This is a genomic window from Rhodohalobacter sp. 8-1 (assembly GCF_038150125.1).
Taxonomy (GTDB): Bacteria; Bacteroidota; Rhodothermia; order Balneolales; family Balneolaceae; genus SW132.
Window position 1 is genome coordinate 1 of the sequence record NZ_JBBVMF010000028.1, and the last position, 47642, is coordinate 47642.

At 41.8% G+C, this 47642-nt stretch carries 40 protein-coding genes and 1 tRNA gene; 12 read left to right on the top strand and 29 right to left on the bottom strand.

Translation table 11 applies throughout. The features are described 5' to 3' along the window. Positions 1–104 precede the first annotated feature (104 nt). Positions 105–2069 (bottom strand): fructose-1,6-bisphosphatase, encoded by a 1965-nt coding sequence (locus AABW11_RS18410; protein ID WP_445263805.1) that lies wholly within the window; start codon positions 2067–2069, stop codon positions 105–107. Positions 2070–2483: 414 nt separating this feature from the next. Here AABW11_RS18410 and AABW11_RS18415 point away from each other — a divergent pair, with 414 nt between their 5' ends. The 5 genes from AABW11_RS18415 (at position 2484) to AABW11_RS18435 (ending at position 7746) form a co-directional block, all read left to right on the top strand. Further along, positions 2484–3161 (top strand): haloacid dehalogenase type II, encoded by a 678-nt coding sequence (locus AABW11_RS18415; RefSeq protein WP_340106806.1) that lies wholly within the window; start codon positions 2484–2486, stop codon positions 3159–3161. A 202-nt stretch (positions 3162–3363) separates the two neighbouring features. Further along, the gene (locus AABW11_RS18420; RefSeq protein WP_340106807.1) at positions 3364–3909 is read left to right on the top strand and encodes a 2'-5' RNA ligase family protein; all 546 of its coding nucleotides are present in this window, start codon (positions 3364–3366) and stop codon (positions 3907–3909) included. A 449-nt stretch (positions 3910–4358) separates the two neighbouring features. Then, positions 4359–4442 (top strand) — tRNA-Leu (locus AABW11_RS18425). 519 nt (positions 4443–4961) lie between these two features. Further along, positions 4962–6509 carry a Fic family protein gene (locus tag AABW11_RS18430; RefSeq protein WP_340106808.1) on the top strand — a complete coding sequence of 516 codons (1548 nt, stop codon included), beginning with the start codon at positions 4962–4964 and terminating at the stop codon, positions 6507–6509. 88 nt (positions 6510–6597) lie between these two features. After that, the gene (locus tag AABW11_RS18435) at positions 6598–7746 is read left to right on the top strand and encodes a hypothetical protein (RefSeq protein ID WP_340106809.1); all 1149 of its coding nucleotides are present in this window, start codon (positions 6598–6600) and stop codon (positions 7744–7746) included. On the opposite strand, the gene AABW11_RS18440 is transcribed toward AABW11_RS18435, so the two are convergent. The 8 genes from AABW11_RS18440 to AABW11_RS18475 form a co-directional block, all read right to left on the bottom strand. Beyond that, positions 7743–8813, bottom strand: coding sequence for a DUF2231 domain-containing protein (locus AABW11_RS18440; RefSeq protein ID WP_340106810.1), 1071 nt, complete (start codon positions 8811–8813; stop codon positions 7743–7745). The two genes, AABW11_RS18435 and AABW11_RS18440, sit on opposite strands and share 4 nt — an antisense overlap. Positions 8814–8831: 18 nt before the next feature. After that, positions 8832–10037 (bottom strand): permease, encoded by a 1206-nt coding sequence (locus tag AABW11_RS18445; RefSeq protein ID WP_340106811.1) that lies wholly within the window; start codon positions 10035–10037, stop codon positions 8832–8834. 8 nt (positions 10038–10045) lie between these two features. After that, positions 10046–10495 carry a hypothetical protein gene (locus AABW11_RS18450; RefSeq protein ID WP_340106812.1) on the bottom strand — a complete coding sequence of 150 codons (450 nt, stop codon included), beginning with the start codon at positions 10493–10495 and terminating at the stop codon, positions 10046–10048. Next, on the bottom strand, positions 10495–11961 hold the full coding sequence (locus AABW11_RS18455) for a multicopper oxidase family protein (RefSeq protein ID WP_340106813.1): 1467 nt from the start codon (positions 11959–11961) through the stop codon (positions 10495–10497). The genes AABW11_RS18450 and AABW11_RS18455 overlap by 1 nt, the downstream gene beginning before the upstream one ends. A gap of 6 nt (positions 11962–11967) precedes the next feature. Next, a complete protein-coding gene (locus tag AABW11_RS18460) occupies positions 11968–12183 on the bottom strand; it encodes an SHOCT domain-containing protein (RefSeq protein WP_340106814.1) in 216 nt (71 codons plus the stop codon). A 55-nt stretch (positions 12184–12238) separates the two neighbouring features. Further along, positions 12239–13003, bottom strand: a complete 765-nt coding sequence (locus AABW11_RS18465) for a copper resistance protein B (protein WP_340106815.1) — start codon at positions 13001–13003, stop codon at positions 12239–12241. Between the two features lie 61 nt (positions 13004–13064). Next, on the bottom strand, positions 13065–14864 hold the full coding sequence (locus AABW11_RS18470) for a copper resistance system multicopper oxidase (protein WP_340106816.1): 1800 nt from the start codon (positions 14862–14864) through the stop codon (positions 13065–13067). Between the two features lie 161 nt (positions 14865–15025). Then, on the bottom strand, positions 15026–15634 hold the full coding sequence (locus AABW11_RS18475) for a hypothetical protein (protein ID WP_340106817.1): 609 nt from the start codon (positions 15632–15634) through the stop codon (positions 15026–15028). Positions 15635–16234: 600 nt separating this feature from the next. Here AABW11_RS18475 and AABW11_RS18480 point away from each other — a divergent pair. Further along, on the top strand, positions 16235–16957 hold the full coding sequence (locus tag AABW11_RS18480) for a response regulator transcription factor (protein WP_340106818.1): 723 nt from the start codon (positions 16235–16237) through the stop codon (positions 16955–16957). Positions 16958–16961: 4 nt separating this feature from the next. Then, positions 16962–18398, top strand: coding sequence for a sensor histidine kinase (locus tag AABW11_RS18485; protein ID WP_340106819.1), 1437 nt, complete (start codon positions 16962–16964; stop codon positions 18396–18398). Here the strand turns inward: AABW11_RS18485 and AABW11_RS18490 are convergent. The 3 genes from AABW11_RS18490 to AABW11_RS18500 all read right to left on the bottom strand — a co-directional run bounded on the left by AABW11_RS18490 (position 18395) and on the right by AABW11_RS18500 (position 20088). Next, entirely contained in the window at positions 18395–19027 is a 633-nt protein-coding gene (locus tag AABW11_RS18490; protein ID WP_340106820.1) for a class I SAM-dependent methyltransferase, read from the bottom strand. The two genes, AABW11_RS18485 and AABW11_RS18490, sit on opposite strands and share 4 nt — an antisense overlap. Positions 19028–19170: 143 nt before the next feature. Then, on the bottom strand, positions 19171–19656 hold the full coding sequence (locus tag AABW11_RS18495) for a hypothetical protein (RefSeq protein WP_340106821.1): 486 nt from the start codon (positions 19654–19656) through the stop codon (positions 19171–19173). Between the two features lie 45 nt (positions 19657–19701). Next, positions 19702–20088, bottom strand: coding sequence for a DUF302 domain-containing protein (locus tag AABW11_RS18500; protein ID WP_445263806.1), 387 nt, complete (start codon positions 20086–20088; stop codon positions 19702–19704). A 216-nt stretch (positions 20089–20304) separates the two neighbouring features. Between AABW11_RS18500 and AABW11_RS18505 the strand changes: the two genes are divergently transcribed. The 3 genes from AABW11_RS18505 (at position 20305) to AABW11_RS20225 (ending at position 21935) form a co-directional block, all read left to right on the top strand. Beyond that, positions 20305–20916, top strand: a complete 612-nt coding sequence (locus tag AABW11_RS18505; protein WP_340106823.1) for a phosphoribosyltransferase — start codon at positions 20305–20307, stop codon at positions 20914–20916. Positions 20917–21313: 397 nt separating this feature from the next. Beyond that, positions 21314–21751, top strand: a complete 438-nt coding sequence (locus AABW11_RS18510; RefSeq protein WP_340106824.1) for a MerR family transcriptional regulator — start codon at positions 21314–21316, stop codon at positions 21749–21751. Between the two features lies 1 nt (position 21752). Beyond that, entirely contained in the window at positions 21753–21935 is a 183-nt protein-coding gene (locus AABW11_RS20225; protein ID WP_445263804.1) for a GDCCVxC domain-containing (seleno)protein, read from the top strand. A 73-nt stretch (positions 21936–22008) separates the two neighbouring features. Here AABW11_RS20225 and AABW11_RS18515 read toward each other — a convergent pair whose 3' ends face one another. From AABW11_RS18515 to AABW11_RS18585, 15 genes are all read right to left on the bottom strand, one after another. Further along, the gene (locus AABW11_RS18515; protein ID WP_340106825.1) at positions 22009–22362 is read right to left on the bottom strand and encodes a winged helix-turn-helix domain-containing protein; all 354 of its coding nucleotides are present in this window, start codon (positions 22360–22362) and stop codon (positions 22009–22011) included. Positions 22363–22508: 146 nt separating this feature from the next. Beyond that, a complete protein-coding gene (locus AABW11_RS18520) occupies positions 22509–22859 on the bottom strand; it encodes a hypothetical protein (RefSeq protein WP_340106826.1) in 351 nt (116 codons plus the stop codon). Between the two features lie 94 nt (positions 22860–22953). Then, a complete protein-coding gene (locus AABW11_RS18525) occupies positions 22954–23733 on the bottom strand; it encodes a nucleotidyl transferase AbiEii/AbiGii toxin family protein (protein WP_340106827.1) in 780 nt (259 codons plus the stop codon). After that, positions 23720–24340 (bottom strand): type IV toxin-antitoxin system AbiEi family antitoxin domain-containing protein, encoded by a 621-nt coding sequence (locus AABW11_RS18530; RefSeq protein ID WP_340106828.1) that lies wholly within the window; start codon positions 24338–24340, stop codon positions 23720–23722. Before AABW11_RS18530 ends, AABW11_RS18525 begins: the two co-directional genes overlap by 14 nt. 278 nt (positions 24341–24618) lie before the next feature. Further along, complete coding sequence (locus AABW11_RS18535) at positions 24619–27861, bottom strand: SNF2-related protein (RefSeq protein WP_340106829.1); 3243 nt, start codon at positions 27859–27861, stop codon at positions 24619–24621. 174 nt (positions 27862–28035) lie between these two features. Next, positions 28036–28311 carry a Fic family protein gene (locus tag AABW11_RS18540; RefSeq protein WP_340106830.1) on the bottom strand — a complete coding sequence of 92 codons (276 nt, stop codon included), beginning with the start codon at positions 28309–28311 and terminating at the stop codon, positions 28036–28038. A 110-nt stretch (positions 28312–28421) separates the two neighbouring features. Continuing rightward, positions 28422–29408, bottom strand: a complete 987-nt coding sequence (locus AABW11_RS18545; RefSeq protein ID WP_340106831.1) for a type II TA system antitoxin MqsA family protein — start codon at positions 29406–29408, stop codon at positions 28422–28424. Positions 29409–29417: 9 nt separating this feature from the next. After that, positions 29418–29774 carry a hypothetical protein gene (locus AABW11_RS18550; protein ID WP_340106832.1) on the bottom strand — a complete coding sequence of 119 codons (357 nt, stop codon included), beginning with the start codon at positions 29772–29774 and terminating at the stop codon, positions 29418–29420. Between the two features lie 232 nt (positions 29775–30006). Next, positions 30007–30927: an HNH endonuclease gene (locus AABW11_RS18555; RefSeq protein ID WP_340106833.1), complete on the bottom strand. Its 921-nt coding sequence runs from the start codon at positions 30925–30927 to the stop codon at positions 30007–30009. Between the two features lie 21 nt (positions 30928–30948). Further along, complete coding sequence (locus AABW11_RS18560) at positions 30949–31968, bottom strand: ArdC family protein (protein ID WP_340106834.1); 1020 nt, start codon at positions 31966–31968, stop codon at positions 30949–30951. A gap of 17 nt (positions 31969–31985) precedes the next feature. Continuing rightward, positions 31986–33746, bottom strand: coding sequence for a GmrSD restriction endonuclease domain-containing protein (locus tag AABW11_RS18565; protein WP_340106835.1), 1761 nt, complete (start codon positions 33744–33746; stop codon positions 31986–31988). 3 nt (positions 33747–33749) lie between these two features. Then, positions 33750–34358, bottom strand: a complete 609-nt coding sequence (locus AABW11_RS18570; protein ID WP_340106836.1) for a Cap15 family cyclic dinucleotide receptor domain-containing protein — start codon at positions 34356–34358, stop codon at positions 33750–33752. Further along, positions 34359–34622 carry a hypothetical protein gene (locus AABW11_RS18575; RefSeq protein ID WP_340106837.1) on the bottom strand — a complete coding sequence of 88 codons (264 nt, stop codon included), beginning with the start codon at positions 34620–34622 and terminating at the stop codon, positions 34359–34361. 615 nt (positions 34623–35237) lie between these two features. Beyond that, positions 35238–38960 carry an Eco57I restriction-modification methylase domain-containing protein gene (locus AABW11_RS18580; protein ID WP_340106838.1) on the bottom strand — a complete coding sequence of 1241 codons (3723 nt, stop codon included), beginning with the start codon at positions 38958–38960 and terminating at the stop codon, positions 35238–35240. Position 38961: 1 nt separating this feature from the next. Then, complete coding sequence (locus AABW11_RS18585) at positions 38962–42234, bottom strand: helicase-related protein (RefSeq protein ID WP_340106839.1); 3273 nt, start codon at positions 42232–42234, stop codon at positions 38962–38964. A 750-nt stretch (positions 42235–42984) separates the two neighbouring features. Between AABW11_RS18585 and AABW11_RS18590 the strand changes: the two genes are divergently transcribed. Next, a complete protein-coding gene (locus AABW11_RS18590; protein ID WP_340106840.1) occupies positions 42985–43863 on the top strand; it encodes a CorA family divalent cation transporter in 879 nt (292 codons plus the stop codon). Positions 43864–44541: 678 nt separating this feature from the next. Here the strand turns inward: AABW11_RS18590 and AABW11_RS18595 are convergent. Together AABW11_RS18595 and AABW11_RS18600 are read right to left on the bottom strand one after the other, a co-directional pair. Next, positions 44542–44808, bottom strand: coding sequence for a hypothetical protein (locus tag AABW11_RS18595; RefSeq protein WP_340106841.1), 267 nt, complete (start codon positions 44806–44808; stop codon positions 44542–44544). 198 nt (positions 44809–45006) lie between these two features. After that, positions 45007–45981 (bottom strand): hypothetical protein, encoded by a 975-nt coding sequence (locus AABW11_RS18600; RefSeq protein WP_340106842.1) that lies wholly within the window; start codon positions 45979–45981, stop codon positions 45007–45009. Between the two features lie 736 nt (positions 45982–46717). Between AABW11_RS18600 and AABW11_RS18605 the strand changes: the two genes are divergently transcribed. Then, a complete protein-coding gene (locus tag AABW11_RS18605; protein ID WP_340106843.1) occupies positions 46718–47602 on the top strand; it encodes a hypothetical protein in 885 nt (294 codons plus the stop codon). Positions 47603–47642 lie beyond the last annotated feature (40 nt).

Here is a 47642-nt window from a genome sequence, read left to right on the forward strand (position 1 = left end):
TAATGTAGCAACTACAACCCTCACTCACAACATCTATTTACACGTTTGCGGAAGTTGAGTTAGAGCCTGTCTCCTCCCGAAAGGAGAGGCTTAAATCACCCAATTTATGCCTCTTTTATAGCTCCGGACCTATACGCCTTCAGCAATGCTTTCAGATCTTCGATTTCGCTTCGTATTTCATCACCGGTGTCCGTGTCTGCAATACGTATCCGGTTCATGCGCTGCTCGAGGATACGCGTTTGGGAATGAATATCGATCTCTTCCTCAATCGCCATTTCAGTGGATTGAAACGGCTGATGCGCAGCTAAAAGTAGTCCCCAGGAGTTATAAATGAGAGTGTATCCAGCGATGCCCGTTTTATCCTGGTAGGCCTTTGCAAACCCGCCATCGATAACCAGCAGTTTCCCTTTCGCCTTTACCGGGCTCTCCCCTTTTTTCACTTTCACGGGAACATGGCCGTTCAGTATATGGCCTTTCTCAGGGTCTACGCCAAACTCCTGCAGAATTTGCGAGGCAACACCCACGTCCGTTCTGTAATCGTAGTATGGATTCATGTTTTCCATGTGGGTGGCCTCATCTGCAATAAAATATCTCTCAAATGTTGCCATCTTATCTTTTCCAAAAAGCGGAGACTGAGACCCGGTCCACAAATACCACATGGTATCCATGCCGTACTGTTTCTTTTTGAGGTCATCGTTAGCAAAATAGCCTTGCCGCGACAACCGATCCAGACGATCCATAAAATCTTTAGGCCCGTAGCCATCCTTTCCAAACGTAAAGTGCTTCAATACGCCATTTGGTTTCATTGGAATACAACCGTGGTACAGAAGATTATTATTCTTGACCAGGTACATGCTTCCTTTGGCAAAAAGAAACCGAACGTGTTTTTGCAGGCGCTCACTATTTTTAAACGAAAGGCTTAGTCTCTCCATCACAGACTCCTCCTCCGGCGAGAGCTTATAGGGATCATCAGGATCAATAGTGGGGAAATTTGTGTCCTTCATAGGGTACGTCTTACCTTTAATCGTAATTGTCCCATTCTCATGATTAATTTTATCAAGCAGCAGCCGGTCTTTCATCTGAAATTGCGGGCGCCGTTTGATGATCTGCCCCTCCAGCTTAAACTGCATCACAGAGATCGCTTTTTGCATCCGGGCCATCATCAGTTGTTCCTGCTCCGTAAATTCATCCTCTACTTCTTTAGGCCTGAAAATATCGCAGGGGTCATCGCCATATACATCAACCGCCAGCGATACGAGCGGCAGCATGGAAATGGCATACCCATTTTCAACCGTTTCCATATTTGCATAGCGAAGCGACACTCGTATGACGTTTGCAATGCAAGCTTCACTCCCTGCCGCTGCTCCCATCCATACGATATCGTGGTTCCCCCACTGAAAATCCACGGCGTGATAGTCCATCAGCTCATCCATGATGACGTGAGCGCCCGGCCCCCGGTCGTACACATCGCCGATGACATGAAGCCGTGAAATCGTGAGCCGCTGAATCAGGTATGCCAGCGCCTTGATGAACGCACCAGCACGGTCCGTTTCTATGATAGTTGAAATAATGCTGCTGTAGTACTGCTGCCGGTTTTTTGTACTTTCCTGTTCGTGAAGCAACTCCTCGATAATGTAGTCAAAATCTTTGGGCAGAGCTTTTCGAACTTTACTCCGGGTGTATTTTGATGAGTACACACGGCAGAGCTTTATCATCTGAAACAGCGTTTTTCGATACCACTCTTTGGGATTGTCGACATCCTTTAGGATAATCGGCAGCTTTTTATCTGGATAATAGATGAGCGTCGCCAGGTTCTTTTTCTCCTGTTCGCCCAGCGTGTACTGAAACACCTCTTCAATCCGCCGTTTGATAGATCCCGAGCCATTTCGTAAAACGTGAGAAAATGCCTCATATTCACCGTGAATATCCGACACAAAATGCTCAGTCCCTTTCGGCAGTTCAAGAATAGCGCTTAGATTTATAATTTCAGCCGATGCTTTTTGAATGGACGGATACCGTTTTGACAACAATTTCAGGTAACGCAGATCTTCAATCGGTTCGTCGTTCATCTTGTATAGTGATGGATTGAAATTAAATAATGAGTCCACTCCGAAAAGTCAGATTTAGTACGGATGTTTATAACAAGCTTAAATAATTTAGACAATATGCCCCTCTCTGATTCCTTAGAGAGGGGTGGGGTGAATCCGAAACAAATAAATCTAAATTATTTAAGCTTGAGCCGCTAATTTTCAGAGCGCATGACTATTCGGAGTGGACTCAATAATAAAAACCGGCTTGTGACCTGCTCCAAGACCACTGTGCCGGCCTATTAATATAGTGCAACAAAGATCAGATTCAAGTTTCTCGATAAAGTTCGGTGAACTTTTGTTTGATAACCCGCCACTGATTCTCATCTCATTGAATCGTACAGGCAAGAAACTGTGTTATCACAATCAATCAACTGAACAAAAAAATCTTTAATCATGCAAAAAACGCTCGCATTCGATGTATACGGAACGTTAATTGACACCTCCGGCGTACTCGATACGCTTCAGAATATGATATTCGACAAAGCCGACATGTTCATGAAATCATGGCGGCAGAAACAGCTCGAATATTCGTTCCGGCGCGGGCTGATGAGGCAGCATTGCGACTTTTCAATCTGCACAAGGGATGCCCTCAATTATTGCTGTGAATCGCTTGACGTATCGCTTAGTGATAAACAAAAAGAGACTCTTTTAGATAGCTATACCATACTGCCCGATTTTCCTGATGTGAAACAATGCCTGGCCGAGTGCCGGGATGCGGGCCATCGCATTTACGCATTTTCAAACGGGAGCGCAGATGCTGTCAAACAACTTCTTGATCATTCGGACATCTATTCATTTTTTGATGGAATAGTAAGCACAGAAGATGTTCACACGTTTAAACCAAGCCCGGATGCTTACCAATATTTTATAAAGAATACCCAATCCGTCATACCCGAAACATGGCTTATTTCAGGCAATTCTTTTGATGTAATGGGAGCCCGTGCCTGCGGGTGGAACGCTGCCTGGGTTCAGCGCTCGCCGGATAAGCCGTATGATCCGTGGAGTGAATTTATGCCCACAGCAACGATTGAGAGCCTGGCCAGCCTGCCGGGCGTTTTAACTGATTCGTAACTGTTTGACGCGAAGCTTGTCATCCCGCGCTTGACGCGGGATCTCCCATTCGCTCAACGATTGGAGATGCCGGATCGAGGTTTGGCATGACATAGAATGTAGGTTAACAGAAATTTTCAAAGAGCCTGAAGGCTTCCAGGGTTTCTCCCGAAAAGATCACATGGTGAAAAACCTTGAAGGCCTTTTTAAATAACATATACCCATGTCGAAAGAACTCTATTTGATTGCATTAATACCGCACGAAGAGCTACGCAATGACGTACGGAAGCTCAAACTTGAAATGAAAGAACGATTCAACGCATCGCACGCTCTAAAGTCGCCGGCCCACATTACGCTCCAGATGCCGTTCAGGCGGGATGAGGCTAATGAAGATGCACTTGCAGCGGCGCTTGAAACGTTTGCGAAAAAGCACCAGGCGTTTGACATCAGAATCAGCGGATTTGACGCGTTTCCGCCGCGGGTCCTGTTTCTTTCCATCGAAGATCATAAGCCGGTTGCCAACCTCCACGCAGACCTTCAAATCCTACTTAAGGATACCCTGAATTTCCCGGAGAAGGAACTAATGAGCCGGTTCCATCCGCATATAACCATTGCCACCAGAGATCTGAGCAAGAAAATGTTCCACAAAGCATGGCCTGAATTCAAAGAGCGAGAGTTTGAGGGGGCGTTCACGGCAAACAGCCTCCACCTTTTAAAACACAACGGTAAGAACTGGGACATGTACAGAGAGTTTGGATTTGGAGGATGAGGAGTCTTGAGATTTGCGAGACCTCCAAGCGTCTGCCACCCTGTGGACCTTGAAACGTCTCACGTCGTTGTATGGTAACTCGCAGATTGTAGATGGCTGTTGATGTAGATGCCAAAATTCGGTAATCGGTAATCGGTAATCGGTAATCGGTAATCGGTAATCGGTAATCGGTAATCGGTAAAATGTGTTGAAAATCAATACTTATTTCAAAATTAAATCCCAAAAAATTACATCATCTACCGACCCTTTTTAGAAAAAGTTAAAATTGCAGGATTATAGCAAAGGCATGACTTTTCACGTTTCCTTTTTCCAATTCCAAGCCTCATATCTCACGACTCAAGACTCCCTACTATTTTTCAAAAAAAAGAATTGCTATATATTCTGAAATGTTGGTATTTTTGGAGTCTTGATTAGTTCACACAACTAATGAATAGATTATCACGACACTTGCCCGAGTGGCGGAATTGGTAGACGCGTGCGCTTCAGGTGCGTATGTCCTCACGGACGTGGAGGTTCAAGTCCTCTCTCGGGTACATTGACAAAGCCGTAAAGTGAAATTTAATAACACTTTACGGCTTTTTTATTTTCTACTGTAAAACAATTGTGAAACAATTACGCTCTTTTCTCCCCTGATAATTTATTTGCAGCCTGAGAGTGAAACAAGGACACTTGAACAAATCTTAAAATCAGCATCAGCTCTTTAACACTTGTTCTGCATTTCTTATAGGTTAGTAAAACTCTCCATTTAAAATAAATTTTCAGTAATGGCTTATTTCCATCTCCCTCTTTTCAATCCCTTCATAGATGAACTTTTCGCTCTTTCTTTAATCTAAAATAAAGCAATCTATGGACTACAAATTTTATCCCTACAAGCGTGGCGAACTCTACCTGATTTGCTTGGATCGAACCTATTGACTCATAAATGTGACCAAATCTACTTAAAAAGTAATCGATTTTGACAAATCACCCCCTTTTCTAAACAATTTCAATAAAAAGTAATCGATTTTTACGATATTGGTACCAAAATAAATGATAATCGATTTTGACGAATTATGGCTGATGATAATCGACTTGAAGAAAATATAACCGTTTTCAGAAATTATACACTTCCTGAAACCGGTATGAAGCTGGCCGGATATAGCGCTTTAATACATTTCTACAATTTAGCGGTACCTTTGCCAGAATTAATTTCTGCAATAAGTGAAAAGCACAGAAGCTATACCGAGGGTAAGTGGCGTGTGTTTAAAACTGGGCGGGAACCAGCTCCTACTCTTCTTGGCCACCTTACATTTGCATTTCGATATGAAGGATTGGATCTGCTGGTTCTTAAAAAACTCTTTGAGGCGATTGATAAAAATGACATTGAAAAAATCGTAAAAGATCAGCCAACCGGTCGGAACAGCCGGAGAATTTGGTTTTTTTATGAATGGCTGATGGATGATGGACTCAATGTAGAGGATGCACAATCAGGGAATTATATTGAGGCTCTTGATCCCAAACTACAATACCCCGGCCCAAAACAAAGATCACAGCGACATCGTGTGTGGAATAACCTGCCGGGAAACAGGGATTTTTGTCCGCTAATACACCGCACTGAGAAGCTTGAACGATTTAGTGTTGAAGAGTTGGAAAAGAAAGTATCTGATACGATAGGAAAAGTACATCCGGATCTACTATCACGAGCCGCAGCTTTTCTGCTGCTAAAAGATTCCAAAGCTTCGTATGCCATTGAAGGGGAAACTCCTCCTGAAAACAGGGCACAACGCTGGGGAAAAGCAATCGGACAGGCCGGCCAAAAAGACCTTACTGAAGATGAATTGCTTCGACTCCAGGAGATTGTAATTGAAGACAGACGGTTTGTTGATATGGGCTGGAGAGAAGAAGGGGGATTTGTCGGTGTACATAACCGGGTTGATGGCAAGCCCCTTCCGGATCATATATCTGCCAAATGGCAAGATATTCCACAGCTCATCCAAGGCTTATTAAAGGGCAACGAGTCTCTCATTAACAGCGACTATGATCCTGTATTAACGTCGGCATCAATTGCATTTGGGTTTGTATTTATCCACCCTTTTGCTGACGGGAACGGCCGTGTACACCGGTATCTGTTTCATCATGTGTTGGCCCGAAAAGGATTCTCTCCCAAAGGACTTATTTTCCCGGTTTCAGCTGTCATTCTGGATCGGATTGATGATTACAGAAACGTTCTGGAATCATTTTCGAAACCACGACTTGATTTTATTAAATGGAAACCAACTCCGGATGGTAATGTTGACGTTTTAAATGAAACCATCGATCTCTACCGCTACTTTGATGCGACGAAGCAAGCGGAGTTTCTTTATGAATGCGTAGAGGAAACGGTTCTCAAAACACTGCCGGAAGAAGTGCTATATCTTGAGTGCCATGATAAAATGAGAAATTTCCTACAGGATCATTTTGACATGCCTGATAAACAGATGGAAAACCTGATTGGTTTTTTGCGTCAAAATGGTGGTAAACTATCTAAACGTGCTTTAGACAAAGAGTTTGAAGCATTAACCGATGATGAAGTCATGTTATTGGAAAACAAGTATCAAGAAGTTTTTATTGATGTCAGTTGATGATTTTCCTCAGGAATGTAATGATTAGCCTATCTGACTCAATTTTATTAGGGAAGATGATTGTAAATACTGTCTTATCAACCAAACTATGAAAAGCATCACATTTAATAGAACTGAGCTCTACAAAGAGCTTTGGGGAAAACCCATGACTCAGATCGCAAAAGATTACAAGATAAATGTATATCAGCTTACGAAGGTATGTGATGAACTCGAGATTCCAAGACCGGAGTCAGGGTATTGGTCGAAATTGCGAAATGGTTATAAGGTAAAGCAAAAGCCACTGACGGAGTTTGAAAAAGAAGAGTACAAATTAGCGCTCAATGATGATCCCGAAATAGATTTGAAGGATCAGCTTCCAAAGACGTTTAAGACCATAAAGTTCAAAAAGAATCTGACCGGACTCCACCTATTAGTCGATAGAACATACAGGTATTTAAAAGATAGGGACTATCGAGACAACTATGGAAGGCTCAAACCATTCGGAAAAGATTACTTAGGAATCTTGGTTTCAGAGTCACTATTGGAACGAGCCATACTTTTTTACGATGGCCTGATTAGAGAGTTAGAAAGACAAGGTTTTCAGATCACAGGAGGAGGCACTGATAAGACTGTGTATACCTCAGTTAAAATTGGTGATGATAAGGTTTATATACGGTTAGAAGAAGCAGGCTCATTTAACCGTACTAAAGTTGAGAGTTCCTGGAAAGAGTATGACTACGATTACTACACCACAGGTAAACTGAGACTGCAAATATCCCAACATGCTTCAAGTTATCGGTCTAAAACAATTTCTGATGCCTATGACCGAAAATTGGAATATCAAACTGAGAAGATTTTAAAAACCATTCTGCGTACTGCAAAAGAAGCAAAAGAGTGGCGTATCAATTGGGAAGAAAAAGAGAAAATAGAAGAACAACGTCAGAAAATCAGACAACGTCAACGACGTGCGGAAGAATTAGAGCAAAAGAAAAGAGCGGATTTGGAGCAAGCTTCTGCATCCTTCACAAAGTCACAATATATCTATCAGTATATTCAGGAAGTAGAAATTCAGATTAAACAGCAAGAGCTGAACCAGGAGCAGTTGGCAAGGTTCATTAAATGGAAAAACTGGGCTACAAAACATGCTGACAGACTCAATCCGGTAAAACAAAAAATTGACGCAATTTTAAACCCGGTGAAAAAAGAGGAGTCGAAACTGCAGTTTAAAATTTATGATACAGTTGAGATTAATGTCTAATTAAGCTGAGTTAAGGATATGCTATCGATAAGTATTGTTCCGGTTCCATTTAACTTTAAGCCGATACTACCGGCTTTCGGAGCCTCTCCGTGGCTGTGGATAGCCATTTCTTCATTAATATAGGCACGAAAGTGAGTGTCAGAGGCAACAGTTCGAATAAACATCAGTCCTGAAGCTGTATACTGTTCTTCAGCAAAAACTGTTCTTTCCCCATTAATAACACGTCCCTGGGTTATAGTGCCGTCAGATGAGAGTGCGACAAAGTCGTAATTTTGACTGTTTTGCACGTGGTTGACAAGTGAGACTTTCCCTTGAAAGCCAGAGAAATCCAAATAATAATCAACCTGTACGTTTTGGACCGTACGCTCTTCCACAAATAAGTTAGGTATTGAATCTACGGTAAGCTTAAGGAGGTAATTCTTCTCGTTTTGGAGAACTTCAGGCTCCAAATCCTGGACAGATCCCTCCAACCACCGAAAGTGTGATAACAGCGTGCTTACTCCATTTGGGCCGATCGTCCATGTCCAGTTGTCGTTATCCATCACCTCAAATGTAGTATTTGATTCTATAGATTGTGAAACGCTGGGCACATTCACTTCTTCTTGTTGAAGCAGCTGCCCCGTCCCGGCACCATATCCAAAGACTAATTCCGCACCGTGCTCCCCGGTTTCATAGAGCAGAAATACCCCTGGAAGGGCAATAATGAATGCTGCCACATTGATGATTTTACGATCAAGCATTTTGAACCAATGGAGACCAAATCGTAAAACAACATACCCAACGAAGTACCATACCGTCCAAAGAGCCCAGTTAGAGTGACTATTTAGAACATTTTGCGCCTGCGAAGGTAGAAAAACAGTGTCTGCAGCCCAGGTTCCTGTGTAATAGGCAGCAATAGCTGAAATAACTCCAACTCCATACAGAAGAGTGGTTTTTGTATCGTCCCACCAAACATCCGGCAAAAAAAAGTTTACCAGATCCATAAATACTGCCAGGAACAGTATGGCTATGGGGAAATGAACAAGTATCGGATGTATGTTGGGTGCCCATTCGGGTATTAGTTCCATAAAGAGAGGTTCATTAGCTTAAAATAGTTGAATAAAAACGAATGCTGATAATCCCAGGACATTAATAAGTATAAACAGACTCACTGCAATAGTCTTAATCTTACCCCCGCTCTCCATTTCCATCATTTTCATTTCGTGTGATTGCATGTACTTCTTATGCAGCCATACCAGCACACCGGCGATCACAGTGAATCCAATATTCATCCAGAAAGTATAATCTATCTTAAACTGGGTGATCTCAGATACCACCCGCGCGCTTTCCGGAACAATCCCCAATAATGAAAAAAGACCATTCAGGATCAAAGCGGTTGCCACAATGCTCACGTACATTATCCCGGCAATGTAGAGAGCCACTCTCCACCCATAATATTTTGCGTTAATGTGAACCAGCGGCGGCACCATCAGGTCGGAGTAAATAAACCCCATAATTCCGGCAAACAGCACACCATTTTCATTCAAAACGGTAGCCAAAGGAATATTTCCCATTGAGCCAATAAATGTTGCTGCAGCTACAAATGGGGCAATAAGAGCATTTTCTATCGCAACGAGCCATCCGGGAAGGTTTTGGGCATCTGCTAAAAACAGGCCAGACCAAAATGATTCGGGTACCAGAACTGCAACAAAACCGGCAATAGTAAACCCTATCAAAATGTCTTCCCAGGCCATTTTCCAGTCATTTACAAACTTATGACCCACCAGCCGCCACCCCTCTTTACTTTTGATCCGTTTTTTCCAGTCAAAATCCTCCTCCAAATCGCTACCAGCAGATTCCACTTTTTCTCTTGCAGCTTTTAACCAGTCTTCCGGGTAGGTTAGTTTTATAAGTACACTGCTTATAGTGATCAAAACAAGCCCGCCTATGATCTCTGCTACCAAATACTGCCACCCCAGAAAAATAAGGATCAGTATTCCCAGCTCTATCACCAGGTTTGTTGAAGCAAACATAAATGCTACTCCGGCTATAAAATGTGCCCCCTTTTTGATCAATGCCCGCGCAGCCGCCAGTGCGGCAAAAGAGCAGGAAGAAGATGCAGCTCCGAAAAACGTAGAGAGGGATATGCTTTTCAAATTGGCCTCACCCATATATTGAGTAAGCTTACCTTTCGGTACAAAAGCCTGGATCATCCCTGATACAAAATAGCCAAGCACAAACGCCCAACCTGCTTTCCAGAAAAAACCGAGTGCTGTCTTGGCAGATTCGGCATATAAGCTTAAAAAATCCATAAACGATCTTATTTTGTATTACGATTGTTCTTCATTTTGCTTTTACCGGCAAGATAAACACTGAGTGCCGGCAGAAATGTGATCTGCAAAACCGGGGAAAGACCCACCGGGTAATTTAAGATTTCAATCACAGGCATATTTGAAGAGTATTGCCACAGATTCAGCACTTTGGCAATCCACTCCAGAAAAAAACTTGCCAGGAAGCTGATGCCTAAGAGAAGAGCATATTCCTTGAAAGTGCTGACTTTAATATGAACGGCAGAGGCAAATACGGTAACAGTTTTCCACAAACCCAGCACAATTAGTATATCACCGAAAATTGCAGCCCACATCCATAAAGTAGCTTCCCAAAAAGGCCAGTCCCACATCTCATACAGGAATAAGCACTGTATAAACTCCCATAGCGTATGCAGAAGGAATGCCCAAAAAACGACATGAAGTGTACTATTCTGCTTCATCAGACAATTTCAAGATTTGCCATCATCCCGCTATCTTCATGTTCAAGATTGTGGCAGTGAAATACATACAATCCTTTTGGAGCATCGAATGTCACAATCACTCGAACTCGTTCACCGGGCATTACCAGGACGGTATCTTTCCACCCTGTTTCGGTTGGAATAAGACCCCGGTTTCCGCTGCGGCTTAATACTTTAAATTGTACAGCATGAATATGCATCGGATGAGGGACAGCGGAATTGTTGATGAACTCCCAAATTTCTGTATCACCCTTGGGTACTTCTTCATCAACGCGAAGCATTTCAAATAACCGACCGTTGATGGTGTGGCCGTTCATCATCTCCATATCTAATGCAATTCGTCGCGTGCGGTCAGCGTCCTCTTCGGAGGGGAAACTGATCTCAGACAGTTGCCGGGGAAGCTCTGCAGAAGCAGACGATTCGCCCTCATTGCCAATCCGAAATTCCATCAATGGAAATTCACTGCCTTGTTCCGGACCACCTTGCCCCATCATTTGAGACATGTTGCCCATCATTCCGCCGTTTGAAGGTACCGAAAACGTTTTACTGATCAATTCTGCAGATTTTTCGTCGACTTCTTTTGAAAAATCCACCAATATATCCGCCCGTTCTCCGGGAGCCAGCAGTAGTTCATTGGTTTCAACAGGGTTGGGAAGAAGTCCGCCATCAGAGCCAATCACCGTAAACGGATTTCCATTTCGAAAAGCAATATTATAAATCCGGGCGTTGGAGCCATTTAGTAATCGCAACCGATAGATTTGCGGCTGTACTTCGTGATAAGGGCTGGGAACTCCATTCACCAGAATATGGTCGCCCAAATAGCCGGTCATCATTTGCTCAGGCATCGAAGGGTTATAGTATATTCTGCCGGAAGAGTCTATTCTTCGGTCCTGAATAACCAGCGGCAGTTCAAACTCACCTGAAGGCAGGTTTAGAGCTTCTTCTTCATCGTCAGTTACAATAAAAAAACCTGCTAAGCCTCTGTATACCTGCGGGCCTGTAATTCTATGTGGATGAGGATGATACCAATAGGTCCCGGCCCTCTGATTGATCTTAAAATCATAGGAATAACTTCCTTCTGAAATAACATCCTTGGGGTGTCCGTCCATATCAGGAGGCACAATCATGCCATGCCAATGAATAATGCTTTCCTGACCAATATTGTTATGGAACTGAACCCGAAATCGCTCTCCTCTTTTTATACGGACAGTTGGTCCCGGCAGGGCCTCATTAAACTGCAGGCCGTCTAAAGTAAATTGGTCACCAATAACAAGGTCGCTGCGAGACGCTCTTAACTGATCACCCTCCAGGGTCCCTGGTATTTGCAAGGGATATTCATAGTCATCTAAATCGTTTGTGCTGGCATTCACGCAGGAGGTGACAAATGAAGGGGCCAACAAGAAACCGGCACCGGCTCCTGTGTACTTCAAGAATTTTTTTCTATCCATTTTATTTTAGTTCTTCAATTCCCGTTTACGCTTGTTGTACTCCTCTTCATCAATTTCACCGTTAGCGTACCGGCGTTTAAGGATCTCCATGGGTGTTTCTTTGTTCTGTTTATTTTGACCGGAGTTCCACAGAAATCGAACCATGAATATGATCAGTATGATTATTAAAAACCACCAGAGGAACATCATCCACCCTCCTCCAAAAAAATGAAAATCATGCATAAGACTCTAACCATTTTGTTAATGAATATTTTAAGTAATGTTATAGAATAAACCATTAAAACCACATCCGAATGCCGCCGAGCAGGCTTAGGTTGCTGACGTGTCCGCCTGCGGCACGAGCCATATCGGCGGTTTCGCCCAACTTGCGCTCCCAGTTCATACCGATGTAGGGGGCAAATTCGCGTGCAAGTTCATAACGAAGGCGGAACCCAAGACCGATATCATTGAATCCTGATCCAACACCCCACTCCGGAACGTCCTGAAGTGCCACACTGGTTTCGATGACAGGCTGACCGATAAGGCGCTGTGTAAAAAGCAGGTCATACTCAGCTTCCAGTGATGCGGAAATATCACCGTCTTCACTGACGAACATACCGCTGTCGACATGAAAAAAATATGGGGCCATTCCCTGCAATCCCAGAACCGCAAGGCCCCGCGATTTGTTGCCGCCACCTTCATAGGCCAGATCATAGCGGATGCCGGCCTGCAGATCAAAATACGGGGTAATTGCACGGCTGTAGAGTCCCTGGAATTCCATTTCGGCTTCACTCTCGGTAGTCAATGCTTCCCCGTGTGACTTGAACCAGAATTTGTTCAGATCTTTACCCACGTATCCCTGCAGCTCCCACATGAGGGGATTTACCCCGCTTATGCTGCGATATTCCAGCTTCTCAGCAATCAGATAAACGTAAGTTTTGTTGTCCATCATTAAATCGTTGCTGAACTCGGGTGCCTTTTGAGCCTGCGCCGGACTGCCTGCAATCAATGTTAGAACAAAAACAGTAAGAATAAATACTGATGCACGTTTAATTAAAGTCATCTTCATGCGGTTTTGTATGTCAAAAAGAAGTTGTTCGTCTATGGCGTTTAGGATTCCCTTATCAATATTCCTGCCCGTATATACTGCCGTCTTCATCAGCTACCTGTACTACCCGAAACATGCCGCGTTCCATGTGATAAAGGATGTGGCAGTGAAAAGCCCATCGGCCTTTATCACGTGGTGTAACGAGAGCTGATATTCGCTGGGCTGGTTGTACAAGCAAGGTGTGTTGTCGGGGATTGTATTGTCCGTTCCCGTTTTCCAGCTCCATCCACATGCCGTGCAGATGAATAGGATGCTCCATCATCGTATCATTAACCAGCGTCAGCCGCAGCCGTTCGTTGTGTTTGAACTCAATGGGGCCGTCCACCTCATGAAACTGTTTCCCGTCGAACGACCACATATACCGTTCCATGTTACCCGTCAGGTGCAGCTCCACTTCGCGTTGTGCATCACGGGTATCACGGTTGGCACGAAGGCTTTTAAGATCGCTGTATACCAGCACTTTTCGACCGTCATTACCCAAGCCGATGCCCGGTTCATCCAGCCGGTCAAACTGGTTTTGAGCGATGGCTGCCGCACCGATACCGTGTTTATCAGGTCCGTGTTGGACGGGGTCTGTCCCATTTCCTTTCATGTCCATGTCGCCATGGTGCATCTCCCCATGATCCATTTCTCCGTTCCCGTCATCTTTCATATCCATACTGTCCATGCTCATTGCCATACCCATATCCTTCATGCTGCGTTTGGGCCGTGGGCGCAGATCCGGCACAGGAGCTTCCATGCCATCACGAGGTGCAAGCGTACCCCGGGCGTAGCCGCTGCGGTCCAGCGACTCGGCGAAAATGGTAAACGGTTTTTCTTCTTTTGGCTCTACAATAACATCATAGGTTTCGGCAATTCCGATTCGGAACTCATCAATGGAAACCGGCTCCACATTTTGCCCGTCAGCTTGAACCACGGTCATCTTCAGGCCGGGAATGCGAACGTCAAAAGCTGTGGTGCCCGCCGATGCGTTGATAAATCGAAGCCGCACTTTTTCGCCTTTTTTAAAGATGGCATTCCAGTTGGAGTTGGGCCCCCGGCCATTCATCAAATGGGTATAGGTGGCACCGGTAACATCCACAAGGTCTGTCGCGCTCATTCGCATTTTACCGAACATGAGATAATTGTTCACAGCGTCACCAAAACCGTCTTTCTTTATATCATCAAAAAATTCGCCAATCGTTCGTTTCTGGTAATTATAGTAGCCTTCCTGTTTAACGTTATTTGCTAATACTCTATAGGGATCTTCGAAGGTCCAGTCTGATAGTACAACCGGATAATCACGATCATACTCAACCGGGTCCTCATCGGCCGGATCGATGATCAGGGGACCGTAATGGCCAAGCTGTTCCTGAAGTCCCGAATGGCTGTGATACCAATAGGTGCCGTTTTGCCGCACCGGGTATCGATATTCAAAGGTTTCGCCCGGGGCTATACCATCAAAACTTACACCCGGCACGCCATCCATCTGAAAAGGCAGCAATATTCCGTGCCAATGGATGGAAGTTGTTTCATCCAGTTCATTCTTAACCCGTAAAAGCACGTCTTGTCCCTCTTTCAACCGGATGAGAGGTCCGGGTACCGTACCGTTAATACCAATGGCCCCTCCCTGCTTCCCATCAATCTTGTGGGGCATTCTGCCAATAGTCAGATCAATCACATTATCAGGACCCTTTGGACGAAGCTCGTTTCTTTGATTGAACCCTGCAAATGCATAGGTGGGCAGGATAGAACTTACACCAGCCAGAGCCGCCATCGTGGCGGTATATCGCAAAAAGCGAAGGCGTGTAATATCATTGTTATTATCTTTACTCATAACCGTTTTATTGTCCAATTTTCAATTTGTGTGAAGGATTGGTTTGAATTTAAAACAGATTCGAAATATAACAGGTAAACCTTAAATCAAGCTTAAAGCATTTCTCATTTTTAATCTCCTGCTATAAATTAAGTGTTCGCTACATTCAGAAGACTACGTTCCTAATGATGGCCTCTTCCCATCATTCCGCCGTGTCCGCGGCCCCCATTTTCCCAGTGATCATGCATCCCGTTCCGGTTACCATCGATAAAGCCGGGGCCATGCCAGCTGGGACTACCGTCCTGTGCATAATCACAAATTCCGTCTTCATCCTCATCAATAAAATTATGACCTTTTGCATGGTGGGTTTCTTCTTCAAAGTAGTCGTTTATGTGATTTCCATTCTCATCGTGAAAACGCATCCCTTCATGCCGGCTATGCATGGGATGGGATTCATCCCAGTAGTCACAAATACCGTTATTATTGTCATCGACAAATCCCGGCCCGTGCCAGGTTGGACTTCCATCCTGGGCAAAGTCGCAAATGCCATCATTATCAGAATCGATAAAAGAGTGCCCGGGAAAAGAGGATAAATCGGTGGTTGCGGAATGGGTCCCGGGACCTGGTTCGTGGGTTTCCTGCTCGACATAATCATTGATGCCATTACTGTTGACATCTATGTACATCGGAAAAACAGGGTCTGCCTCCTCAGGTTCTGTAGAGGTTTTACATCCTGATGAAAGTAATAGGGTGCTTAGTATAATGAGAATAAACAGATAAGCATTTTTCATAAGAGGAATAGTTATATAATTGACATACTGAAAAATAAAGACAAAAAACTCTTTATTCATCTATATTTAAAATAATGAATTGAACCTTAAATCAAGCTTAAAGCATTAATGATCTGTGTCTGTTATTTGGTTCTACAGGAAAGTTTGTGGGTAGATATAAAAATCCTATTCATAGCTTCTCATACAGTCTTATCAAGACAGCTGGATCAATCAGTAGGTAAAACCAATCATTTGTGCCATTGGATAGGACAACACGTGTTGCTTTTACAGATTCTTCATAAAACGGAAATTCACCGTTTTATTCAGAATGACAGTGATTTAATTGGGGAGTAGGGCGGCGTGACGACAAGGCGATATTGAAAAACGATTACTGCACCCACGCCGCCCACGTGCCAACCAATGAGCGTGTCATCCTGATCGAGCCATTGTAGTTTATGGCGTAGAGAAGGATCTGAAAAAGTAATGAGCCTATATTTTGGAATATATTGAACATGGTCTAAGCGATTGTTCACAAATTTTGCCATCAACCCACAAACTTTCCTGTAGAACCTGTTATTTTAAGTTTGTTATTTCTTGAATGTGTACTAATGATATGTATCTATGTGGATATTTTTAGTGGAAGATGAAAAACAGCTGGCCAGCAATTTGAAACGCGGACTGGAGGAGGAAGGCCACGTTGTTGAGGTGATGCATGATGGGGAAGAGGCCGAACTGCAAGGCTTGGTGAATGATTACGATATGGTCATATTGGACTGGCGCCTGCCCAATCGTGATGGTAAACAAATTCTTGAACATTGGCGCAATGAGGACAGGACTTTCCCGGTCCTCATGCTGACGGCTCTGGGAGACCTGGATCACAAAGTATCGGGCCTTGATGCGGGTGCTGATGATTATATGGGTAAGCCGTTTTCATTTGAAGAACTCCTGGCGCGCATACGGGCTTTGGGACGGCGCTCCTCAGAGATGCATAATGATGAAGCTGTTTGCGTGGGGCCAATCGAGCTTGATTCGCGCAAACACTGGGTAAAAGTATGTGACATTAAGCGTTCGCTAAGACCCAAGGAATTTATTTTACTGGAACTTTTGCTGAGCGAGCCGGAAACGGTTTTCTCTAAGACTCAATTGGCAGAGCGGGTTTGGGGTTCGGCCTACCATGTGAATGATAATACGATTGAAGCTACGATTTCTACATTGCGCCAAAAGCTGGCTGAATCATTTAATGAGTGCGAAAAAGAATTTATAGTGGACCACTTTCAGGTTATTGAAACTATACGGGGCGCAGGATATAGACTTAACAGCAATCTACTAAAAGAAAACGGGTAATCTTTTGAGCAGGATAACTGGATATTTTGATCGTCTGTCCATTTCCAAAAAATTGGCATTTTGGTATGGGTTAAGCCTTTTCCTTATGCTTAGCCTCTTTGGCTATTTCTTATATGAATCATTTCATCAGTCGATTCATCACAATTACGACCGGCATCTCCGGTTCGAAGCAGAGCAGTTGCTTCCACATATAGATATCGCCGGAGACACTCTTTCCATTGACTTATCAGACTATAGCCGCAATGCAGCACTCAAAAGCGATGTAGAGTTTGGTACCTACGTTCGATTATTTAACAGGAACGGAGAGCTCACATATGAGAGCCCAAACTTTACAGATGTCGATCAGCCACTGGAAACCGATATACCTAATACTGTGGATGAGTACTCCTTGAGCATACAGTGGCTGGAGCTGCCGGCACGGACTCTATTCCACCCGATTCGAGACACAGCGGGAACATTTGGCGGTTGGCTGGAAGTGACCGGATTTGAATGGACCCTGCATGACGAATTGAGCAGATTCAGGCAGTATCTGATCATATTAATAGCAATAAGTGTCTCTTTTTCAATCCTTGGGGGATTTTGGCTGTCACGGCGTGCGTTGTCCCCGGTCACTTCAATTATTGATGCCGCCAAATCGATTACGGCTACAGACCTGGATCAACGCATCCCCGTAAATTACCAGGTTCATGATGAACTCACAGACCTGGCCGAAACCTTCAATATGATGCTCTATCGCCTGCAAAAAGGATTCAAACGGGAGAAGCGCTTCACTTCTGACGCCGCTCACGAACTGATGACACCACTATCATCACTTCGGAGTGATGCGGAAGTTATGCTGCGAAAGCCCCGGTCCATGGAAGAGTACCGGGAAACAATCCAGCGAATGCTTATGGAGACCCGGCGCATGAGTGAGATGGTACATCTGTTGCTTCAGCTTTCAAGAGTAGAATCTGTGCATCATGCCGAGGCTGAGCGCGTAAACCTGAGCCGAATTACAAAAGCGGTAGCAGCTGAATATCAGCAATTAGCCAAGGATAAAAATATTGCCATGGAAGTTAATATTGCCCCGGAGATACAAATCAAAGCCCACGGGGCATATATTGAAGAGATCATTAACAATCTTCTGGAAAATGCCTTGAAATACACACCCGAGGGCGGATCTATAGAGTTACAACTTCAGCGCTCCAGCGGCGAGACGGTCCTTCGCGTGAGTGATACCGGAATTGGATTTGACTCCGAAGCGAAAAAGCATCTGTTCGAGCGCTTTTATCGGGCTCATCAGCGAGATGTCCAGGAAAGACCGGGCAGCGGACTGGGTTTGCCGTTAGTGAAGGCGATAGTTGAGCTGTACGACGGAAAGATTCGTGCTTATAGCGATGGCCCGGGAAAGGGAAGTACATTTGAGGTTGAATTGCCGCTATCTGAAGACTTGAAAAGTTAATCGGGCTTTGTGGCTTCAATCTTTTTGACAATTCCACCGGATGTTAAGTCGCGGACGGTGTCAATGTCCCATCCGGCCTTTTTAACGTTTGAGACCGTTTTGCGGGCAATATGTACGCCAATCAGGTAATGGATAGGAGGATCCAGCTTATCCATTATAGATGCTAACGCAGATTGATCAGCGCGCATGTGTTCCAGCAGATGAAGTTTGCCACCCGGCTTTGTGACGCGCAGGGCTTCTTTTAATCCCAATACAGGATCGGGCACCGAGCAAAACACAAAAGTAGCAACCGCTTCATCAAAATGGTTGCTGGGGAAATCCAGGTTTTGGGCATCCATCTCTTTCAGTGTAACACGATCCTGTTGTTTTTTATCGAGCAATTGCCTGGCTCGTTTGAGCATGCCCGGGGAAAGGTCAATTCCCGTTAAATCAATATCCCTTGGATAAAAGGGGATATTTTTGCCCGTTCCTATCCCGAGTTCAAGCACTTTTGGGCCCGTTACCTGATCCCAAATTTCTTTTCGCCAGCCCCTGAAAAAGAGACGTTCTATCGGCCACTCCGTAATATTATAGATAGGTGCCCATAAATCGTACCGGCTTCGCGTATGTTCTTTTCCTCTCGTGCTCATAATACAGTTTTACAATCATCAAAATGAATTGACAGGATATATGCCGCCTCCAATAAGGTACTTTAATTCCTATACACCTGCTTCTCAAAGAATTCTGAACAGTAATAAAAACGGCATATTTTTTGTCGATCGCATGTGATCACTTACTTACGATTATGATGCTGTTGATGAGTATTCCCATTCATTGAATCCTGGTTCATCATTCCGTGATTACCCATCATCGTTCCCTGCATCATCTGCATACACATCATATGCATTTTCATCATGGAGGAACTGCCGGCCATCTCCATCATTTTCGATTGATTCATTTCTCCATCCTCCATCATGGTCTGCATCATCTCCATATGTGTTTGCATACGCTGTTTCATCTGAGGATTATTCATCATTCTCTCTCTGTTATTCATCATCATGGTACTGTCCATTGTCATGGAGTTCATCATCCGCTGCATCATTTGCTGACGCATTTGCGGGTTCTGTGCCATTTCTTCCATCATCATCGCTCGCATGGTGGAATCTTGCATCATCTCCTGCATTTGCTGTTTCTTCTCTTCCATATTTCCCTGTTGCTGGGCAATTCCTACTCCGGTTAAGATAAAGGCTAGTGATATCGTAAGTATTAAACGTTTCATATTTTCTCCTTGTATTTTGTTAAGTGAATTGTCTTGTTTCCGCAATTATAGTCTGTTAATAACCTTTTCTAAATTGGTTCGAACCTGCCCGGCGATAGAATGCAGATTGTCATTGGAAACTGCCTGCATGGAAGCCATAGGATTAACGGCCGAAACTTCTACTTTGCCATCCTCGTGTTCTTCCACAATTACGTTACAGGGAAGCATTACACCTATCTTGTCTTCCGCCTGTAGTGCTTTGTGGGCAAAATTCGGATTGCATGCACCCAGGATTTTATACTTTTTAAAATCCACATCCAGTTTCTTTTTCAGCGTGTCTTTTACGTCGATCTCTGTAAGTACCCCAAACCCCTCCTCTTTGAGAAGCTCAGTAACTTTTTCGATGGCCTGATCATAAGAAAGGTTGACTGTTTTTGATGTAACATATTCCATGTTGTTCTCCTTTGAGTCGTTCTGAATTAGTTTTTTTGAGATTCTACTCATAATGTAAGGCACGAATGCTTAAAAGAACCTTAAATCGATGATTTTCACTGAGCTGCAACGTCAGCTTCTGCCTGTACCTGGATGGGAGACTTGCTGAATATTTTTGATTGGTGAATGGGGTCACTTACCTTAATTATTAATCTCAATAACCGTTTTTAAAAGATAATGGATAAAAAGTTTACGGCAAGAATAGTACGTTTTTCAGAGGCATATGAGCTGGCTTACAGTGTTTCCCGGAAAATCGGTGCCTCACCCACTGACTTTGATATGGTTGTCGGCATTGCCCGCGGTGGATTCCCGCCGGCACGCCTCGTATGTGACTTTCTGAATATTAAAACCTTAACCGCTATACAGATCCGCCACTACACAGGTGGTGCTGAGGAAAAGGAAGAGGTTGACATCACCGATCCTATAGATATTGATCTGAAAGGAAAAAATGTCATTATCGTGGATGACGTCAATGATTCCGGGAAAACCCTTCAGGCTGCCGTGGATCATCTTACTACAAAAGGAGCAGCGGTGATTAAAACGGCCGTGCTTCATGAAAAAGAGAACACCTCACTAAAAGCAGACTATGCCGGAGATTATCTTGGTGAATGGAAGTGGTTGATTTATCACTGGGCGGTAACAGAAGATTTGCTGGAATTTCTTAACAAGGATGACATGCTGGAAGCCGGTGAAGATGACATGCGAAAACATCTCTCCGATACATACGACCTCGAGGTTGAACGTGACCTCTTGAAAAAAGTGCTTGCCATGAAGAACAACTACTTGTGAAATCTACCTTTTGATTTGTTAATTCGGCAGCATCATTTAAATAAGTAACTAAATATTGGTAGTTATTTAAATGCTTTCTCCAATTCACTTACGCCCTTTTTGAAAAAACACTTGACTCTGTACCATGGTACAGGCCTTATATTGGGAATGAATAATCATTTAAACCTAAAGGAGACAAGTTATGCCATTCAAAAAAGGAGAAGTTTATAAATGTCCTAAGGAAGATTGCGGCTGTGAAGTGACGGTTACAAAAAGCGCGCCTGAAACCTGTGGAGGAACACAAAACCCAACGTGCTGCTGCGGATGTACCATGGAGCTGATAAAAGAAGCAAAATCCTCGTGATTTCGTTAATGTGTTGAAAGACCAATCAATTGAAATCCTGATGATCATAATATCATGACTGTAAAATCACAATACAAAATTGGGAAAGCGGCTTCATTGGCAGGCGTAAATATAGAGACCATCCGTTATTATGAACGCCGAAATCTGATTCCGGAGCCGGACCGGATGGATTCCGGCTACCGACTCTTCTCTCAACGGCATGTTGATCAGATTCGGTTTATCAAACGAGCCCAGGAGCTCGGGTTTACGCTCTCCGAAATTGATGACCTGTTGAATCTGAAGGTAGATGAGGGAACATCCTGCTCCGATATCAAACATGAAGCGGAGCAAAAATACCAGGATGTCGTTTCCAAAATAGAGGATCTGACCCGAATCAAACATACCCTGACAGAACTGATTGATTCATGCAGTGGAAACGGCCCCAAAGGGGATTGCCCCATTCTGAAGGCACTTGAAGGAAAAAATGAAACAGGGAAAAATCTCAGAGGATAAAATGGAAACGAAATCTACAATAGAGTGTCCGGATTGCGGACACGTCACAACTGAAACAATGCCGGTTGACTCCTGCCAATATTTCTGGCAGTGCCCTGCATGTGAAACCGTGGTCAAACCGAAAGATGGGGACTGCTGTGTCTATTGCTCTTATGGAGATACCGCATGTCCGCCTAAGCAGTAGTAACAGAGTCATTAAAATTCAATGACCCATTTGTTGATTCGACATCAACACGCATCATTTCACATTTTAATGTTTACGAACTCAACCTGTACTTCTGATCAGGATGTTTTGGAGATTCAGGGTATTTATATTCAATAAATCCATCTTTCATTAAACCCCTTAGTGTTCTTGTAAAGAATCCGCTTCTACTTTTTAATCCCAATTCATTGGCCAGTTCTTCTGCTGAGCTTGGCCCCTTTTCTAAAAGTTTTAAAATGGCCCTTTCCGTGTCATTGAGGCTTTTTTCAGTAGCTTCGCCCCTAACTTCGCCCTCTGCCTTGTAGCTTTTGTTCATATCCGGATAAAACGACAAAACTGCCCAGGAAATAGCTCCGTTCATCATCGGTTTCGAATCTAGGCTTAGGAGATTCGTTTCTTTTGATGGCATCGTAAATCTTTGGGAAACCGGTAGCACGCCCTTCGGTAAGCTGAAGCTCTTATAGAAAATCACTGATGCATCGGTGTCAAAGTGGCCGATATTAGAGGCGTCCCGGATGAAGCTTTCTTTATGCCATTTGTAATCCGAATTGAGCTTTAATAACCATCATCAAACAGCGGCTCATCCACCGTATCGATGATAACCGAATGGAATTCCGTGTCGAACCACTCACGAAATAGTTTAAGCGTCAGAGGTTGGGGCCAGAGATCGGGATCGGTGTACCACCCCTCCAGCTCCGATTCGAAGAGATTCCGGAAGTTCTGTTTGACCCAGGCCTGTTGCGTCTCTTTATTCTCACCGTCATCATCAGAGATCAGGTAAACGGTCCGTTCCGCATTTACCTCTTTTTCCGAAAGTACCATCGCATCTTCTACAGGATCGGCTTCATTGATCCATTGGATAGCAGGTTCTTTGTATCGAAGCAGCAGAGCAGTTCGGTTGACCATAGTTTTGGATGTAGGTTAAGTATGATTTTAATTTTAGATTTAACAGGAATACCACGAATACTTAGGTTTCGATGATTCCATTTTTTAGAAACCATTAAAAAGCATACTGCCGTAAAACAGCTTCAAACTGTACGATCTTTTTTCTGTCCGCTGGTTTGAAGAGAAAAGGCTCCACGTCTTTAGCCATCTCATCCATATCCAATTGCTGACACTTCTCCAGAACTACTTTTTTTAAGGTATCGGCATCAGATACAGATAGTTTCTCTTTCAAATAGTTGTAATCAGGCTGAATATTACGGCCCATCATGAATACTAAATCAAAGAAGTCCCTCCCTTTATTTCTTTCCCGGTTGATAACGGCGTACAGCTTTTGAGACATGAGCAACGGCAACGGCGTGGTTAAAATGGTGGTAAATACCTCGAAGCGATTGAGTATAAACCGTTCCGGCTCATAATCGAAATGCTGCGGCTCCGTATCCAATTGAATGAGAATCTTCTCTTCTCTGTGTCCCGACAAACCCTTTTCGAACAGCAATCCGGGAAATTTGACGTGACAGTGCCAGGCTCCCTTCATCACGGTTCTCATTTCAGTTTCAAATCCTTCTTTTGTCAACTCTTTTTCGATGATTCCGGCCAGGTTTTCAAAATCAGGTTCACTCATGGAAACGTTATCAAAATCGAGGTCCTCAGAAAAGCGCTGATTTCCATGTACTACCCGAAGGCAGGTTCCTCCAAGAAAACAGAGACCATTTGCGTATTTGCTTTCATAGGTGATTTCCAAAATCTTGTATTGCAGATACTCCCGCAACAGAAATCTCGGATACCGGTGTAGCGTTTCTGGGTAGAAGGATTGGATTTCTTCAAGTGTTAGCATTCACATACTTTTTTAGAAGATTTACACGGGATGTTAGCGTTTTAGATCCAATGTGATTCACATACGCATTCAGTGTTTTGATCGATATACGGCTTAACATTTCAGCCGCATTCCACCTCAGGCTTTCAAAGGCTTCGTAACTCTCCACATCACTGTTCAGATAGAGATAGTCGATGATTGTTTTTTCCGGGCCGGCTATGGCGTAGTAATGGTCGTCCCACTGCTGAAGGTGGTATCCAAAAAACAGAGATGGTTTTAGATGCCGGTAGGAAAAATGACCTATCGGCGTTTCAAAGATATTTGTTTTTAGCGTAGTACACGAAGTGATCTGAAAGACCCCTTCCGGTATAAACCCATAGATTGACAACGCTGATTCCAGAGACACGTACGAAGGACTATAAATAGAGTTTGCACAATAGAACAGGTAAGATTCATTTACCTGGAAATCTGTGAACCGGTAATACCGATTCCGTAATTTTTGGATGTAGCCTTTTTCCTGCCACTCTACCAGCCTGCGATTGTCAAAACCGGGAAAATGCTTCTTGATCTCACGGACTGAAAAGACCGGAAATTGCTGCATTCTATCTTTGAACTCGAGGTAGGTCATACATTTTTATTTCTACTTATTGTTAATAATAACAATTTTTAGAAATAGATCAAACAGAATACAAAACATGCTGACAGACTCAATCCGGTAAAACAAAAAATTGACTCGATTTTAAACCCAGTGGAAGAAGAGGAGTCAAAACTGCATTTGTGGTAGTTCAGTCTAAGTTAAGACTTGTTCGCATATTTCAAGCTTTTTTTACACTTGTTATCAATTCAGTATGGACAATAAAAGAAGGTGATAACCTGAGCATCTTACACATTGACTAACAATTCACCTTAAATCTCATCCTCCGCAACAGCAATAATCGCAGCTGCGATTTGTCTATCCAATGGTTCTTCAACAGGAAGGTTTTCCCATAGCTGTTCTAAGTCTGCTTTAGCAACCGGATGATCTGCTAACCACTTTTTCAAGTCCCTGAGGCTATTGATGTGTTTGGCTCGTCGGTTTGTTTGAGCTTCTTCAGCTTTCGAAAAGTATGGATGCAGCAGATCAAGCCACAGCTGACTGAATTCATAACAATCAATAGAATGTCCTGACAAACTAAAATGATTTTTAAAGAGATTCTGAAAATCCTTGTAGATAGTTATTAAACTCTTGTCCGAATCATCTTTCTGCTCTTCAAGTTTTATCCATTTTTGGAGTAAATCTTCGAATATTATCAAAGACAGTCGCTTCTTGTTCGGGAGCAATTGAAGCTGACCATTGTTTAGAAGCTCCACAAACTTATTGACCGATATGTCAACAGCCTTTGACCTGGTTTTAATGTTCGAACACCCTGGCAGTCTGGATTTTAAAAATGAACAGATTTCCGGCAGGTCTCTAATTAATTCATGGTCATTCTTGATCAGCACCCACTTTGGCGCCCTCTTTTCCGTTCCTTTTAGGGCAAAAAAGGCCCAGCTATCATTCGACTCTACAATACTGATTCGAGACAATACTTTGGCAGTCACTTCCTTGTATTGATCATAAAGATCTTGATCAATTAATCCGCCGGTTTCAATAAACTCTCTCACCGGTTTAAATGCATCATCGACACCACCCCACTCTTTATCCTCTTTTTGCCTTTCTTCATAAAGGTTCGTCATCTCCTCCGGTGCAATCTTGTCGGTGCCATTAGTATAGAATTCTTCCGGGACCGAAATATTGGAACCAATGACCGTACTGACCAGATCATGACGGTTGATAAATTTTTGATCAGCCTCCAGCTTGAACACATCGTGATCATCAGGCCAAAAGATGTCAATTTTCTTATGCGGACTATCCAGCCTATCGACCCTGCCTGCTCGTTGTTCAGCTTTACGAATGACGGTAGGCATGTCAAGAAATACGACTGCCGATGATTTCTGCAGGTTTACACCTTCCGATAAGGCATCAGTGCAGAGCCCTATCACTGACTCACTATCCGACGACAAATGAAAATATTCCTGGATTTCATCTTTTCCGCTATTACTCTGGCTTCCTGTTGCGATAGCCAACGTGACGTTTTCAGAGATATAATCTTGTAAGATTCGCTCTATCACATAATGAGTGATAACAATACTGTCAAAAGCTAAGATGTGACTCTGATCCGACACCAAATCGGTCAAGAATTGTGCCTTCGATTGTTCCCGGCGATCACTCATCTGTTTTGCACAATCAACGATTTGCTCCAGCAATCTAATCTCCTCATCAACAGCATTACGATACAACTCTTTATCTTTTAGCCAATCCGGTAAATGACTGTCATCAAGATTTTTGATTTTGGGTAGTCCATCTATCTCCTTTAGTGTTGACAGTATATTGCCTGAATCTGTTTTATGAATTGAACCGATTCCCGCCCATTGGCAGGCTTTTTCAGTGCCTAATAGATGTTCAATTAGTGCTGCTCGTGATGATCTTAAACAGTTCTTGATGTTATAGCGTGAAAGTGCTGCCGCAGATTTAATCCGACCATTAACAAAGCTTTGAGGATCGGCTCCTTCTCTGATTTGTTTTTTGGTTAGTATTAATCGTCTTAAGTATAGGATGCCTTTTAGTTGACCGCACAATAGATCAATCTGTTTTCCCAGGTCGATATCCTTTTCACTCTGCTCAACTGTATAAATACTGCAGACATGTTTTGGAAATCGACAGAGTTTTCCGAATTGATCAGTAAAAGCATCAGGCCTTCTGTCAATGATTTCGTTAATTTCCCGCTTGGTTCGTCTGACAATAAATTTTTGTGAATACGATCTGAGCTGCTCCAGCACGTCCAAACTGGGCTGTGCGCTATTCCGTGTGCGTTTCAGCTTTTTATAAGCCTTGTAGGCCGATTCCGATAAATTATCAAGGCCCAGCAGTTCGACCATCCGAAGCAGATCATTCCATTTTCGATTTATCGGTGTGGCTGTAAAAAGAACCACATGATCAGCCTTATTATTTTTTATTGTCTGAGACCGGTTGGACATCATATTCAGATAGTTGTGTGCTTCGTCAACCAGCAGCACAGTCGCTTCCTGAATATCCTTTAGATGAGATCGGTTCTTTGAACTTGTTAGATGGCTTAATATGCCGTGGGATATGGGATGTGCAACGGTGAAGTAAAGCCTATCCAACTCACCCTGCCAATTGTCAAGGACCAGTGGAGGAGCAATAATTTTATATTTACTTCTGTTTCCTCGTCCCTGCTGCCAAAATCGATTCAACAGAGCGGCAAGCAGGTGTGCCCCAACTCTGGTCTTACCGGAACCCGTTGGCTCCGCTATCAATACACTCCCTTCATTATCCAATATAAACAATGCCTGCCCGATTGCCTGTCGTTGTGTGGGCCACAAGTTGAATGCCTGACCGGGATTTAAATCCTGAAAATATTTATCAACCCAGCCGCCTTCCAACAGTTCAGCAACTGCCCGGGCTAATGCCTCTTCCCAATCTACCAGCTGAAGAAGTTTTCTTAGCAGAGCAAGCAGGTCATCGGTATAACTCTTCGCTTCTGACTCGTAATGTCGGGCGATCCCGCTTAACTCATCATATTCGGGATCAGTTTTATCATACCGCACGTTGATTTCAGCCTGCAACGCCATTCCTGAATAGGAGTAATTACTTGACCCCATCATCAGATGGTGATCACCTACATACACCTTTCCGTGTAAGTCCGGGTGAATCTTGAAAACTATCTTTCCATCCTCAATTCCCTTGATCAGTGAAAGAAGCGGGCCATTAAGCTTGATGGATATTCCTTTTTCGAGCCAGTAATCTGCAATTTGATAGGAAAACGTGTTCTTCTTTTGGGAGAGTCTTTTTTTAAACAGTTCTTCCCTAATGATCGGCTCATTACCTAACACAATTGTAATTGATCTGTTCAGCCATGTTTCCTCATCGCCGATCTGTTCAATCAGGTATTCAAGGGAACTGAAGCCAGTGAGAATCAGGAAGTTGTCAGAACGCTTCAGATCATTTTTGACCCATGTGCCAACTTTCCCAACCTCGTTATTCAGCGGGTACTTTCCGGCCGGTGGCCACTGCCATTTGAATAATTCCCTTTGGTCGTCTGCACTCATTGGTGAATTTTTCGTTCAATTTGTCCAACCATATTACGTGCCCTGTAATCTATGCCCGATTTAAGCCTCTAAGTTTATTCACTGGCCATTCCAGCCAATATTTATAGCATCTCGTATCAGCAGGATTTTTAAAACAGATACTGGGGTAGTTATCGGCGGTGTGGAAGATTTTGTTTATCCACTACTCAATCTGTACTTCTGATCAGGATGCCTTGGAGATTCAGGGTATTTATATTCAATAAATCCACCTTTCATTAAACCCCTTAGTGTTCTTGTAAAGAATCCGCTTCTACTTTTTAATCCCAATTCATTGGCCAGTTCTTCTGCTGAGCTTGGCCCCTTTTCTAAAAGTTTTAAAATGGCCCTTTCCGTGTCATTGAGGCTTTTTTCAGTAGCTTCGCCCCTTACTTCGCCCTTAACTTCGCCCTCTGCCTTGTAGTTTTTGTTCATTTGCGTATGAACCGGCAAAACTGATAGGAAATAGTTTCGTTCGTCATCGGTTTCGAACTTGGGCTCCGGAGAACCGTTGCGATTCATGGCATCATAAATTTTTGGGAAAATTAAGAAAGGGTGACCTTCAAATTGACAGCATAGCGATAATCAATGAGCCCTTTCTCTTCTTCGTTTTTTTTCCAGCCTTCCTCCTCATGAGATAGCCGGATCAACTCTTTTGTTGGAAGGTCGGCGAGTTCTTCTTTTATCAACGTCAGGGTTTCAAGTTCTTTATCATTTAAGCTTTTAAACGTATTATTTACCGAAGAGAATTTTTCACCTTCGCTCTCGTAATTTTCAAACTGAATCCGCTCGATGATAAATCGGCCTAATTCTTCACCATGATCAAAAAGCGTTCCATATTTATGCGGTACAGGTCCCATTTGTATAGCTTGGTACGTAGCGCCACTGATTGACTGTCCAAAATTCTTGAAATGTACATTATCGGAGTAATAAAGCAGTTTATTGAGTTTCACTTTATATAATTCTTTGTCCTCAGACAGGAAAGAAACCATGTCTGAAAATTTGTCTATCGAGGGTTTCATATACCCGTTTAGACTGCAAGGCTCCTGTACTTTGAAAAGAAACTGAGTCATAGCCGCCCCCTCTCTCATCAGGCTCTCGGCCTTCTTAATGTATTTTTCCTTGTACGACTGTTTCAGAGAGTCACACTCATCTAGAAGATCAATAAATCCGTTCGGTTTGGCTGCTAATGAAATTAGCTTTGCATTCGTGAGTTGAGGTACATCTCCATTTTCATAATTGCGATAGGTATTTGGTCCAAATCCAAGTATCTCAGACATCTTAGTTTGTGATACCCCATACTTTTCCCGGATCTCGAAGATCTCAATTGGAAAGGGAATATTATGCTTTTCCCGATAGGCATTATGGAGTAAGGCCAAGTTAAGCGTGTCAACCTCGTTGGTTGTAAATTCTTCTTCGGTATCTACACACTTATAATTGGTGTATGGAACCGTAAAGATATCCCCCCTGAATTCTAATTCCTCTTCTTTAACCTGGCGAATAACTTTCCCACCTGTAAATGGACTTTCCATAGCTTTCTCCTATTTAAATGGATATGAGATGGGGCGTTCGGCAATATGAAATGAAATACAAATTACTGGTTTGCTTGATTGCCCCAACGTTACCTTTATATAAACTTCTTCATCGTTAACATTTTTACCAAATTCCCACATTTCAGAGTCTCCTCCATAAAAATCTTCGGGTCTTGGTCCACGATAATAATCCTGTACTGATAAGTTTCTAATTATCTGATCTCTTGCATTGGGAGTTATGTCAAGTTTGCCCAATGTTTCTGCGTTTTTAGGCCGCTTGTCTAAGTATATGATTTGAAAAACAGTTGCTTTGCTTTTTAATCGTTGTAAAAACGCTTTAACCTGTTGAGTTGTTGTTGTATTCAACTGTATAGTGTTAATATATGGTTATATTTATCATTAATGCAACTATAAAGTGTTATATTGTTTATTTAAAACTTGCCTTATACTTGATTCTCCAACATCTCATTATTCCCCAAAATTGCTTTTTATTCCTTTTAATCCATTCACAGTTAATCGTAGGAAATTCTTTCAAGAGCCCTTTTCGAATGTTTGTTACTCCGTCAGTAATACAGAAAATGGTTTGATACTTTCAAATTTACCCTTTATAAACTTGCTCCTGGTGCCAGTTTAAAAAAGCAGGGGAAGGACGGTCAATTAAATTCTCCGGCAGATTGGAAAGTTTGCTACCGTGATATGCGTAATATTCCTTCCCATTCTCATACTCCTCCCGAATGCGTCGACTAACTTCAAGATGGTGATCACCGGATACAGTTATGTATCCTTTATCAAAAAGGAAGTGCATATCAGATCGGAGAAGTAAACCATTTTTAGTGAGGTTAGGCCCTGCTTCTGAATAAGGCTTAATGTGAGCGGCTTCAAGAACCGGGAGTGTTCTTTCACCGGTTACTGCACATCGTTTGCTGTAAGCATCCGTAACCATCGCTCTGAATGCACCCTGCCCTATACGTGCACGCATTTTATAGTTGTTTCCATATCGGGTTGCAGGCTCTTGTACAGCCAGTTCTCCTTCTCTATACTTTTGAGCATCCAGGCGCTCTTCCACCTGTCGCCATATATTTGCTCCAATCTCTTCATTAGTGCTGTAAGATTTACCTTTAACAATATTTTTACTCCAGTTGGACGGAATCGGTATCCAATTCTCACGTTTAAAGAAAAATGGCTCTGCCAAAATCGTACAGCCAATAGTGGGATTTAAACCATCACCAGATCTGAATTTCATGATTGATTCACGAAAATAATCGTAGGTAGGCGCACCATTTTTAAATTCAAATGAGTCCCAGGCAAGTGACAGAGGCAGAAACAGATGACGAACGAAAAAACCACCTCCAACGATATAGTTGTTCGGTGAATGAAGCTTAAACAGAAATGGAGCTCCTTCCTGAATTACTTTGAAATTCGATTTGTCTCTCGGACGCCAAAAATTCACCTCATCCGGCTTGATTCGGGCCAGATAGTGGAACCATGAATCATCTGTGACGCCAATGTAGAATTTCATTTTATGAATATTATTGAATAGTTAAGCCAGCACTTCCCAATTCTTCACTCTCTCCTCAGAGAACTCTCGGCCATATTGAGGTTTCAAATCAAATGGCAATATGTCTGTTTTTTGATAGAGCCAGTAAATAGATGCGCGAGCTAATTCAAGTGCTTCTGTGAAGTATGAGAAGTCATTCTCCAAAACTTTTAACCAGCTATTCAAGTACACAGCATGATCATTTCTTGGCATAGGTTGTGAATTAAACTGTGTGGTTAGAATAGCTCCACCTAACTCAGCAACCAATTCTTCAAAGGCATAAGCGTTATCACCAAATTTCCAGCCAAATTGCCTCTTACATCTATCCTTATGACCAGTCCAATGTATGATCTCATGAAGAAGGGTACTGTAATAATTCAAGGTTCGAGTTGCCTCACCGTTGTAAGATTTGAATCGTGCCATTTCAGGCATCTGAATAAAATCTTCAACTATAGAATAGAACGCCCTGTCTCCTCCCGTTTTAATTGGAGCTTCAGTTTTTCCTACAAACGTTTTTAGTCTTCCAAGATCTGTAGCCATTTGATCAAAAAGGCTGGATTGACTAAGATCATAACCATCAATTTGGGCTACATTAAATACCCAGAAATATCTAAAATAGAAATTCTTTTTTGCTTTCTCTTTTTCTTCTTTATTTATGAATTCAAAATTGAGTTGTTCAATTTTTTTCCCTTTTTTTCGAACAAATGCGGCTCTGGGAATTGCGAACATAATAAGCGTGCCCTTTTCGCCCTTTCTTACCTTAGAACCGCTCCTTGCTCGCTGCCACTGTTTAAAAGTGGCCCAGTGGTTAGTTGGATAATCGTTCTTCTGACACTCATTCCACAATACCAATAGATTATTACCACCATAGAACTTTCCTGTAACCGGATTCCAGGCTTCCGGAATTCCTTTGTGCCAGGGCATCTCCCAATTTGAAGCACCTGCCTTCATTTGGGATAAAATAGTTTCTGAAATAGAATCTATTTGACTAGAGTGGTGATCTATTTTTTCTTTTAAGTTCATATGAACCAACCACTAAGCTAGTTATTGATAAGTTTATAATATCCATCCCGGATTACTTTAGCCATTAATTTTCTTCTTTTCTCTACAAACTCATCATACTTCATATTTTCCCATCCCTTGGGCAAAGCATGCCAATAGTACATCTTTTCAAGAACAGCGCTATCAAAACGGCTTATGTAATTTGGTAAGTATTCTGATGGTTTCTGATCTGAAATAGTATTGTTATCATCCCATTCAACTAAAGCAAAATTTGCAATCTGGTTAGTCTGTTTAAAATCTTCGATACCTTGCTTATTGAGGTAGTTTTTGGGGTATAAATGATGTCGCTCCATAGCTGATCTATTACCCTGAACCGCAGGATCTAATAAATCTGAAATCCTGCTATTTGAAAAAAGTACTTTAGCATCCAAAAGGCACTGTGAAGCGTGATATGCAAATAATGAAGGGCTTCTGGATGAGGATGTTGCCAAATCATTTGGAAGAGTAATAGACCAAAAATCTTCTGTTAAAGTTTCCGTACAAATTTGCTTGAGTTCATCGACTAAATCATCCGCGTTCTCTAGTTCAATAATCCAGTTTAAATCCTTTTCCATCGCCGATGCAGGAGAACCAGTATATCTACCGGTAATATTGCTCATGAAAAACCACTGAGACACCACTTCTTTGAGAGAATATCGGTCAATTTTGAAGTCTTTCAATCCAATTAAGAACAATATATAGGCAAACAAGAGATTGTTATCTGAAGTAATCATCTTGCCACTTTTGAAACCTGCTCTCATGAGTGTTTTTAAAAAATCATGCCAGTTCTGAAGATTCAGCACATCATCCTGAGCATTCTTTAAAACCTCAAATTGTTCTTCCCTTCTCTCTTCACTGACTTTTCCAGTTTCAAGATCCTTGCCTCTTAATATTTGATACACATATCTCATTCTGGCTCTTTTAAAACCATATCCAACATTCACTCTTAAGATATCTTTGGGTTCAGGATCAATGAAGTAGTTAAAAGGGGTTTGTTTATTTTTGTCCGGTTGTCTGGAAGCCCTGCAGAAATCCTCTATCTGAGATCTTCCATCATCCCAAAAAACAGACATGAGTGTGAGTATGAAGTCAGATTGATTTAATTTTTTACCTTCATAATTGATACGGACAAAGATTTCGGAAACCTGTTCTTCATCAACATCCGCTACCAATTCTAAAGCTGTAAAAGGATATTTCTTTAAATTATGAAGTTGACTAATGTTTCCCCTTATCAACTTCTTTTCTTCTTTAGAAATCTCTCTTTTCTCTTCAAGCTTATCGAAAAATTCATCCGTGACCTCAAAAATATCGCTATCGTCAGCCCACATAGATGAAATATTTGGAATGAATTCCGGATCACGGCTTACCGCAGCGTCCGTAACTTCAAATTTCCCATCCCTTGGGCGAAAACCGATTTTTATAATTTCTTCCTCATAATTTTCACGGATAACCGGAATCCCTTTTATAACAGCGTAAAGTGACGTCAATCGCTGCTGACCGTCTACTATCAGAAGGTTTGGGATATTCTGTTTCTTACTACTACCAACCTGTCTTTGGCCATTCTTTCCCATTGCATTTTGCCAGAATAACAGATATCCAATAGGGAATCCTCGGTACATGGAATCAAATAAATTCCGAACCTTATTGTTTTTCCAAACAAAAGGGCGCTGAATATCCGGAAGACCAATGTCTCCAGTATCAATATTATTGATAAGTGTTTCAAGATTATAGCTTACTTCTTTGAATAGAGTCTGTCCCATTTTTTACTTTTTTTTAATTTTCTCTAGGTAAATCTCACCATGATGTCCCCTTTCTGGCGAAGTAAAATAAGTGCCACTCAAGGTTTCATCTTTTTCACTGAAAATAAGGCTCGACATTCCTATGTGGTATTGCATATCAGGCTCACTGATTTTCTTCTGATCATTATGAAAGGAGTGAATTAACATTGGACCATCCAGTCCACCCGTAATAATAGCAGTCATTTCACTTTTGGAACTTGAGGTATCTGTACTCAGGGTAAAAAGAATATCTCTTAACGTTTGTTTGATATTTACTTTAATCTCGGTTTTTGATTGAAAGTTATCACGCGAACTTTTCAGGATTCCATGATATGTGCCACTTAAATTTGGTGTTTTCACGAATCCAAACCAATTTCCACACCTAAACCATAAATCCTTTTCAAACCATTTATAAAAAATATAACCAAGAGCTATAGCAGAAGTAGGAATGCGTAAAAGCCATCTAATTTCTTCAAATTGGGGTATTACCGGCAGAAGAAATTCATTCAACAACCAAGCAACTATAACCGCTAAAGGAACAATAAACCATAGCACTTTAAAGCGATCGTTATTTTTTATTGAATATGGATGCATTTATTCATCCCATAAATCAATAGTTTTAACTAAATACCTTCTCGCCCTTTCATCCGTCCAACTTTCATTGCCTTCACCCCACAATGAACGAAGACCATTTAAACACAGAAAATCATCCCAATTATTATCTGCTAAATAGTTGAGAATCTTAAGAAACATTTCACTGTAACTGCCTTGATATTTGTTGGTTGGTATATTTCCTAACAAGCATTCAATAAAATAAGAAGGTGCAATTTTAGCATCTATGTCCTCTCTGTTAATCAATGTCCGGTTTATATTCTTAAAAATCCTGACCATTGATTTAAAATTACCGTTACAATCCTGATTTTTTTGAACTGCATTCTCGTAGTGCTTTTTGGGAAAAGAATAGCATTCTTCATTGGTTTGAGTCGTTCTAAAGTATACTCCTTCGTGATAGGCACCTTTTTCAACTCGGTAATATTCTCGGTAAGAACAACAGACTAAGATATCAGCAGGCCTTCTGTTATTATTGGCAGCTAATTTTACAACTTTATTATCTGGATTTATATCCTCTAAGTTATAGTATTCTCCTAAAGCTCTTAAAACATCTGATCTGAATTGATTAAAGCCATAACTTTTTGGTACTAGTCCAATTTTTTCTTTCTGTTCTTCATTTAGATTATTGTAGAAATGTGTTGTTTTTTGGGCAACTACATCAACATCACTTTCCGAATAGATATTAGTATTGTTCTTATATGAGCCCTGTAAATAAACTTCGTAAGTAACCCCATCAGGAAATCCATCATAACTATTTATGGCTTTTTTGATTGATTCCCCGGTTGCTTTGGATGTAGTTATTGCACCTTGTCTTGCCCAAGTTTCGAATTGTTGATTTGTGATGGCTATGTTACTCTCCGTTTAATTAGTCTCTTCCCCAACCTCCTCATACAACTCCAAATAATCATCGCTTTTGCCGAGGTTGCGAAGGTTTTCTTTTTGGGCGGCAACCAGCCTTGGATAGCGGCGGGCGTACCAGTTTTCTACTTCTCGAATATCATGCTTATTGAGCCCATACGCATTGTACACCAGCTTGTTGATCTTGATTTGTTCATGACTGGCGTAGTCGTAGTTTAGGTCAGATTTTTGTTCTTGTATAATTGAATCAACCAATTCATCTATCTCAGATACATCAGTAACTAATGTGGTGTCCATTAATCCTTGTTCTGGGCTTTCAATAGTATGAGCTCTGAAATTTTTCAGTAGGAACCTATAACACCTACTTGATAACGTAGCGAGCAATTTTGTAGCAGAGATTCGAGCAAAAATTGTTGACCCTTTATTTCCAAAATTAGCTCCCGAGCCCAATCTAAAAGTTGGTGAATAGATTCCAGTTGGCGAATAAGTAACTCCATAAACAAAATATTTATCTGGATTTCTTACAACAGCACACATAGTAGTTTCGTAATGAGGCTTAATCTCTTTGTTTTCATTACGATCTCGGATCCTATCAGCAATTTTATAAGTATTAAATCTTTCAATCGCCCATTCACTCCAATCTATAAAATAACTTGTAGGTACATGATAGTTTGGCATCCATCCTTCAGTAGAATCACTTTCTCCACCTTTATCATATTCAATAATATATCTTCCACCAAAATACCGATCAGAGTTTGAATCGTCTTTAGAAATACCATTTTCTATTATTGATAACCTTAGCTCATCATCAGTCCTAATGGATTCTAAATCTTCTTCCGTTAGCAAATATTCCTCAAAATCGAAGATACTACGGTACGTGCCTCTCGCTTCCGGTTTTTGGTAGAGATAGGAGTGATTATCTCCGGTAGCAAGCCCTTGATTTACATCGGCTATCTTTCCAAGCTTTACTACATTCACTTCATTTCCATTCAAATGAACTTTTGCAGCCTCTATTTCTTCTCCATTCAAATCAACCGTCTTCGTTTCTATTTCTTCTCCCTGATCCTGCATGAGTGCAAACAGTTTTGGGCTTCCCACAAAAAACGGCTGGTTGCTATTTGTCTTAATCATGGATTGCGGGTAGGTATAAAACGCATACTCTTCACTGCTTTCACTGCTCCAATCAGGACCACGCATCCATAAAACGCCATGTTCTTCTTTTGCAGACTCTGTACCCGTTTCAGGCAACGCATGCTTATACTGTACGGTTCGCTCCAGCAGTTGTACAAACCGTTCGTGCTGCACGTGAATTGAAATGCGGGTCAGGTCGCCCATCAAACAACGATGAGCTTCATCAAACTGCCGTACAGCCTTTTTATCTTCAACTGGGAATTCATTCCGCTCGCACACAATAATGGCAGTATTCACCGTAGCTTTAAAGGTATCGGGATGTACCCGAATCATTTTGTGGATGTAATTATCCATCATCATATCCCGAAGCTCCCGGTGTGTTTTGATGGTCATAAAGGTATCACTCACAATAAAAGTAAGAATGCCCTGGTAGCCCAACGGACTTGGCGTCTTCCCATCCGGTAAAAACCTGGCAATAAATGCTCCATAAGGATCTTTACTGCCAAGCTTCAATTCTTCCTTCAGGTCGTTTGAGACTTTGTCCCCCCCATAAGGAGGATTTCCGATGACCACATCAAACTGATCTACTCCAAACATCCATTTTGGGTCAAACCAGCCGGTTACCGAATCAGCGAACGGCTCCCATTGCGAGAGCATCATGGCCCGCTGATCTTTGTTTTTGCCGGTCTCTTTTATTTCTTTTTGAAAAATTGCATCCTGAGTTTCAGAAAACTGTTCCTTCAGAATTTCCTTGTCTTCTCCAGACGCTTGCAGATAATCATCACGGATCGTTCCAAGTCTTTCCAAAAGGTCAGAGGCCCCAAACGCGTCTATTTGCACTGATTCTCTGCTAGGCAAAGAGATTAAAGAGTTCGCGGTTATAAATTTAAAATCAAGATTTGGCAAAGGAATAATCGCCCAGTTATCTTCATTTTCATTGACTTTTTCCTCTACAATAAGCGACAAAAAACATCTTAATTGACTAATTTCAGCTGCTATGGGCTGAATATCTACTCCATAAATTGAGTGCTGAATAATGCCAAGTTTTCGGGCATACTCAACAGTAGCTGAATCCAATTTTTTCTTTATAATTTGGCGTATAACATCACTTGGAATCTTACGAAGCTGAAGGTCTTTCCACTGTTCTGATTCAGGATCCACTTTCTCTAAGATCCTAACCATTTTTTGAAGTACTCCTATCGGAAACGCACCTGATCCGCATGCAGGATCTAATACTTTCAATTCATTCAAAGCTTCAATAATAGCAGTAGATTCTTGTTCAGAAATATCTATTTCTATTTCCGTATCAAACTTCAACAGTGGTAATAATCGACGTTCATTTACGTCGGTTTTATTCGACAGGTATTTTGTCAGGCTCTCATCAACCATGTAATCAACAATTTCCCGTGGTGTGTAGTAACTACCGGTCGCTTTACGAGCCGTTTTACCTGAAGCCGGATCAATTTCCGCAAGGAGGTTTTCAAAAATTCGTCCCAGCATTTCGGGATCCACGGACACATCGGCATCTTCTACGCTATTTTCATCGATAGTGAAGTTGTACTGTTCGAGTATTTTATAGAAATCTTTAAACCAACCATCAGGGATTTTAAGAGTGCTGAAATGCTTGGATAGTCCATCAGTATCATCTGCTGAATAGTAATCGTTAAGGTGAGGCTCAAATAAGCCACCATTTAGAAAAGGAATAGACTTGAAAGCTTCCGGTATATTATCTCTGCGCTCATCTGACTTGGTATTCATTACCTGGAAGAATAATCGTTCCAGATATTTATGGTAGTAATCCTCCGGAATATTTTCCGATGAGAGCACCTCTTTAGGAATGATAGGGTTTCCCTGCTCCGATTTCTTAAATCTCAAAAACCAGCAAAAAACCGTCCGGCCAATTAATCGAACAGCAAATTCCTGATGAGTCTTTTTCCCTTCTTTGGAAGTTTGAGAAACACTTGGCAGTTTTAGTAAGTGTGGATGTTGCTCTCCACCACGTCCCGGTTCTTTCACTCCTATCAAATCGTAGAAAAAAGAAACCACTTTCTTGTAGAACTCTTTGTTCAGTCTCTCAACAGAAAATGCATCTTTAATATCCTCGTAGGTAACACTGCGAGATTCAACCAGACTAATGAATCTGTCCGTGGCTGTTTTTACCGCCTCACCCTTTCCCAAAACATAAGTATACCGCTTGGGTTCGGTTTCAACTTCTACAAACTCTTCTTTCTCCTCGTCATAGTCAGTCACTTTTGAAATAAAAGAAAACCGCCAGTTATCATCCTTTTTAAATACGGCAAAAATACCATCAACCTGTGAGTAGTAACTGCGGAGTAAATTCCGAAGACTCACGCGGTTACGGTCTAATTGTGTTTTATCAGTAACCTCAATTTCAAAAACAGATATTTTCCGACCATCTGCTGTTTCGAACGTCCCCAGCTGAAACCCTTCTTTACAGTTGTCAGATTTTGGCAAATCAGCTTTTTGTGGCTCCTGAAATACTTTTCCGGTTTTAAAAACCTCTTCCAGTATTTCAATCCAGTTTTTCCGATCGTATGCAGAGGATAAATATGTTTCTAAAGTAGATTTCTCCATTTTATACAAAACTCTCAGAGATTATAATTTCAGGATCGATGTTCAGGAATTCCTCTTCGTTTTCCTGCTTGTCTTCTTTGGAAATCCGGCTGGTGTATTTGTTAGCGAGCTTTATGAACTTCTTTTCAAGATCTGTTGGCTTCAATTTCTTTTTCTTTTTCACGATGCGGGTTACCTCTGTAAGCAGGTTGGCATAAGTTCCGGTCTCAATCAACTTGGTAAGTCGTTCATGTGCATCATCCATCTGGTCGGAATCCACAATCCGTTTCAGGTCATCCAAAAACTTAATTGCCTGATTTAAGCGGACATCTTTACGATCGGTCAGACTTCCCTCCGGCTGGTCGGCGATCACATCTCGTGCATATTGCTCTGTGGCAGATCGCACCTGTTCATAGTGCCATTCGGGTAATTCAACAGCATCTTCAGATTCCTTGGCTTCAAAGTGAGCGACTGCATCATCAAAATTCAGCCCTTTAATTTCACCGTCTTCAGTTATCTGGTACAGTTCTTTTCGGTCATCAGTACGCAAGAAACAAACTGAACCATTTTTAAACTCTTCATTTTCTTGTCTTCCGGCTCGTGCTTTCAATGGTAATCTTCTAATGCGTCTGAAATCTTCGGGGTTATTTTCTTTAAAATTACGAATGAACTCCAGATACTTGAGACGAATATCCTCGTCTTCCTCCAGTCCATGCTCATAAAGTTCAAACTGCTCAATAATCTCATCCAGAGAGTAAATCTGTGAATCTTCTCCGTAGGCTGAATGGAAACTTTGAAGCTTCACTAAAGCCTTTTTCTTCAATGAAATTATAGCATCTCCCTCTTGTGAAGGATAGAAATTGAAATTATAGATGCGATCTGCTTTCGTACCAATTCGGTTTACGCGTCCAATTCGCTGCATTAATTTAGTCGCGTTCCACGGGGTGTCATAATTCACTACTACATTCGCCCGATGAAGGTTTACACCTTCTGCCAGTACTTCCGTCGTTATGATGATGTTGTAATCGTCTTTCTGCTCTTTATCATAATTGGCATCAAAGTTGGCCAGAATGGTTTCGAATTTCTTGTTCCGGTTTTCTGAACTGATATTCAGAACTTTTTTGTAGCCATTCTTTTTGAGTGCTTCATAAAGATAGTCGGTAGTGGACGTAGCTTCAGAAAAAACGACTAATTTCCCAGTTGGATTGATACTCCGGTCGAACAGTTCGTTCTCAAGCATATCCAGAAACTTATCCAATTTTGGATCTTCTTTAACAGCAGACCAGTGTCGGGTTAAATAGTTTAAAGCCTCTAAATCTTTCTTAAGCCCCTCAAGAAAACCCGGTTTAAAATCATCACTACTAAAAGTTTTATTACCCGGTTTATCATCAGAAATCTTGAGGATTTTTATTTCGATCTCATCATCCGAAAAGCCTTCATCCATTAACTGATTGACATCAAGATCAGGTGCTATGAATACTTTTCCATCTTCGAACGTCCTGATCATATTCTCGGTAGAATCTCTAAGCTTGAATAAGGAGTCTTTGAAAGCCTGAAAACTACTCTCAATACGTTTTACCAAAAGCGTCGTCATCATTCTAGCAAGCTGCGCAGAGGTTAAATCCGCTATTTCATAATGCTCTGCCTTGATATCATCTTTCAAATAACTGATTGCTCGATACCTATAGTAATCAATCTTTTTTTCATCAAGAATGGCATCCAGTGTTTCAAAAAAGAGCTTTCTGAGTTTATCACTCATTTCATACTCTCTTTTTATCGGGGGTTCAATTTCTGGAAACCTAATACCTTGTTTCCTTAAATCCTCTTTATACTGATTTACGTTCTCAAGGTCTTTACGGGTCCGACGAATCGTAATAGGTTTGAGTACCTGTTCACGGATATCTTTATACATTCCCCTAATCTCTTCCATATTAGGTTCAGGCATTTTTATCAATTCCTTATATCGCTTTATATATGGGTAGAAATATGTCGTCAAATTCTTAACAGGAAGCTTAGATCTACGGGCATCCTGGAAAAGCTGCAGCATATTATAGATGTCGCCGGGCCTATTATTTAAAGGAGTTGCTGATACGAGAATTACTTTCTTTTCATCACTATCGATCAACCCATTATTCAGTCGCCCAGACTTACAAATGATCTGAAGCTGATCAAAAGAGTTGGCCGTACGATTTCTAAATTTGTGAGCCTCATCAACAATAACCAGGTCATACTCTTCCTTAGCCCAGTAATCCAGATCATCATTAAGGATCTTATGCAGGCTCCCATTTGTGATAAACTTGGCGTATTTATCGATACCAAAGAGCCTAAACGTATGCTTCCAGTTTTTCTCCAAAGCCGGAGGATAGATCACAAGAATCTTGGTGTTTCCACTGCCATTAGCAATGATAAACCGCTTGGCTAGCATAGTCGTAACCACCGTTTTTCCCGTACCCACTACATCTGCCAGGAAAAATCCGTTGTAATCCATCAGCATTTCAAATCCCTGATTCACCGCATCTACCTGGTAGGATAATTTTTTGAATTGTTTGGGGACATCGCCCACGGTCTCTGGATCGTAATCTATGTTTCGACCAAAGTATTCAATTAGAAATTTGATATAGAGCTCAAACGGGGTAAACTCTTTTTCTAAATGTGTTTTCTTAGTAGCATTCTGAACATCTTCAGGTAGTATCTCTTCTCCCTCTTCCCATAGTTTCTGAAACTCGCTTTCAGCAAAGGAAACATCATCGTACCGCTTCAACTGTACATTGAACTCGTAATTCCCCTCATCTTTATCACCACCCAAACCTGCTGATGTTAAGTTCGAAGAACCAGTTATCACCCGTCCATCTGTGTCTTGATCAAAATTCTCTGGAAGAAATATGTAAATTTTAGCGTGAAGGTTTTTACTCTGATGGGCCCGGATTTCAATTTTGCCATCCATCACATCCTGCATGAACTGCAGAATACCTTCCTCAACTTCTCTTGAGTATTTTGCTTGTTTGATGTCTTCCTGCATCCATTTTATAAACTCTGCTCTCGTTTTTTTTGGATTTCCCTTGAAAAGCAATCCTCGGCGTTTCGCATCAGCGATTAAATGATCTACATTAATACCAACCAAAATCTTGATTTCATCCAGCTCCATCAGATGCTCCCGAATAGCAAAAAAACCTGATGCTCTGAAGTATCCCACCACGGCATGAAAGGCATAGAGATTCGTAAACTTCTCAAATACCCCGTTAAATTTTTTTAGAAGACTGTTCCCGCGTTGGTTCGTAAAAAAGTTTGTACTCATTAACAGCTCATGAATAGGTATTTAAAATTAAGACAGTGGGTAAGATTATCGTGAAAATATCAGTCACTTTCATCTAATCTTTCAAATGAAACCTTGATTATGATAGATTTTAAACCAAAAATAAGTTAAATGACAATTCGTATATACTCTGGAATTGCATGGAATCTTCCGGAATTATATGAGTTCTCCGGAATTAGGTATTTCCTTTCATCTGATGGGGACGTTTTATCTACTCTTTTCCATAAAAAACCCTTCTCTTTTTTACTGCTAAGCTGCTAAAGAATTGATATGACAAGCATTTTGATCCTAATGCTCGTTTATGACACAACAGATCTATAGCGGTTCCATTCAATGCCTGCTTTTTATTCATATCCATGAGTCAGCTATCAAATAAAGTTTATTATGTCCATCCAGTACTGTTAGAGGGCTAAGTAAAAGCGTAGAATAAAGAGAAAGGTTATGATCCATCCAGATACAGAATTGCATTTTATAAACAGTAAAAAAGACAGACAATACCCTAGAAATCTTCAGATTGATATCTAAAACGGTATGAGAAATTCATTGAATGCTTCTGAATAATGCTCTTCGTTTAATAAAAAATAGGGAGCAGAGCAAGGCCAGGAAAAGCCCTATACCGCGCAAGTTCTTGGACACTCTTGGTTTTGAGACTCTTCTTTCGTTAGTTCCAATTGCCAGTATTTAAAAACCTTCTATCAAGTATTGAACTCGTAATGAATCTATTTTTGCCGAATGAAGAAAACAAGAAAAGACTATGGACCTTTTCAATGGATAGATATAGAAAATCCATCGGAAAAAAGTCTCTCAAACCTCGAATTACCGTTAAGCTTAGACATAAATCTTCTTGAAGATTCTCTAAAAACCGGGCATTTACCGAAAATAGAGAAAACCTCTGACTATTCATTTATGATTCTAAGGGCGTATACGGCATCGGAAGATGAAAAAGCTATAGAAATAGGTCAAATAAGTAATAAAATTGCTTTTTTTGTAAGTGAGCAAGCCGTAATCACTATCCACCGGGCTCCTTTTTCTTTTTTGACCGATTTGCCTGAGAATTTCGATTCTTCAGATGAATTGGTGTTACATATTATTAAGGATTTACTCCTCACGTTTGAAAACCCCATCAAAACTCAATCTGAGAAAATGGATGCTTTGGAACAAAGTATTTTTCTTAAAGGCGGAAGCAACCTTTCTATTGAAAAGCTCTATTTTGAAAAGTCTAAAGCAAGACTATCCAAAAAGTTATTGGTAATCATGCAGTCTGTATTCAATCAATTTAAGGTTGAGGATTCATTAAAAACCAACCTTCAGGATATTAAGGACACCGTTGTGGATTTGACGCTAAGGACAGAAGAGGTTGTAGATGATGCGAATGCCTTACTCAATTCGTATATGACTTTCCAGGCCCAGAAAAGCAATGATGTAATGAAGCTACTGACTATTTTTTCTGCGTTTTTCTTGCCTCTGACGTTTATCGCAGGTGTTTACGGAATGAATTTTGAAAACATGCCAGAGCTTCAATGGGAGTATGGTTATTTCCTATCTCTATTGTTGATGCTAATTATTGCTATCGGAATTTTTATTTGGTTTAGAAGAAAAAAAATACTTTAGATCTATAAAGGGCAAGCTACTTTTTTTATTCACATGATTTCATATCCCCATAACCATCAGTTGATATTTACAGTTCTTATTCCAGCTCATCATCAAACCCAAAAATCGAGATACTTTTTCAAAAGCATTTATAACATGAGCACTTCGAATATCAATGGAATTGCATGGACTATTCCGGAATTAAATGAGTTCTCTGGAATTAAAGATTAGTTTTCATTTAATGGAGACGTTTTGCCTACTCTTTCCCATAAAAAACCCTTCTCTTTTTTACTGCTAAGCTGCTAAAAACTGCTAAAGAGTAGATAAAATGAGCTTTTCTGACTGTATTGAGCGATTATTGACTAAGCAGTTTGTTTAAGAAAATGCTAAAGAGTGCTAAACACTGCTAAGATTTTTAGCAGCTCTTAGCATCTCTTAGCAGTGTTTAGCAGTCGTAGTTATTAATAGAAGTGATGTTTTTGATAGTGTATGAATGGTTTTTTTAGACTTTTTAGCAGTTAGCAGTGATTTGTGTGATTTTATGTTTCTTTTTTTTAAGGATTAATCTTCGGTAAAGAAAATGATACCTAAATAGATGGACACCCCTCTAAATCTCCCCTTATTAGGGGAGAGTTTTCTTTGTTTTATAAAAAAGACAACCACCCCTGGCCCCTCCTTCAAAAGGAGGGGATTATTTGTTTAAAAAGTTAATCTCTGGACTCGGGTTTTTTCATATTCGCGGGCTTTATCGATCAGTTCTTCCATCATTCCTTTAGATAAAAGCTCATCGACGTTTAATATGTAGCATCGAACGTTGCCCTTTTTTTTGGCTCCCATCGATTTGGTCAGGAGCATTTGTACGCTTTTATCTAAGAAATAGCTACTGTTCATCAGGTGGGATTCCAGGACCGACAGTGATATCTCCGAGGTAAAAGACGCACGGATATCCTGCAGGGCGTTCCACACTCGTTTTAACCCGGATTATTCACCAAGAAATATTGTCGGGAGCAAGGCGTAGGGGAAAAAGCGGCGGAAGAGTACTTGGCGTACTCTGAGTACGCTTTATTTCCATACAACGAAGCTCTCGGTAAAATTTCGCCGCAAAACCTGTAGCTTAAATTTGGGTTGCTATCCTTTTTACATAGGTGTAATTTTTTTAGTGCTTTACATTAAATCACACTTATCTTTGTGAATAATTCGGGTTAAGTGAATGGCCAGTATAGGCCCCTGGTAGATGACAGCTCCAGTGTGATCACGTACCACTTCAAACTCTTTGATGCGGAAGTGCCGGTGGTCCAGGGCAAAGTATCTGCCGGGTGGCTCCGAGGATGGATCAAACCGCTGGGTGGCATAGTGCTCCATGCTTTGGAAAAACTCGTGGATGGGGTTGTGTTCGGTGTGCAGCGACTGCTCTTTTCGGATGGCGCTGCAAATTTCGCTTCTAAAGCTCTCAAAATCTTGAAACCAACTGGAGAGTCCAGGCAAAAGATGGTTTACGCACTCATATCCGGCCAGTATGATGGCCCAGTTGTTGACCGTTCGTCCTTCAAAGCACTGATCGCTTAGATATTTTTGGCTGGCCTTTAAGTTGAAAAAGAATTGACCGCGAATGGTCTCATAGTTTTGGAGGATCAACCCCAGAAATTCGGAGAACCGGTCGGTGTGCTCGGCTACCTCACTGACGGTTTGCAACTCCTCGCGTTTGAGAAACTTGTTAAAGTTCAGGATCACCAACCGGCTCAGTACCGCAGCATCATTGGGCTTGTCGTTTCCGGTCATCACCACGCACGCTTTCATGGGCGTTTCAATGGTTTGATGGTCGGTGCTCTTCTTGGCCATCGCCGTGCCGATTCGGTGGTACCAGTTCAGGATGTTGCTGGTCATATCCGGGGCCTGGGAGTTGGTCTCCTGGTTGCGGTAGTCGTCCAGGAAAAAGGGAAACGAGCGTGGCAGGGTCATCCGGCGAATCACACTCTTTACCGTATTCTGCTTTGAGACCGATTGCCGGTTCCCGTTCTGATAGCCAAACAGGGCCATAAACCAATCCATGCTGGTACTCTTTCCGGTCCCGCGCTCGCCAAATTTGAACAGGATCGGAAATCCATCCAGTTTATCAATGATCTCCCGGCTAACCTGCATTTCTCACCAAGAAATTTGGTTGTGGGCAAGGCGTCCGGAAAATGGTGGCGGAAACGTACCTGCGTACGTTGAGCAAACCATTTTCCGGATAACGCAGACCACAGACAAATTTCGCAGCGTTGGATAGAGTGTTTTATTGAATAGGTCTGAAAATGAAGGTTAATACGTTATTAAACATATAGATAGGATCATTAATATTTTTTTGTGTGAGAAATGCAGGCTAAACACGCACGCCACTGCATACCCCAGTGTCGTTCGAATATTAAGCGCCCCGTTAAACTGCTCCCAAAGCAGAAACTTCTCAGCCAGTAGCTGCCGGGTATCCTCTTTAGGGTCCTAAAAACTCAGCAGATATGGCTTCTGTTGGGCTTTTTTATTTGGCAATCTTTCGTATTGTAGCTTTTTCTTCAGATAAAATCACGGCTCTGACATTGCGAAGCAGTGCTTCGCGGTTCTAATCACTCACGGCTGCTTAAAAATTTCAGTAGATTTTGCTTCCGTCGGATTTTTTTACTGCGTATTCCAATCACTTTATCTTGCATACGCCATACGAAATAGCTTCTTTATGAAATCAGCCTTAATCCAATTATAGGTGCTGACCCAAAAGCCAAAATCCGCAACTCCATCAAAATTTTTCAAGCGTTGTAAAACTATCACTTGGCCAATTAGTTGCGACTCTTCAATTTAGTCCTATTTTAGAGTATCAATCAAAGACCAAACCCATTCCACCACAATTATGAAAAATTTCACTCAAGCGATAGTACTTGTTCTTATGTTTGGAGGACTTTATGCCTGCACTTCTGAACCAGCGCAGGACGAAGCTCTTAGCGAACCTAATCTCGTTGAAGTCAAAGCGATATACGATGCTGAAAATGATCGACACCTTTTTGCAACCGAAACCGATACTATACCGGCAGGATGGACGACCTTTCGGTTACTAAACGCCAGCCCCTATGTTCACTTTATCTTTTTTGACTATCTGCCGGGAGACCGCACCAGTGTTGATCTGATGTCTGACGTGAGCCCCGTCTTCCAGGAATCCTCCTATCTGCTCATGGAAGGAAAGCAAGAAGAGGCCATGGCCGCATTTTCCAAACTGCCCGGGTGGTTCAGCGACCTCGTTTTCCGCGGTGGCACCGGGTATACTTCTCCGGGACGCGCCGCAGAAACCACTCTATTTATGGCGCCGGGCAATTATGTCATGGAATGCTACATTAAAATGCCCGATGGCACCTATCACTGGAAAAAGGGCATGTACAAAGATCTGCACGTTTCTGCCGACACCACCCAGGCAAATGCTCCTGCATCGCCCGATATAGAGATTACAGTGACCGACGATGGCTTACAGGTTGAGGGCGAACCCCGAACAGGTGATCAATTGGTGGCCGTGCATTTTGAGCAAGAGAATCCGGGCTTACTTGGCAAGGACGTACATTTAGCCAGGCTGGATGAGTCGACAGACGCAATGGAGGTGGCAGAATGGCTTGATTTCATGACCCCGGAAGGCTTGGTATCCACCGCTGAAAATCCCGGTCCTGCCACTTTCATTGGAGGCACCCACGAAATGCCCAAAGGCAACACCGCCTACTTTACGGTAAGAGAAGTTACCCCATTATTCTAAATTAAACCCACTCAAGTACATATAAAACAATAAGTTATTA

What these genes read in the sequence shown, in the direction of transcription:
- AABW11_RS18545 (WP_340106831.1), bottom strand. Translation starts at nt 29,408, where the DNA reads ATGGAAAGTCCATTTACAGGTGGGAAAGTTATTCGCCAGGTTAAAGAA.
- AABW11_RS18435 (WP_340106809.1), top strand. Translation starts at nt 6,598, where the DNA reads ATGAAAAGCATCACATTTAATAGAACTGAGCTCTACAAAGAGCTTTGG.
- AABW11_RS18450 (WP_340106812.1), bottom strand. Translation starts at nt 10,495, where the DNA reads ATGAAGCAGAATAGTACACTTCATGTCGTTTTTTGGGCATTCCTTCTG.
- AABW11_RS18570 (WP_340106836.1), bottom strand. Translation starts at nt 34,358, where the DNA reads ATGCATCCATATTCAATAAAAAATAACGATCGCTTTAAAGTGCTATGG.
- AABW11_RS18430 (WP_340106808.1), top strand. Translation starts at nt 4,962, where the DNA reads ATGGCTGATGATAATCGACTTGAAGAAAATATAACCGTTTTCAGAAAT.
- AABW11_RS18420 (WP_340106807.1), top strand. Translation starts at nt 3,364, where the DNA reads ATGTCGAAAGAACTCTATTTGATTGCATTAATACCGCACGAAGAGCTA.
- AABW11_RS18555 (WP_340106833.1), bottom strand. Translation starts at nt 30,927, where the DNA reads ATGAAATTCTACATTGGCGTCACAGATGATTCATGGTTCCACTATCTG.
- AABW11_RS18590 (WP_340106840.1), top strand. Translation starts at nt 42,985, where the DNA reads ATGAAGAAAACAAGAAAAGACTATGGACCTTTTCAATGGATAGATATA.
- AABW11_RS18460 (WP_340106814.1), bottom strand. Translation starts at nt 12,183, where the DNA reads ATGCATGATTTTCATTTTTTTGGAGGAGGGTGGATGATGTTCCTCTGG.
- AABW11_RS18500 (WP_445263806.1), bottom strand. Translation starts at nt 20,088, where the DNA reads ATGGAATATGTTACATCAAAAACAGTCAACCTTTCTTATGATCAGGCC.
- AABW11_RS18510 (WP_340106824.1), top strand. Translation starts at nt 21,314, where the DNA reads ATGACTGTAAAATCACAATACAAAATTGGGAAAGCGGCTTCATTGGCA.
- AABW11_RS18455 (WP_340106813.1), bottom strand. Translation starts at nt 11,961, where the DNA reads ATGGATAGAAAAAAATTCTTGAAGTACACAGGAGCCGGTGCCGGTTTC.
- AABW11_RS18410 (WP_445263805.1), bottom strand. Translation starts at nt 2,069, where the DNA reads ATGAACGACGAACCGATTGAAGATCTGCGTTACCTGAAATTGTTGTCA.
- AABW11_RS18530 (WP_340106828.1), bottom strand. Translation starts at nt 24,340, where the DNA reads ATGACCTACCTCGAGTTCAAAGATAGAATGCAGCAATTTCCGGTCTTT.
- AABW11_RS18415 (WP_340106806.1), top strand. Translation starts at nt 2,484, where the DNA reads ATGCAAAAAACGCTCGCATTCGATGTATACGGAACGTTAATTGACACC.
- AABW11_RS18565 (WP_340106835.1), bottom strand. Translation starts at nt 33,746, where the DNA reads ATGGGACAGACTCTATTCAAAGAAGTAAGCTATAATCTTGAAACACTT.
- AABW11_RS18525 (WP_340106827.1), bottom strand. Translation starts at nt 23,733, where the DNA reads ATGCTAACACTTGAAGAAATCCAATCCTTCTACCCAGAAACGCTACAC.
- AABW11_RS18445 (WP_340106811.1), bottom strand. Translation starts at nt 10,037, where the DNA reads ATGGATTTTTTAAGCTTATATGCCGAATCTGCCAAGACAGCACTCGGT.
- AABW11_RS18515 (WP_340106825.1), bottom strand. Translation starts at nt 22,362, where the DNA reads ATGCCATCAAAAGAAACGAATCTCCTAAGCCTAGATTCGAAACCGATG.
- AABW11_RS18540 (WP_340106830.1), bottom strand. Translation starts at nt 28,311, where the DNA reads ATGAACAAAAACTACAAGGCAGAGGGCGAAGTTAAGGGCGAAGTAAGG.
- AABW11_RS18505 (WP_340106823.1), top strand. Translation starts at nt 20,305, where the DNA reads ATGGATAAAAAGTTTACGGCAAGAATAGTACGTTTTTCAGAGGCATAT.
- AABW11_RS18585 (WP_340106839.1), bottom strand. Translation starts at nt 42,234, where the DNA reads ATGAGTACAAACTTTTTTACGAACCAACGCGGGAACAGTCTTCTAAAA.
- AABW11_RS18490 (WP_340106820.1), bottom strand. Translation starts at nt 19,027, where the DNA reads ATGAGCACGAGAGGAAAAGAACATACGCGAAGCCGGTACGATTTATGG.
- AABW11_RS20225 (WP_445263804.1), top strand. Translation starts at nt 21,753, where the DNA reads ATGGAAACGAAATCTACAATAGAGTGTCCGGATTGCGGACACGTCACA.
- AABW11_RS18495 (WP_340106821.1), bottom strand. Translation starts at nt 19,656, where the DNA reads ATGAAACGTTTAATACTTACGATATCACTAGCCTTTATCTTAACCGGA.
- AABW11_RS18580 (WP_340106838.1), bottom strand. Translation starts at nt 38,960, where the DNA reads ATGGAGAAATCTACTTTAGAAACATATTTATCCTCTGCATACGATCGG.
- AABW11_RS18470 (WP_340106816.1), bottom strand. Translation starts at nt 14,864, where the DNA reads ATGAGTAAAGATAATAACAATGATATTACACGCCTTCGCTTTTTGCGA.
- AABW11_RS18520 (WP_340106826.1), bottom strand. Translation starts at nt 22,859, where the DNA reads ATGGTCAACCGAACTGCTCTGCTGCTTCGATACAAAGAACCTGCTATC.
- AABW11_RS18605 (WP_340106843.1), top strand. Translation starts at nt 46,718, where the DNA reads ATGAAAAATTTCACTCAAGCGATAGTACTTGTTCTTATGTTTGGAGGA.
- AABW11_RS18440 (WP_340106810.1), bottom strand. Translation starts at nt 8,813, where the DNA reads ATGGAACTAATACCCGAATGGGCACCCAACATACATCCGATACTTGTT.
- AABW11_RS18480 (WP_340106818.1), top strand. Translation starts at nt 16,235, where the DNA reads ATGTGGATATTTTTAGTGGAAGATGAAAAACAGCTGGCCAGCAATTTG.
- AABW11_RS18535 (WP_340106829.1), bottom strand. Translation starts at nt 27,861, where the DNA reads ATGAGTGCAGACGACCAAAGGGAATTATTCAAATGGCAGTGGCCACCG.
- AABW11_RS18560 (WP_340106834.1), bottom strand. Translation starts at nt 31,968, where the DNA reads ATGAACTTAAAAGAAAAAATAGATCACCACTCTAGTCAAATAGATTCT.
- AABW11_RS18465 (WP_340106815.1), bottom strand. Translation starts at nt 13,003, where the DNA reads ATGACTTTAATTAAACGTGCATCAGTATTTATTCTTACTGTTTTTGTT.
- AABW11_RS18600 (WP_340106842.1), bottom strand. Translation starts at nt 45,981, where the DNA reads ATGCAGGTTAGCCGGGAGATCATTGATAAACTGGATGGATTTCCGATC.
- AABW11_RS18475 (WP_340106817.1), bottom strand. Translation starts at nt 15,634, where the DNA reads ATGAAAAATGCTTATCTGTTTATTCTCATTATACTAAGCACCCTATTA.